Here is a 57,671-nt window from a genome sequence, read left to right as displayed (position 1 = left end):
CCGCCATGGAAACGGCCGACCTGTCGGCCGTCAAGACCGCCGCCATCGCCGCGCTGACCACCGCGCAAGTGGCTGCCCTGACCACCGGCCAGATCACCTCGCTGGCGACCGCCTCGATTGCCGCGCTGAGCACCGGCGGCATCGCCGCCCTGGGCACCAACCAGGTTGTCGCACTGACCTCGAACCAGATCGCCAGCATGAGCACCGCGCAAGTGGCCGCGCTGAGCGCCAACAGCATTGGCGCCATCGAGACCGCCGACCTGGCCGGCCTGTCGACCAACGACATCGCCGCGCTGCGCACCGGCCAGCTGGCCGGCCTCTCCACCGACCAGGTCGCCGCACTGTCGACCAACCAGTTCGCTGCGCTGGGTTCGGCACAAATCGGTTCGCTGAGCACCAACCAGATCGTTGCCCTGACCACCGGCCAGGCCAGCGCGCTGACCGCCGCCCAGGCAGCCGGCCTCTCCACCAACGGCATCGCCGCGCTGGAGACCAACGACTTCGCCGCCCTGTCGACCAACGCCATCGCGGCGCTGAGCGCCAACCAGATCAAGGCCCTGAGCACCAACCAGATCGTGGCCCTGACCACCAACGAAGCCGCCGCGCTGGGTACCGCGCAAGTGGCCGCGTTGTCGACCAACGACATCGCCGCGCTGGAAACGGCCGACCTGTCGGCCATCAAGGTCGCTTCCATCGCCATCCTGAGCACCGCGCAAGTGAGCGCGCTGACCACCGGCCAGGTTGCCTCGCTGGCCACCGCCTCGATCGCCGCGCTGAGCACGGCCGCCATCTCGGTGTTGAGCACCAACCAGGTTGTCGCGTTGAGCTCGAACCAGATCAACAGCCTGGGTACCGCGCAAGTGGCCGCCCTGTCGAGCAACGCCATCGGCGCGATCCAGACCGCCGACCTGGCCGGCCTGTCGACCAACGACATCGCCGCGCTGCGCAGCAACCAATTGGCCGGCCTGACCACCGACCAGGTGGGCGCGCTGTCGACCAACCAGATCGTCGCGCTGACCACCGCCGCCGTATCGGGTCTGACCACCAACCAGATCGTCGCCCTGACCACCGGCCAGGCCAGCGTGCTGAGCACCGCCCAAGTGGCCGCGCTGACCACCAACGCCATCGCCGCGCTGTCGACCAACGACTTCGCCGCGTTGTCGACCAACGCTGTCGCGTCGCTGAGCGTCAACCAGGTCAAGGCCCTGACCACCGCGCAAGTGGTGGCGCTGAGCACCAACGAAGCCGCCGCGCTGAGCACCGCGCAAGTGGCAGCTCTGAGCACCAACGCCATCGCCGCCATGGAAACGGCCGACCTGTCGGCAGTCAAGACCGCCGCCATCGCCGCGCTGACCACCGCGCAAGTGGCTGCCCTGACCACCGGCCAGATCACCTCGCTGGCCACCGCCTCGATCGCCGCGCTGAGCACCGGCGGCATCGCTTCCCTGGGCACCAACCAGGTCGTCGCGCTGACCTCGAACCAGATCGCCAGCATGAGCACCGCGCAAGTGGCTGCGCTGAGCGCCAACAGCATCGGCGCGATCGAGACCGCCGACCTGGCCGGCCTGTCGACCAACGACATCGCCGCGCTGCGCACCAGCCAGCTGGCCGGCCTGACCACCGACCAGGTGGGCGCGCTGTCGACCAACCAGTTCGCTGCGCTGAGCTCGGCACAAATCGGTTCGCTGAGCACCAACCAGATCGTTGCCCTGACCACCGGCCAGGCCAGCGTGCTGACCGCCGCCCAGGCAGCCGGCCTCTCCACCAACGGCATCGCCGCGCTGTCGACCAACGACTTCGCAGCCCTGTCGACCAACGCGATCGCCGCGCTGAGCGCCAACCAGGTCAAGGCCCTGACCACCAACCAGGTTGTCGCGCTGACCACCAACGAAGCCGCCGCGCTGGGTACCGCGCAAGTGGCCGCGTTGTCGACCAACGACATCGCCGCGCTGGAAACGGCCGACCTGTCGGCCATCAAGGTCGCTTCCATCGCCATCCTGAGCACCGCGCAAGTGAGCGCGCTGACCACCGGCCAGGTTGCCTCGCTGGCCACCGCGTCGATCGCCGCGCTGAGCACGGCCGCCATCTCGGTGCTGAGCACCAACCAGGTCGTCGCGCTGAGCTCCAACCAGATCAACAGCCTGGGCACCGCGCAAGTGGCCGCCCTGTCGAGCAACGCGATCGGCGCGATCCAGACCGCCGACCTGGCCGGCCTGTCGACCGGTGACATCGCCGCGCTGCGCAGCAGCCAGCTGGCCGGCCTGACCACCGACCAGGTGGGCGCGCTGTCGACCAACCAGATCGTCGCGCTGACCACCGCCGCCGTGTCCGGCCTGACCACCAACCAGATCGTCGCCCTGACCACCGGCCAGGCCAGCGTGCTGAGCGCCGCGCAAGTGGCCGGCCTGACCACCAACGGCGTGGCCGCGCTGGAAACCTCGGACTTCGCCGCGCTGTCGACCAACGCGATCGCCGCGCTGAGCGTCAACCAGGTCAAGGCCCTGACCACCAACCAGGTCGTGGCGCTGACCACCAACGAAGCCGCCGCGCTGAGCACCGCGCAAGTGGCCGCGCTGAGCACCAACGACATCGCCGCGCTGGAAACGGCCGACCTGTCGGCCTTCAAGGTGGCGTCCATCGCCGCCCTGAGCACCGCCCAGGTGTCGGCGCTGACCACCGGCCAGGTGACCTCGCTGGCCACCGCCTCGATCGCCGCGCTGAGCACCGGCGGCATCGCCGCCCTGAGCACCAACCAGGTGGTCGCCCTGACCTCGGCCCAGGTGGCCGCGCTGGGCACCGCGCAAGTGGTGTCGCTGAGCTCGACCAGCATCGGCGCGATCGAGACCGCCGACCTGGCCGGCCTGTCCACCGCCGACATGGCCGCGCTGCGCACCACCCAGCTGGCCGGCCTGACCACCGCCCAGGTCAGCGTGCTGACGACCGCGCAGATCGCCGCGCTGTCGACCGCCGCCTTCGCCAGCGGCCTGTCCACCAGCCAGATCGGCGCGCTGACCACCAGCCAGGCCGCCGCGCTGAGCGCGCAGCAGGTGACCGCGCTGTCGACCCGCAACGTCGCCGCGCTGGCGACCTCCAGCGTGGCCGCTTTCTCGACCACCGAGATCGCCGCGCTGACCGCCGTCCAGCTGGGCGTGCTGAGCTCCGACCAGGGTGTGGCGCTGACCTCGAACCAGCTGGTGGCGCTGACCACCGCGCAAGTGGCCGGCCTGTCGACCAACGCCCTGGCCGCGCTCGACACGTCCGACTTCGCCGCGCTGAGCACCACCTCGGTCGCCGCGCTGACCACCCGTCAGATCGTCAGCCTGCGCACCGCGGAATTCGCCGCGATGAGCACCAACCAGGTGCACGCGCTGACCTCGATGCAGATCCACGCGATGACCAGCGACCAGCAGCACGCGCTGAGCACCGACCAGACCCGCGCGCTGTCCTTCCTGACCCCGATCGCGCTGGACCTGAACGGCAACGGCGTGCAGACCACCGCACTGGGCCAGGGCGTGCAGTTCGACCTGCTGGCCAACGGCCATAAAGTCAACACCGGCTGGACCGCCGGCGGCGACGGCCTGCTGGCGCTGGACCGCAACCACGACGGCGTCATCAACGACGGCGGCGAGCTGTTCGGTTCGGGCACCACGCTGGCCAACGGCCAGAAGGCCGCCAACGGCTACCAGGCCATGGCCGAACTGGACACCAACGGCGACGGCGTGATCGACGCCAAGGATGCCGCCTTCGCCGACCTGCGCGTCTGGGTCGACGGCAACGCCGACGGCGTCAGCCAGGCCGACGAGCTCAAGTCGCTGCAAGCGCTGGGCATCACCAAGCTGAACCTGGACGTCAAAGCGGACGGCACCGTCAACAACGGCAACATCCTGGGTCTGAGCTCGACCTTCGAGACCGCCGACGGCGCCACCCACGCCGCGGCCGACGTGTGGTTCGCCACCACGCCGACCAGCAGCGTCAGCGGCAACGTCAGCGGCCTGGCCCAGGCGCTGGCCAGCTTCGCCGGCAACGCCGCGGCGGCGCCGGCCACCGCCAAGCTGGACCTGCCAGGCGCGGTCGGCAGCAACGTCGCGCAGATGGCCGACGCCATCAAGCAGTTCAGCGACAAGCCGCTGGGCGCCGAGACCCAGGCCGCCACCGACAGCGAGCTGCGCCTCAAAGCGCTGCAAGCCCAGGGCGGACACGGCTTCCTGGCCTCGCCGGCCAAGTAAGACCACAACGTAGTACGGCAGGAACGGCAGGGCTTAGGCCCTGCCGTTTTGCCCTCTGGACCCGGTTTTTCGTAGCGAAATGCAAGTGTTGTGAAGCGCACACCCGTTGCGCGTAGCAAACAAAAAATTTTAATGCCGTGAGTAAATTTGTCGCTTTGTACGTTCAGGACGGCTGCCGCCGCAGGGCCTACCGTCACCGATTAACCCAGACTATGTGATGGTGGCAAGCAATAAAAATGTTAACGGTAGGAAAATTCCTAGGGCTGGTATCCTAAAGTTGGCTTGGATATTGACGTTAAGAACTAAAGTCCAGCGCTTTTCTCGCGTTTAACTCAAGCAATTCCGTAGCAAAATCGCAAGTAACACCTAATTTGATGTTGGAGCCGGGGGAATGGTCCCTGTGGGCTCCAACCTTCGTCCGTCTAGAACTGTGCAGCGCCCCAAGGAGAATGGAAATGAGCCTCGTAACAAGCATGAGTACCGACCAGATCGCAGCTCTGTCGACCCAAACAATTGCTGCTCTCGCGACTTCTGATATTGTTGCGCTCAACTCGGCCCAGACCCGCGCGCTCACCACGGACCAGACCGCCGCGCTGACCACCGTCCAGATCTCCGCCCTGACCACCAAGCAATTGACGGTGGGCCTGACCACCGACCAGGTGGTGGCGCTGACCGCCACCCAGGTGGGCGTGCTGAACTCCGCGCAGTTCAACGCGCTGGCCACCGAATCGATCGTCGCGCTGGAAACGGCCGACTTCGCCGCGCTGCGCACCGCCACCATCGCCGGCATCAGCACCAGCCAGATGGCCGCGGTCACCACCGACCAGATCGTCGCGCTGACCACCGCCCAGGCCGGCGCGCTGACCAGCACCCAGGTGATGGGCCTGAGCACCGGCGCCGTCACCGCGCTCGGCTCGGCCGACCTGGTCGCCATCAAGACCTCCGCCATCGCCGCGCTGACCACCGCCCAGTTCACCTCGCTGAGCACCGACCAGATCACCAGCCTGACCACCGGCCAGGTGGCCGCGCTGAGCACCGCCGACCTGGCGTCCGGCCTGACCACCGACCAGGTCGTCGCGATGAGCGCCAACCAGCTGTCGCAGTTGAGCAGCAACCAGTTCAACGCCCTGGGCACCAACGCCGTGGCCGCCATCGAGACCGGCGACCTGGTCGCGCTCAAGACCAGCATTATCGCCACCCTCAAGACCGCCCAGCTGGCGGCGCTGACCACCGACCAGCTGTCCAACCTGACCACCAGCCAGATCGCCGCCATCACCACCGCCAGCCTGCAGGCGCTGACCACCGACCAGATCGTGTCGCTGAGTTCGCTGCAAGTGGCCGCGCTGAGCTCGGCCCAGGTGGCCGCGCTGTCGACCAACGACATCGCCGCGATTGAAACCGCCGACATCGGCGCGCTGAAGACCGCCGCCATCGCCGGCCTGTCGGTCAACCAGGCCAAGGCCCTGACCACCGACCAGATCGTCGCGTTGGCGTCGGGCCAGATCGGCGCGCTCACCAGCGCCCAGGTCGCCGCGATGAGCAGCGGCCAGATCGCCGCCATCGAAACCGCCGACATCGGCGCGCTGAAGACGTCCGCCATCGGCGCCATGACCACGCAGCAGACCGCCGCGCTGACCACCGACCAGATCGGCGCGCTGAGCACCGCCCAGATCGCCTCGCTGACCACCGCCAACCTGGCCTCGGGCCTGACCACCGACCAGGTCGTCGCGCTGAACTCCAACCAGCTGGGCGCGCTTAGCACCGCCCAGTTCGGCGCGCTGACCACCGGCGACGTGGCCGCCATCGGCACCGCCGACATCGTCGGCCTGAAGACCTCGATCATCGCCGCGCTCAAGACCGCGCAGCTGGCCTCGCTGACCACCGACCAGTTGTCCAGCCTGACCACCAACCAGATCAGCGCCATCACCACCGCCAACATGCAGGCGCTGACCACCGACCAGATCGTCGCGCTGACCTCGCTGCAAGTAAGCACGCTGAGCTCGGCCCAGGTGGCCGCGATGTCGACCAACGACATCGCCGCGATTGAAACCGCCGACATCGGCGCGCTGAAGACCTCGTCCATCGCCGGCCTGTCGACCAACCAGGCCAAGGCCCTGACCACCGACCAGGTGGTCGCGCTGGGCGCCGGCCAGGTCGGCGCGCTCACCAGCGCCCAGGTCGCCGCGATGAGCAGCGGCCAGATCGCCGCCATCGAGACCGCCGACATCGGTTCGCTGAAAACCTCGGCCATCGGCGCCATGACCACGCAGCAGACCGCCGCGCTGACCACCGACCAGATCGTTGCCCTGAGCACCGCCCAGGTGTCCGCGCTGACCACCGCCAACCTGGCGTCCGGCCTGACCACCGACCAGATCGTCGCGATGAGCTCGAACCAGCTGGGCGCCCTGAGCACCAACCAGTTCAGCGCATTGTCGACCGGCGACATCGCCGCCATCGAGACCGCCGACATCGTCGGCCTGAAGACCTCGATCATCGCTTCGCTGAAGACCGCGCAGCTGGCCTCGCTGACCACCGACCAGTTGTCCAGCCTGACCACCAACCAGATCAGCGCCATCACCACCGCCAACATGCAGGCGCTGACCACCGACCAGATCGTCGCGCTGGGCTCGCTGCAAGTGGGCGCGCTGAGCTCGGCCCAGGTGGCCGCGCTGTCGACCAACGACATCGCCGCGATTGAAACGGGCGACATCGGCTCGCTGAAGACCTCGGCCATCGCCGGCCTGTCGACCAACCAGGCCAAGGCCCTGACCACCGACCAGATCGTCGCGCTGGGCGCCGGCCAGGTCGGCGCGCTCACCAGCGCCCAGGTCGCCGCGATGAGCAGCGGCCAGATCGCCGCCATCGAAACGGCCGACATCGGCTCGCTGAAAACCTCGGCCATCGGCGCCATGACCACGCAGCAGACCGCCGCGCTGACCACCGACCAGATCGTTGCCCTGAGCACCGCCCAGGTGTCCGCGCTGACCACCGCCAACCTGGCCTCGGGCCTGACCACCGACCAGATCGTCGCGATGAGCTCGAACCAGCTGGGCGCGCTCAGCACCGCCCAGTTCGGCGCGCTGTCGACCGGCGACGTGGCCGCCATCGGCACGGCCGACATCGTCGGCCTGAAGACCTCGATCATCGCTTCGCTGAAGACCGCGCAGCTGGCCTCGCTGACCACCGACCAGTTGTCCAGCCTGACCACCAACCAGATCGCCGCCATCACCACCGCCAACATGCAGGCGCTGACCACCGACCAGATCGTCGCGCTGGGTTCGCTGCAAGTGGGCGCGCTGAGCTCGGCCCAGGTGGCCGCGCTGTCGACCAACGACATCGCCGCCATTGAAACCGGCGACATCGGCTCGCTGAAGACCGCGGCCATCGCCGGCCTGTCGACCAACCAGGCCAAGGCCCTGACCACCGACCAGATCGTCGCGCTGGGCGCCGGCCAGGTCGGCGCGCTCACCAGCGCCCAGGTCGCCGTGATGAGCAGCGGCCAGATCGCCGCCATCGAGACCGCCGACCTCGGCTCGCTGAAAACCTCGGCCATCGGCGCCATGACCACGCAGCAGACCGCCGCGTTGACCACCGACCAGATCGTCGCGCTGGCCACCGCCCAGATCGCCGCACTGACCACCGCCAACCTGGCCTCGGGCCTGACCACCGACCAGATCGTGGCGATGAGCTCGAACCAGCTGGGCGCGCTCAGCACCGCCCAGTTCGGCGCGCTGTCGACCGGCGACGTGGCCGCCATCGAGACCGCCGACATTGTCGGCCTGAAAACCTCGATCATCGCTTCGCTGAAGACCGCGCAGCTGGCCTCGCTGACCACCGACCAACTGTCCAGCCTGACCACCGGCCAGATCTCCGCGATCACCACCGCCAACATGCAGGCGCTGACCACCGACCAGATCGTCGCGCTGGGCTCGCTGCAAGTGGGCGCGCTGAGCTCGGCCCAGGTGGCCGCGCTGTCGACCAACGACATCGCCGCGATTGAAACCGGCGACATCGGCTCGCTGAAGACTTCGGTCATCGCCGCGCTGTCGACCAGCCAGGCCAAGGCCCTGACCACCGACCAGATCGTCGCGCTGGGCGCCGGCCAGGTCGGCGCGCTCACCAGCGCCCAGGTCGCCGCGATGAGCAGCGGCCAGATCGCCGCCATCGAAACGGCCGACCTCGGCTCGCTGAAAACCTCGGCCATCGGCGCCATGACCACGCAGCAGACCGCCGCGCTGACCACCGACCAGATCGTTGCCCTGAGCACCGCCCAGGTCTCCGCGCTGACCACCGCCAACCTGGCCTCGGGCCTGACCACCGACCAGATCGTGGCGATGAACTCGAACCAGCTGGGCGCCCTGAGCACCAACCAGTTCAGCGCATTGTCGACCGGCGACATCGCGGCCATCGAGACCGCCGACATCGTCGGCCTGAAAACCTCGATCATCGCTTCGCTCAAGACCGCGCAGCTGGCCTCGCTGACCACCGACCAACTGTCGAGCCTGACCACCGGCCAGGTCGCCGCGATCACCACCGCCAACATCCAGGCGCTGACCACCGACCAGATCGTCGCGCTGGGCTCGCTGCAAGTGGGCGCGCTGAGCTCGGCCCAGGTGGCCGCGCTGTCGACCAACGACATCGCCGCGATTGAAACGGGCGACATCGGTTCGCTGAAGACCTCGTCCATCGCCGGCCTGTCGACCAGCCAGGCCAAGGCCCTGACGACCGACCAGATCGTCGCCATGGGCTCGGGCCAGATCGGCGCGCTGACCAGCACCCAGATCGCCGCGATGAGCAGCGGCCAGATCGCCGCCATCGAGACCGCCGACCTGGGCGCGTTGAAAACGTCCGCCATCGGCGCCATGACCACGCAGCAGACCGCCGCGCTGACCACCGACCAGATCGTGGCCCTGAGCACTGCCCAGGTCTCCGCGCTGACCACCGCCAACCTGGCGTCCGGCCTGACCACCGACCAGATCGTCGCGATGAGCTCGAACCAGCTGGGCGCCCTGAGCTCCAACCAGTTCAGCGCATTGTCGACCGGTGACATCGCCGCCATCGAGACCGCCGACATCGTCGGCCTGAAGACCTCGATCATCGCTTCGCTGAAGACCGCGCAGCTGGCCTCGCTGACCACCGACCAGCTGTCGAGCCTGACCACCGGCCAGATCGCCGCGATCACCACCGCCAACATCCAGGCGCTGACCACCGACCAGGTGGTGGCACTGAGCTCGCTGCAGATCGGCGCGCTGAGCTCGGCGCAAGTGGGCGCGATGTCGACCAACGACATCGCCGCGATTGAAACCGGCGACATCGGTTCGCTGAAGACCTCGGCCATCGCCGGCCTGTCGACCAACCAGGCCAAGGCCCTGACGACCGACCAGGTGGTCGCGCTGGGCTCGGGCCAGATCGGCGCGCTGACCAGCGCCCAGATCGGCGCGATGAGCAGCGGCCAGATCGCCGCCATCGAAACGGCCGACCTTGGCGCGTTGAAAACGTCCGCCATCGGCGCCATGACCACGCAGCAGACCGCCGCGCTGACCACCGACCAGATCGTCGCCCTGAGCACCGCCCAGGTCGGCGCGCTGACCACCGCCAACCTGGCGTCCGGCCTGACCACCGACCAGATCGTGGCCATGAGCTCGGCCCAGTTCGGCGCCCTGAGCTCCAACCAGTTCGGCGCGCTGTCGACCGGCGACATCGCGGCCATCGAGACCGCCGACATTGTCGGCCTGAAAACCTCGATCATCGCTTCGCTGAAGACCGCGCAGCTGGCCTCGCTGACCACCGACCAGTTGTCCAGCCTGACCACCGGCCAGGTCGCCGCGATCACCACCGCCAACATCCAGGCGCTGACCACCGACCAGGTGGTGGCACTGGGCTCGCTGCAGATCGGCGCGCTGAGCTCGGCACAAGTGGCCGCGATGTCGACCAACGACATCGCCGCGATTGAAACGGGTGACATCGGCTCGCTGAAGACCTCGTCCATCGCCGGCCTGTCGACCAGCCAGGCCAAGGCGCTGACCACCGACCAGGTGGTCGCACTGGGCTCGGGCCAGATCGGCGCGTTCACCAGCGCCCAGATCGCCGCGATGAGCAGCGGCCAGATCGCCGCCATCGAGACGGCCGACCTCGGCGCGCTGAAGACCTCGGCCATCGGCGCCATGACCACGCAGCAGACCGCCGCGCTGACCACCGACCAGATCGGCGCCCTGAGCACCGCCCAGGTCTCCGCGCTGACCACCGCCAACCTGGCCTCCGGCCTGACCACCGACCAGGTCGTGGCGATGAGCTCGGCCCAGCTGGGCGCCCTGAGCTCCAACCAGTTCAGCGCGCTGTCGACCGGCGACGTGGCGGCCATCGGCACGGCCGACATCGTTGGCCTGAAGACCTCGATCATCGCCTCGCTGCGGACCGCGCAACTGGCCTCGCTGACCACCGACCAGCTGTCGAGCCTGACCACCGGCCAGATCGCCGCGATCACCACCGCCAGCATGCAGGCGCTGACCACCGACCAGGTGGTGGCACTGAGCTCGCTGCAAGTGGGCGCACTGAGCTCGGCCCAGGTGGCCGCGCTGTCGACCAACGCCATCGCCGCGATTGAAACGGGCGACATCGGCGCGCTGAAGACCTCGGTCATCGGCGCCCTGTCGACCAACCAGGCGTCCGCGCTGACCACCGACCAGGTGGTGGCGTTGACCGCCGGCCAGATCGGCGCGCTGACCAGCCTGCAGGTGAGCACGATGGGCACCGCCGCCATCGCCGCCATCGAGACGGCTGACATCGGTTCGCTGAAAACCGCCGCGATCGCCGCGCTGCGCACCGCCGAAGTGGCCGTGCTGACGACCGACCAGATCGGCGCGCTGGGCACCGCCCAGGTCGCCGCGATGACCACCGCCAACCTGGCCTCCGGCCTGACCACCGACCAGGTGGTGGCGATGACCTCGCTGCAACTGGGTGCCCTGAGCACGGCGCAAGTGAACGCGCTGACCACCGGCGCCATCGCCGCGATCGAAACGGCCGACATCGGCTCGCTGAAGACCTCGATCATCGCCACGCTGCGTTCGGCCCAGGTCGCCTCGCTGACCACCGACCAGGTGGCGGCGCTGACCACCGCCCAGGTCATGTCCCTGAGCACGGCCAACCTGTCGTCGGCGCTGAGCACCGACCAGGTGGTGGCGCTGACCACGACCCAGGTCGCGGTGCTGAGCTCGGCGCAAGTGAGCGCGCTGACCACCAACGACATCGCCGCGCTGGGCACGGAAGACGTGACCGTGCTGAAGACCTCGGTGTTCGCATCGCTGCAGACCGCCCAGGTGGCCGCGCTGACGACCGACCAGATCGTCGCGCTGTCGAGCCAGCAGGTCGCGGTGCTGAACTCCAACCAGGTCAAGGCGCTGTCGACCAACCAGATCGTGGCCCTCGAGACCGCCGACCTGGCCGGCCTGAAGACCAACGCCATCGCGGCCCTGAGCACCACCCAGATCCGCGCGCTGACGACCGACCAGATCCACTCGTTGAACAGCCAGCAAGTCTGCGCCATCACCAGCGCCCAGGTACCGGGCCTGACGACCGACCAGATCGCGGCGCTGCCTTCGCCACTGGGTACGCCGATCGTGCTGGACCTGAACAACGACGGCATCACCACCCTGGGCCTGTCGGCTGGTGTGAACTTCGACCTGAACGCCAACGGCACCAAGGTCAACACCGGCTGGGTGGGCGGCGGCGACGGCCTGCTGGCCCTGGACCGCAACCATGACGGCGTCATCAACGACGGCGGCGAGCTGTTCGGTTCGGGCACCACGCTGGCCAACGGTCAGAAAGCGACCAACGGCTACACGGCCCTGAACGAGCTCGACACCAACGGCGACGGCGTGGTCGATGCCAAGGACAGCGCGTTCGGCGACCTGCGTGTGTGGGTGGATGGCAACGCGGACGGCGTCAGCCAGGCCGACGAGCTGAAATCGCTGGCATCGCTGGGCATCACCAAGCTGAACCTCGATGCCAAGCAGAACGCCTCGGCCAACAACGGCAACATCGTCGGCATCACCTCGACCTACGAGACCGCCGACGGCGCCAGCCACGCGGCAGCGGACGTCTGGTTCCAGACCGGCGCGGCCACGACCAGCCTGACCACCTCGGTGAGCGGCCTGGCCTCGGCGATGTCGAGCTTTGACGCGGCGGCGGCAGCGACCACCACCACGGCCAAGCTGGAAGTGCCGAACAGCGTGAACACGGCGGTGGCGGCGATGGCCGACGCGATCAGCAGCTACGACAACAAGCTGACCGCGACGACCAACTCGGCAGCGACCGACGAAGCGCTGCGCCTGAAAGCTCTGCAGAGCGGCAACCACCAGGGCTTCCTGGCTGCCAAGTAAGCAAGCAGCTTTCATAGCGTAAGCAAGAACGGCAAGGCCTGCGGGCCTTGCCGTTTTTTTATGCGCGGAACAAGAAGGTAAATTGCGCTGTGTTTGCGCCACACAAAAACCTCCCGGAAACACTATGCTGGGTTAGAATCCGAAGGCTGGCACGATAGTGCGCTAATGCAAGCTTTTCCCAGCTCTTACCCATTCATCAGGCCTATGCACGATAAATTTCCCCACACCGCGATCCAGTGTCTGACAGCGATCGCGCAGCATCACGGTCTGCAAATCAATCCTGAACGCCTGATCGACGACTATGCGCTGCGCGCGGAAGAGCCAGGCACCGGCGCGCTGCTGCGGATCGCCTCCGACATCGGCCTCAAGGCCAAGGCCGACAAGCTGACCTGGTCGCGCCTGATGGCGCAGGGCGGCGTGTTCCCGCTGATGGCGCGCCTGGTCGACGGCAACATGGTGATCGCGGTCGGCGTCAAGCCCGGCGAGAACGGTGCGGAAGACCAGGTGGCCGTGCTCAACCCGGTCAACCCCAACGCCGCCGTGGTGATGGTCGGCCGCGCCGACTTCGAGCAGCGCTGGCACGGCGACGTGCTGTTCGTCAAACGCCAGCACAAGTTGAGCGACCCCAACCAGCCGTTCGGCCTGCGCTGGTTCATTCCCGAGATCCTCAAGCAGAAGTCGGCCTTCCGCGACATCTTCATCGCCGCCATCGCCATGCAGCTGCTGGCGCTGGCCTCGCCGATCTTCTTCCAGCTGGTGATCGACAAGGTGCTCACGCACCAGAGCGTGACCACGCTGCAGGTGCTGGCGGTGGGCATCATCGCCGCGCTGGTGTTCGACGCCACCTTCGGCTTCCTGCGCCAGACGCTGACCCTGGCCGCCTCCAACAAGATCGACATGCGCCTGACGCGCCGCGTGTTCAGCCACCTGCTGTCGCTGCCGATCGACTTCTTTGAAACCACCAGCGCCGGCGTGGTCACGCGCCATATGCAGCAGCTGGAAAAGATCCGCAGCTTCCTGACCGGCCGCCTGTTCTTCACCGCGCTCGACCTGATCGCGCTGCTGGTGTTCGTGCCCATCCTGTTCAGCTACTCGTTCAAGCTGGCCATGATCGTGCTGCTGTTCGCCGCCATGATCGCCGGCGTGGTGATGGCCATGGTGCCGACCTTCCAGCGCCGCCTCAACGCGCTGTACTCGGCCGAGGGCCAGCGCCAGGGCATGCTGGTCGAGACCATCCACGGCATGCGCACCGTCAAGGCGCTGGCGATCGAGCCGTCGCAGCGCCGCATCTGGGACCAGCGCTCGGCCGAGGCTATCACCATGCACTTCCGCGTCGGCCAGATCTCGATCGCCGGCAACGCCGTCACCGATTTCCTCGGCAAGCTGCTGCCGGTCACCCTGATCGTGGTGGGCGCGGCCGACGTGTTCGACAGCACCTTGTCGGTGGGCGCGCTGATCGCCTTCCAGATGCTGTCGGGCCGCGTCACGCAACCGTTGATTTCCATCGTCGGCCTGGTCAACGAATACCAGGAAACCGCGCTGTCGGTGCGCATGCTGGGCGAGGTGATGAACCGCGCGCCCGAAGGCCGCGCCGGCGCCAACGGCCTGCGTCCCGTGCTGCAGGGCGAGATCCGCTTCGACGACGTCACCTTCCGCTATCCGGGCGCGCAGGCGATGGCGCTGGACAAGGCCCGCTTCACGATCGAGCCGGGCACGGTGGTCGGCATCGTCGGCCGCTCCGGCTCCGGCAAGACCACCCTGACCAAGCTGATCCAGGGCCTGTATCCGGTCCAGGAGGGCATCGTCCGCTTCGACGGCATCGACGCCCGCGAGATCGAGCTGTCGCACCTGCGCCGCCAGATCGGCGTGGTATTACAGGAAAACTTCCTGTTCCGCGGCACCGTGCGCGAGAACCTGTCCGTCACCAAGCCGGACGCCACCTTCGAGGAACTGGTCGAGGCGGCAGCCGCGGCCGGCGCCGACGAGTTCATCGAGCGCCTGCCGATGGGCTACGACACCGTGCTGGAAGAGAACGCCTCCAACCTGTCCGGCGGCCAGAAGCAGCGGCTGTCGATCGCCCGCACGCTGGTGGCCAAGCCGCGCATCCTGATCCTGGACGAGGCGGCGTCGGCGCTGGATCCGGAATCGGAGGCCATCTTCATCAGCAACCTGTCGCGCATCGCGGTGGGCCGCACGGTGGTGATGATCTCGCACCGCCTGTCGACCTTGGTCAACGCCGACAAGATCATGGTCATGCAACAGGGCCGGCTGATGGACGCCGGCCGCCACGAAGAACTGCTCACCCGTAGCGACACTTACCAGCACTTATGGAACCAGCAAACAAGTCACCTCTAAGCCTCAAGCGCCGCCGCAAGGACGAAACCGAAATCGCGTTTCTGCCGGACGCCGACGCCATCGAGCGCGGCCCGCTGCCCAAGTTCGTGCGCCTCACGCTGCACGTGATGCTGGCCGCCTTCGTGTTCTTCATCGTCTGGGCCAGCGTGTCGCCGGTGGAGAAGATCGTGGTGGCGCACGGCCGCCTGGTCAATCCGCTGCCCAACATCGTGGTGCAGCCGCTCGACACCTCCATCATCCAGAGCATCGACGTGCGGGTCGGCCAGGTGGTGAAAAAAGGCCAGGTGCTGGCGCGGCTGGATCCGACCTTCACCGCCGCCGACGAGCAGCAACTGCGCGTGCGCCTGGACAGCCTGAACACCCAGGCCGCCGGCCTGCGCGCCGAGCTGGCGGGCCAGCCGGGCGCCGTCACCGGCAGCGGCTCGACCGCCGACAGCCTGCTGCAGGCCCAGCTCTCGACCGAGCGCAAGGCCAACTTCGAGGCGCAGAAGACCAAGATGGACCAGAACATCGCGCGCCTTAAGGCCGGCCTGGAAACCAACAAGCACGACCAGCAGATCCTGGCCCAGCGCGTCAAGTCGCTGCGCGAGGTGGAAGCCATGCAGGAGCAGCTGATGGCCGAGCAGTTCGGCGCCAAGATGCACCTGCTGGAAGCGCGTGACCGCCGCCTCGAGGTCGAGCGCGACATGGACCTGCAGCGCAACAAGGCGATCGAGATGGCCAGCGAGCTGGCCTCGGCCCAGGCCGAGCGCGCCGCGTTCGACAAGAGCTGGCGCCAGAAGACCATGGAAGACCTGCTCAGCGCCACGCGCGAGCGCGACGGCATCACCGAGCAGCTGGCCAAGGCCGACAAGCGGCACCAGGCGATCACCATGGTGGCGCCGGCCGACGGCGTGGTGCTGGAGATCGGCAAGCTGTCGGTGGGCTCCATCGTGCGCGAGGCCGAGCCGCTGTTCACGCTGGTGCCGCTGGGCGCGCAACTGGAGGCCGAGGTGCAGATCGACTCGCTCGACATCGGTTACATCAAGCAGGGCGCGCCGGTCCACATCAAGGTCGACGCCTTCTCGTTCCAGCAGCATGGCATGTTGGAGGGCAAGGTGCGCACCATCAGCCAGGACGCCTTCAAGCGCGAGACCACCGACAAGAACGGCGGCGGCCTGGACGCCTACTACCTGAGCCGCATTCCCTACACCGGCAAGCTCAAGAAGCTGCCCGAGGGCGCCCAGCTGCTGCCGGGCATGACCGTGTCGGCCGAGGTGGTGGTGGGACACCGCACGGTGATGTCCTACCTGCTGTACCCGCTGACCCGGGCGATGGACGAATCGATACGCGAACCTTAACCAGAAGCGGAGGCTGCCCGTGTTCTCCATCATCATCCCGACCCACGACCGGCCGCTGCTGCTGACGCGCACGCTGGAATCGCTGATCGCCCAGACCTGCCAGGACTTCAAGGTGGTGATCGTGTCCGACACGGCCGGCTACCTGCCGCCGTACAACCAGCTGAACCAGCTGGCCGGCCGCTTCGACTACGTGCTGCGCTGCAGCGGCAAGCCGGGGCCGGCCGCCAGCCGCAACCTCGGGCTGGCGATCGCCGACAGCGAATACATCCTGTTCCTCGACGACGACGACACCTACCGGCCCGACCACCTGGCCAGGCTCAAGGCGCGCCTGCAGCGCGACAAGCCGGAGCTGCTGTTCCACGACTTCCAGATCCAGAACGAGGACCGCACCGTGTTCCCGCCGGCCCTGCTGCCGGGCGGCCAGAAGGTGTCGATCGCCGACGTCACGCAGGACAGCGTCTACGTGCGCAACCGCATCCCGAACAGCTGCGTGGCCTACCGCCGCGACGTGCTGGAAGGCGTGCGCAACGAGACCGACCTGATCATCTACGAGGACTGGGATTTCCTGCTGGCCGCGCTGCACGGACGGCGGCTGGTGCACCACCCGCTGGACGGCGTGGTGATCCACAAGAGCGCCGCGACGGCGCCGGAGAACATGCGGCGGGGGAATTCGCGCGACGACCAGATCGTCGACGTGATGCTGCAGTTGTACCGCAAGCATCCGGCGCCCAACATGGCCACGCGGCTGGCGCGCCAGGCGCTGATGGGCGGCGCCGGCGTGGTGCTGGAGCTGGCTTACTTCTAAGCCGGCTTGCTTCTAAGCTGGCTTAATTCCGGCTAGCTGGCATGGAACAGGGCCAGGCCCTGCGGCAGGTCCATCTTGGGCCGCCAGCCCGGCACGCTGTTGTAGTGGTGCCACGGCACCATCACCTCGCGCGCGCGGTAGGGGCGGCCGCCCCAGACGATGTGCAGCGGCTTGCCGCTGACCTGCGCGTACAGCGCGGCGATGTCGCGCAGCGGCAGCGGATGGCCGCTCGAGACCCCATATTCCTCCACCGCGTTGAGCTGCACGCCATCGGCCAGCTGCTGGTAGGCCAGCAGGTAGGCGTCGATGACGTCGTCGATATACACCAGGTCCACCAGCTGTTCGCCGGGCGACATCTCCAGCGTGCCCCCTTCCAGCGCCAGGCGCTTGAGCAGGTTCAGCACCTTGGGCCGGGTGTCGCCGGCGCCGTAGGTGTCGAACAGCTTGAGCGTGGCCACGCGCAGGCCGTGCGCCTCGACATAGTAGCGCAGCAGCGCGCCGAAGGCTTGCTTGGTGGCCGCGTACAGGCACACCGGGTTGTAGCCGGCGCCGTTGTAGTGCTCCCACGAGGTGCCGGTATTGACCAGGCGCTGCACGCCGCAGGCCGCCATCGCTTCCACCAGCTGGGTGGAAAACAGCAGGTTGGAGGTGATCAGGCGCTCGACGTCTTCCGGCTTGTGCGTGGCCAGGAACAGCGAGGCCAGGTGGAACACCGCTTCCGGCGCGGCGGCGCGCATGATGTCGATCAGCTGGTTGATGCTGCCGTCGTGCCGGTGCAGGCGCAGCTGCGCCCCTTCCGGCGGCAGGCTGGCGGTGGACGAGCCCTCGCGCAGCACCAGGTGGACTTCCCAGCCGTCGGCCAACAGGCGGCGGGTCAGCGCGGCGCCGACAAAGCCGGAGGCGCCGGTGACCAGTGCGCGGCGTGCGGCCGCGTTCATGCCTGCGCTCCGGCGGCGTGGTACACGAAGGGCGAGTCGAACTCCGCCAGCGTGGCGAACTGGCGGTCGCGCGCCGACATGACCGGGTCCTGCACCGGCCACGGAATGCCGGCCGAATTCCACAGCAGGCCGCTGTCGTTATTCGGCGCGTAGGTGGTGGTGACCTTGTACACCATCAGCGACGGCTCGCCGAGCGAGCAGAAGCCGTGCGCCAGCCCGGCCGGCAGGTACAGCATATGGCCGTTCTCCGCGCTCAGCTCCAGCGTGATGTGCCGGCCGTAGGTCGGCGAGCCGCGCCGCAGGTCCACCGCCGCGTCCAGCACCGCGCCCTGCACGCAGTACACCAGCTTGGCGTGCTCGTGCGGCGGGGTCTGGAAGTGCAGGCCGCGGATGACGCCGCGGTGCGAGGCGGAGTAATACTCCTCGGCGAAATCGGTGGCCAGGCCGTGCTGGCGGAAGATCTCTTCGTGGAACACCTTGACGAAGCTGCCGCGCTCGTCGTGGCGGACGTCGGGGATGATGTGGAAGCAGCCGGGGATGACGGTGGGGACGATGTTCATGGCGGTTCAGGTGTTGGGGTAGGCGGCGTCCAGCCGCACCAGCGCGCGCGAGATCACCTTGTCGGCGCCCCATTCGGCGATGCGTTTGGACAGCAGGAAGGCTTGCAGGCGCTCGCAGCAGAAAGCCATGCTGCGGTCGGCGTAGCCGGGCCGTTGCGCGTAGTGGTGGCGGTAGTAGCGCGACATCACCAGCTCCAGGTCGTGCACGATCTCGACGAACCACTGCACCGGGATGTATGCCACGGTGGGCGCGGTGATGAACGACGGGTTGCAGAGGAAGTTGGCCGCCTCCAGGTTGGTGATCACGCCGCAATCGATGGCGTCGCCGAAGAACATCAGCATGTCGCGCGCCACGCCGTTGGCCTCGTATTGCTGCAGCACGGTGCCGGCGAAGGTGACCGAGATCGGCACGATCGGCGTCTTGCCGTCGCCGTAGAAATGCTCGGGCTTGACCTTGGCCAGCATGTCCGGGTGGGCGTGGTAGTTGAAGCCGGTCAGCACACCGATCGGCTCGGTCAGCGCGAAGCGGCGGTAGTGGCAAAAGCCGACGAAGCCGGTGGCCTTCTCCGCGATCAGGCGGCGGCGGATTTCAAACAGCGCCAGGTATTCGCCCAGGTAGCGGTTGGCCAGCGCCTTTTCCGGCGTCAGCAGCTCGCTCATGGCCAGGCCGCGCTCCGGCACGTAGTCGCCGGAACCGACCATGGTCATGAAGTCCGGCATCTTCCAGGCGAACGGCGCGTGGGCGATGCAATAGTAGTGCAGGGTGTCGTTCATGGTGCTCATGCCGGCATGGCTTTGATCAGGTAGTGGGACGGTTGCACCGCCTCCATCAGCAGTTCGGGCGCGACGCCGGTCCGCAGGGCTTGCAGGCGCAGCGCGGTTTCCACGTCGGCCGGCACCGGGCCCGGATTGAGCAGGATGCCGTTGACGACGCGAAAGCCGTTGTCCTCGAACAGCGCCACCATGGCGCCGATCTCCAGCTGGTGGCGCGCCGGCTGCTCCGGCGCTTGCCAGTGGGCGCCGTTGGCGATGCGGGCCACCACGCAGGCGTCATACTGGATCACCTGGCGCAGCTGCGCCAGCACCCGTGCCGGCTGCGCGAATTGTTCAAGCGTGGTGTCGAAGATCCAGCCGTCGGCCCAGGTGAGCTGCTGGTAGAAGCCCTGGCCGGCGGTGTCGAGGTCGGCCTGGTAGATGCGTTCGGCATACGCGCGCGCCCGCTGGGCGCCGGCCGCGTCGGCGTCGACCACCAGCAGGGACGAGGCCGGATAGAGGGCGTGGTAATGGCGCGCCAGCGCGCCGTCGCCGGCGCCGGCCTGCACCAGCAGGCGGGCGTTGGGCGGCAGCAGGTTGGACAGCGGCGCGATGTGGGCCGTTGCGGCCTCCGCTAGACTCATAGCGGCCTCAGAAGTTCACGCCGAAGAAGGTCTCCAGGCGGTCGACCGCGTAGTCCAGCATCTCGCGGGTCAGGCCGGGGAACACGCCGATCCAGAAGGTGTCGTTCATCACGCGGTCGGTGTTGGTCAGCTCGCCCGAGACGCGGTAGTTGCGGCCGATCATGTACGGCTGGCGCGTCAGGTTGCCGGCGAACAGCAGGCGGGTGCCGATCTTGTGCTGGTCCAGGTAGGTCAGCAGGTCGACGCGCGAGACGTTGGCCTCGGGTTTGAGCGTCATCGGGAAACCGAACCACGACGGGTCGGAATGCTCGGTGGCCTGCGGCAGGATCAGGAAGTCGGTGCACGACTGCAGGCGCTCGGTCAGGTAGGCGAAGTTGTCCTTGCGGGCCTGGATGAAGCCGGGCGCGCGGTCGATCTGCGCCAGGCCGCAGGCGGCCTGCATGTCGGTGATCTTCAGGTTGTAGCCCAGGTGGCTGTAGGTGTACTTGTGGTCGTAGCCAGCCGGCAGCGTGCCCAGGCACTGGCAGAAGCGCTTGCCGCAGGTGTTGTCCTTGCCCGGCGCGCAGTAGCAGTCGCGGCCCCAGTCGCGGAACGATTCGGCGATCATCTTCAGCTCGGGATTGTTGGTGAACACCGCGCCGCCTTCGCCCATCGTGATGTGGTGCGCCGGGTAGAACGACATGGTGCCGATGTCGCCGAAGGTGCCGACCATCTTGCCGTGGTAGGTGGAGCCGAGCGCGTCGCAGCAGTCCTCGATCAGCCAAAGGTTGTGTTTCTTGCAGATCGCCGTGATGACGTCCAGGTTGTACGGGTTGCCCAGCGTGTGGGCCAGCATGATGGCCTTGGTCTTGGGCGAGATCGCCGCCTCCAGCTTGGTGACGTCGATGTTGTAGGTGCCCAGCTCCACGTCCACGAACACCGGCACCGCGCCGAACTGGATGATCGGGTTGACGGTGGTCGGGAAGCCGGCCGCCACGCCGATCACCTCGTCGCCCTGCTGGATTGCGCGCGCGCCCAGCTTGGGCGAGGTCAGCGTGTTGAACGCGACCAGGTTGGCCGACGAGCCGGAGTTCACGGTGATCAGGAAGTCCACGCCGATCAGCTTGGCCAGCTTGGCCTCGAACTGGTCGTTGAAGCGGCCGGTGGTCAGCCAGGCGTCCAGCGAGGCCTCGACCATCAGTTCCATCTCCGGCGCGCCCACCACCTTGCCGGCCGGCGGGATCACCGTCACGCCGGGTTCGAAGGCCTTGGGCACGCTGGCCAGCGCGCCGTATTCGCCCACCAGCTTGATGATCTGTTCGCGGAGTTGTTCTTTGCTTTGTGCTTCACTCATGATTGCTGCCTTAGATATGTGCGGTGTTTTGATAGGTGTCGATCTGCGCCAGCGTCAGCGCGCGCATGTCCTCGCCCCGGGCGTGCGCCTGGTGCCAGGCCACGATCATGTCGATGGTGTGGCCCAGGTGCCAGCGCGGCTGCCAGCGCAGGCGCGCGCGGGCCTTGGAGCAGTCCAGCTTGAGGTAGTGCGCCTCGTGCGGCTGCGGCGCGCTGTCCAGTTCCCACGAGGCGCCCTGGCCCCAGCTCTCGCACAGGCGCGAGATGATCCACGCGACCGGGCGGGCGTCGATGTCGTGCGGGCCGAAGTTGAAGCCCTCGGCGAACGCCGCGCCTTGCTGGTACAGGTGTTCGGCCAGCGTCAGGTAGCCCGACAGCGGCTCGAGCACGTGCTGCCACGGGCGGATCGCATGCGGGCTGCGGATGCGCACCGGCGTGCCGGCGGCGATGGCGCGGACCATGTCCGGGATCAGGCGGTCCTCGGCCCAGTCGCCGCCGCCGATCACGTTGCCGGCGCGGCCCGAGGCCAGCGCCACGCCGTGCTCGGCGTATTTTTCAGGATTGAAGAAGGACGAGCGGTAGCCGGCCGTCACCAGCTCGGCGCAGGCCTTGCTGTTGCTGTACGGGTCGTAGCCGCCGAAGGCTTCGTTCTCGCGGTAGCCCCAGGCCCATTCCTTGTTCTCGTAGCACTTGTCGCTGGTGACGTTGACCACCGCCTTGACGCCCGGCGTGTTGCGCACCGCTTCGAAGAAATTCACCAGGCCCATGACGTTGGTGGAGTAGGTCTCCACCGGATGGGCGTAGGAATGGCGCACCAGCGCCTGCGCCGCCATGTGGATGACGATTTCAGGACGCGCCTTCAGCATCGCCTCGCGCAGCGCCGCGCCGTCGCGGATGTCGCCGATGATGGAGGTCATGCCGTGGGCCACCTGGGCCGTCTCGAACAGGCTGGGCTTGCTCGGCGCTTCGAGCGCGAAGCCGGTGACGTGCGCGCCCAGTTGCTGCAACCACAGGCTCAGCCAGCTCCCCTTGAAACCGGTGTGCCCGGTCAGGAATACACGCTTGCCGCGCCAGAAATCGGGCGTCATGGCCATCGCTTCCACGGCGCCTTGCCGCTTTCCCACAGGTCTTCCAGGTGGATCTTGTCGCGCAGCGTGTCCATTGGCTGCCAGAAGCCGTGGTGGCGGTAGGCGTCCATCTGGCCATCCTTGGCCAGGTTTTCCATCGGTTCTTTTTCCCAGATGGTCATGTCGTCGCTGACGTAGTCGATCACCTTGGGCGAGAGCACGAAGTAGCCGCCGTTGATCCAGGCGCCGTCGCCCTGCGGTTTTTCCATGAAGCTGACGATGCGCTGGCCGTCGATCTCGACCGCGCCGAAGCGGCCGGGCGGCTGCACCGCCGTCATGGTGGCCAGCTTGCCGTGCTGCTTGTGGAAGGCGATCGAGGCGGTGATGTCGATGTCGGCCACGCCGTCGCCGTAGGTGAAGCAGAACGCCTCCTCGTTTTCAAGGTGCTTGCGCACGCGCTTGAGGCGGCCGCCGGTCAGCGTGTCGGCGCCGGTGTCGATCAGCGTGACGCGCCATGGTTCGGCGTGGCGCTCGTGCACTTCCATGCTGTTCTGTTGCAGGTCGAAGGTGACGTCCGACGTGTGCAGGAAGTAGTTGGCGAAGAATTCCTTGATCACGTAGCCGCGGTAGCCGCAGCAGATCACGAAGTCGTTGATGCCGTGGCTGGAATAGCTCTTCAGGATGTGCCACAGGATAGGCTTGCCGCCGATTTCCACCATCGGTTTCGGCTTGACCGTGGTCTCTTCGCTGAGCCGCGTGCCCAGTCCACCAGCCAGTATGACTGCTTTCATGCTATCCCCGGATTGTTATGAGTTGACGCAGACCATATTGTCTATTGCGCCCGGGCTATTTTAAACGAAAAGCAGGGGCCGTTTGGTGCCACAGACCGGGCGATGGCGATTTACCACACTTATGGCGACAGCAGGAATTGATAGCCAATTCTCAGGGCCCGTTGCAGCGCGTCGAGCCGGTGCGCGGCGTCGGCGGCCAGTGGCGTGTACTGGGTGGCAACGAGCGTGTTCAATTCGGAAAGACGGGCCGACAACAGTTGGCGGAAGCGTTCCGGCGGCTCGAAGCGGTGGCCGTGCGTGCGGGCCTGGAACAGCAGCTCCAGCGCCTCGATGCCGGCCTCCAGTTGGGCCAGCGGCGTGGGCGGCGTGGCGGGCGCGGCGCGGTAGCTCGACAGTGGTTTTGGCAGGTAGACGTAGTCGCCGCCGGCCAGTGCGGTCAATGCGGTGGCGACGTCGGCGCGGTCGAAGTAGGGACGTTCATGATAGTGACCGAAGGCCGGCCCGATGCCGGCGCGCTTGTACAGCAGCGCACCCGGCGCGCACACGGCGGCGGCCGCGCCGCTGTCGCCGTTCAGCAGCAGCTCGGACAGCGAGCCGCCGCTGACGGCGATTTCGTCGGCGAACAGCGGCGCCGCCGGCAGCGCCTGGCCGTCCGGCGCGCGCGGCTGGCGCCAGCAGGCCACCAGGCTGACCTGCGGATGGTCGAGGAAGTAGGGCAGCATGACGGCGATCTTATCCGGCGCCAGCGTGTCGCCGGCCGGGGCCACGGCGATGTAGGCGCCCAGCGCCAGGGCCAGGCAGTGGTTCAGGTTGTCCAGCGGCGACAGGCCGGGCGCGGGGGCGTAGCGCAGGCGGCGGTGGGCTTTCAGGTGGGGCTTGAGCAGCGCAAGGCAGGCGCCGCTTGGGCTGCTGTCGCTGACGATGATTTCGCAGTGGGCGTAGGTTTGGGCCAGTGCGCTGAGCAGGGTGGGTTCCAGCGATAGCGGATCGTCGGCGGGGATCAGGATGCTGACCAGCGGTTCGGTGCTGCCATTGCCGCGAGCGAGGGATGGAGCGCGGCCGCTGTCGCGTTGGCTGCCGCTGATGTCGCTGTCGTGGCCGTTGCCGGGCTGGCCGGCGGCCGGCGCATCGGACGGCGCGGCGGACTGCCGTGCGTTGGCGGGGACGGCGGGCCGCATGCCTTTGGCGACGCGCAGGTACAGCCGTTCCAGGTCGGCCACCAGTTGTGGCGTGTCGAACAGCGGCGCGCTGTCGCGGTGCTTGCGCAGGCGGTTGCGCAGCCGCGCCAGCTCCTTGGGGCGATCGGCCAGGCGCACCGCGCGCGCTTCGTATTTTTGCTCGCTGGCCGTGACCAGCTCGGGCAGCCCGGCGGCGAGCAGCAGGCTGGCGCTGGTGCGGCTGGCGCTGCCCCGGCCGGTGCTGGTCAGCAGCGGCAGGCCGGCCCACAGCACGTCGCCGGCGATGTCGCCCGACGCGTGCGGCGCGGTGTCGAGGAACAGGTCGGCGGCCAGGTAGCGCGCTGCTTGCTGGTCCGGCTCGGCGAAGCACAGGCGCTCGCTGGGGACGCCGCGCTGCATGGCCGCCACGCGCAGGTTGTCGCGCACCGCTTCGCTGGACGATTGCAGCCACAGCACGCTGTCCGGCACTTGATGCAGGATGCGCATCCAGGTGGCGAAGCGCTCCGGCGTGATGTGCTCGGGCGCGCTGAAGCAGCAGTAGACGAAGCCGGGCTCCGGCAGGCCCCAGGTGGCGCGGGCGGACGGCGCGGGCGCGGCCAGCGCGGCCTTGCGCGTCGCGGGCGACGCAGGCCCGGAGGATGCTGCGGACCGGGACGATGGCGCGGGCGAGGGAAGCGAGGCAGACCAGGAGGGCGCTGCGGATCGGGACGACGGCGCTGGTGGTGAAAGCGACGTGGAACAGGACAGCGCTGCTTGCCGCGACAGTGCAGGCCGGGATGGCGGCGCCAGCGCGGGCAGGGGGCGCCGGCGGTCCTGCGGTTGGAAGCAGTGCGGCAGGTACAGCGGCTGTTCGGTGTAGTGCGGCGCCAGTGCCGGCGGCAGGGTGACGGCGTCGGCCAGCACGTAGTCGATGGCGGCCATGGCGCTGGTGCCGGGCTGGCCCAGCCAGGCGATCTGCACCGGCGCGGCGCGGTGCTGCAAAATCCCCGGCCGCGCGCCCGGCAGCCGGCCGTGCAGGTCGACCAGGATGTCGATCTCGTGCGAGCGGATCGCCTGCGCGGCCTCGGCGTCGCTCAGCGTGGCGATCGGCACGTGCAGGTCCATGCCGCGCAGCAGGCGCTGGCGCAGCGCCGAGCCGTCCTCGGGGCTCCAGCAGAAGCCGTAGACTTCCACCAGGCCGCGATCGTGCAGCTCGAGCACCTCGGCCACCATCCGTCCCACTGCATGTGCGCCGAAGCCGCACGACAAATAGCCGATGCGCAGCTTGCGGTGGCCATAGCCTTCGCTGTCGGCCAACGGTGTGGGCGCCGGCGGCAGCGTGGCGCGCACCTCGCGCTGCGCGGCAGCCAGCTGGCGCGCCGGATCGTCGCTCAGATCCAGCATCGCCAGCGCCGAGGTGGCGTGGCGCAGCGCGCTTTCGCTCAGGCCGGGCACGAAGCCGTACACCGGCCACGCGCACAGCTTCTGGCGCAGGTTCAGCCACTGCGGCGCGATCAGCGGCTGGCGCGGGTCCAGTTGCAGGCTGTGCAGCAGCGCCTGCTCGGCCTGCGGCAGAGCGCCCTGCGCCTCGGCCAGCCGGCCGATGTTGTTGTACAAGCGGATCTGCAGCACCGGCGACGCGGCCGCCGCGGTGTCGAGGTCGTCCAGCGCGGCGCGCCACTGCGCCAGCGCCGCTTCCGGCTGGCGCTGGCGCTCCAGCAGCGCGCCAAGTCCCAGCTGGCTCTCGGTGAAGCCGGGACGCAGCCGCAGCGATTGCCGGTAGCCGCGCTCGGCGCCGGCCTCGTCGCCGGCCTGCAGCTGCACCACGGCCAGGTTGTACCAGGCCACGTATTCCAGCGGCGAGTCGCAATGCTCCAGCCACAGTTGGTACAGCGAGATGGTTTGCTCGGTCCTGCCCTGCGCGGTCAGCAGGCCGGCCAGGCCGATCAGGTCGATGATGGCCAGCTCGCCCAGCCGCGCCAAAGCCAGCGCCAGCGTGCCCGCCTCGGCCAGGTTACCGGCCGCCATCGCCTTTTGCAGTTGCTGGGACATGGGCGGCTCCGGTCGGGTGAGGTGGCGTCAGTGCTGCTCGGCCAGCATCAGCACGCCGACCAGGTCGAGGTAGCGCTCAGGCGCGCCCGGCAGGCCGGGGGCGTAGCAATCGAAGCCGGTCTGCGCGCCGCCGGCCTGCTCCGGCACCGACACCGTCAGCCGGCTGGCGCCGTACGGACGCAGCAGGCTGTGGCTCCACAGCAGCGGCAGCGGGATACTGGAGTAGACGAAGGGCAGCGTCTCGGTATCGGCGTGGCGCGTGGCCACGCGGGCGTTGAAGGCCAGGCCGTCGGTGCTGCTCAGCTCCAGTTGCAGCGCGTCGTGGTGCGGATCGGATTTCAGGAACAGCGCCAGCGGGAACATTTCGCTGTTCAGCTCCAGCCGGCTGCCGGGCAGCATGCGCAGGTAGTCCAGCTGCATCAGGCGGTTGCCGGTGTGGCCGGGCTGCACCGGGCCGGTGGTGAACTGCTGCAGGTTGCGGCCGGGCAGGTACATCGCGCTCAGCCTGGCGAACGGCGACACCGCCTGCAGCCGCGCCGCCGTGACCGACAGCGGCTCGGCGTGCTGCGCGGCCAGCGTCAGCAGGCGCTGCGCGACGATGGCGCCGACGATGGAGGTGGCGTGCGGCGTGTCGTAGTGGGCCGGGTCGCGGTACAGCCAGGCCGGCGCGCGGCCCAGGAACAGCGACGACAGCGCGGCGCGCACGTCGATCACCGGCAGGGCCAGCTGCTCGAAGGCGCGCAGTTGGGCGTCGTAGATCGGATGCGGCGCGGCCGACGAGAAGTGCTGCTGCTGCGCCAGCACCAGCGGCACGAAATGCGCCGTCGGGTACAGCTGGGCGGCGGCCTTGAGCAGCAGGTGGAAGCAGAACAGCCAGGAGTCGGCGCCGCCGGGGCGCGGCGCGAAGTGGCCGGTGTCGTTGATCGAGTACTCGTACAGCACCACGTCCACCGGCTTGCCGTCGTAGGTCTCGTACAGCCGGCCGATGGCCGACAGCGAGGTGGTGGCGCCGACCGAGATCTGCACGATGTCGGGCTCGGTGTAGCCCTGCAGCGAGTGCGCCAGGTGGGTGACGTAGCCGTCCTTGAGCAGCGAGTTGGAGCCGCCGATGATGAGCACTCTCATGGCGTCAGGCCGGCACGGCGGTGATGAGGTAGCGTTGCGCCATCGCGTCCTGCGCGGCCAGCTCGGGATCGCTGCCGCTGGCCTGGGCCAGCTGGCGCAGGATGGGCAGGAAGGCCTCGCGGCCCGGCTCGTTGAAGATCACCGGCAGGCCGCCGCTCATGCGGAAGCCGGCCTGGTCCAGCAGCTCCAGCAGCGAGCCGCGCGTGAAGCCGTGCAGCTCGTCCGGCTGCATGACGCCGTCCGCGCGGTAGCGGAAGTCGCCCATGTTCAGGCGCACCTGCACGCTCCAGTGCTGCAGGTTGCGCACCGACAGCGCCAGCGTGCCGCCCGGCGCCATGCTGGCGCGGATCGACTTGAGCACGGCCAGCGGATCGCGCACGCGCTCCAGCGCGCCGTCCAGCACCCACAGGTCGGCCTGCGCCACCTGGCGCTCGCGCTGCGGGTCCGCGGTCTCGATGTCCTGGCTGTAGACGAAATCGCAGTGCGCGCGCGCCTGCTCGGCGGCGATGGCGTCGCGCTCGATGCCGGTGTAGTTGCACAGCGGGTGGCGCTGCTTGTAGGCCTTGGCGAAGGCGCCGTCGCCGCAACCCAGCTGCACCACCTTGACCGCGGCCGGCGCGAAGTCCAGCAGCTGCTGGTTGATCTGCACGGTGGCGGCCGGCTTGTCGTAGTGGTAGCCCCCGGTGCGGCGCACCGTGCCCTGCCAGTCGTGGCGGATGAAGATGCGCTGCGCCGGCTGGTCGCTGAAATCGTTGTTGACCCAGGCGATGTTGCGCATCAGTCGGTCGCTCTGGCCGGCCTGCGCCATCGCCACCATCGATGGCAACATCGGCGCGCCGTGCTTGACCGGCAGCGGCCATTGGCGCACCACCTCGATGTTGGTCAGCATGCAGGCCGGGTGCAGGTAGGGCATGCTGCCCTCGCCGTAGGGCTGGCCGTCGGCGTTGACCGGCGTGACGTTGCCGACGCCGTACATGTGCGGCTCCAGGTTCTCCGCCAGCGATTCGAGGAAGCCGCGCTTGAGGATCTCGACGTCGGAGTCGAGGAACAGCACCTGGCCGGACAGCTCCAGGTTCTCGATGGCCCACGCCATGCCGGGGCCGTGGTGGATGTTGTAGCCGAACGGGATGAAGCGCACGCCCTCATACTGGGCGGCGATCGGCGCGATCTGCGCGGCGATCTCCGGCGTGGAGCCGTCGATGATGGTGACCGGATTGTGCGGGTAGAACTGGCGGAAGGTGCCCAGCAGCGAGGCGATCAGGTCGGGCGCGTTGTAGGACACGGCGATCATCGGAATCTGGTCGATATTCATGGGGGCTTTCGTCGTGTGGGTTGCTGCTGCGGTTGCCGCGCCTGCGGGCAGGGCCACGCGCCGCATGGCCGCTTCCAGGTTGCGCACCAGGCGCGGCGTGTCGAACAGCGCGCTGCTCAGGCGGTTGTCGACCAGCTGGCGCTTCATGGCGGCGATCGTGGCCGGGTCGTTGGCCAGCGCCACCGCTTTTTCTTCGTAGTCGGTGAAGCTGTAGGTGATCAGCTGCGGCAGGTCCACCGCGCGCAGCAGGCTGCCCGCCATGCGCGAGGCGAAGGTCGGCCCGGCGCAGGTCAGCAGCGGCAGGCCCGCCCACAAGGCGTCGCTCGCGGTGGTGCCGGCGTTGAACGGGTAGGTGTCCAGGAACAGGTCGGCCAGCTGGTAGCGCGCCAGGTAGTCGGCCGGCAGCGCGCGTTCGGCGAAAATCAGCCGCTCGGCAGCGATGCCGGCTTCGGTGGCGTGGCGCTTGAGGTTTTCGGCCACCAGCGGCGTGTCGGCCACCAGCCACAGCACGCTGCCCGGCACGCGGCGCAGGATGTTCATCCAGTGCGCGAACAGTTCCGGCTTGAGCTTGTAGCTGTTGTTGAACGAGCAGAAGACAAACGCGTCCTCCGGCAGCTTGACGCTGGCGCGGGTCGGCTTGTTGCCGATCAGGCGCTGGCGGTCGTTGATCTGGAAGGTGTCCGGCAGGTACAGCGGTTGCTCGGTGAAGTCCTTGGTCATCTCCGGCGTGATCAGGAATTCGTCGGCGATCACGTAGTCGACGCCGGGCAGGCCGGTGCTGCCGGGGAAGCCCAGCCACGTCATCTGCACCGGCGCCGGACGGTAGGCCAGGATCTGCGGGCGCGCGCCGGAGGTCAGGCCGTGCAGGTCGACCAGGATGTCGATCTCGTGGCTGCGGATCAGGCGCGCGGCCTGCTCGTCGCTCAGCGCGTGAATCGGAATGTAATGGTCCATGCCGGCCACCACGCGCGCGCGCAGCGGCGAGCCGTCCTCGCGGCTCCAGCTGAAGGCGTAGACCTCGAACTGGCTGCGGTCGTGCAGGCCGTACAGCTCGGCGGTGAGGATGGAGACCGCGTGCGAGCACAGGTCGGACGACAGGTAGCCGACCCGCAGCCGCTCATGGCCGTAGCGGGAGCCCTGTCCGGCCGGGCCGGTCAGCGACGGCACCGTGGTGTCGAGCTTCTCGGCCACGAAGCGGGCGGCGGCGGCCGCTTGCAGCGCCGGGTCGTCGGTCAGGCTGAGCATCGCCAGCGCGGAGGCGCCGTCTTCCATCTGGCGGCGGCTGATGTGCGGCAGGCCGCTCCAGGTCGGCCAGTGGCACTGCTTCTGGCGCAGGTGGACCCAGTGCGTCATCACGTGCGGCTGGTCCGGCTCCACCGTCAGGCTTTGCGCCAGCATGGCCTCCGCTTCCGGGTATTGCTTCCGGATCTCCAGCAGGCGGCCCAGGTTGTTCAGGGTTTGCAGGTATTGCGTGCGCTGGGCTTTCTGGTCCAGCTTGACGGCCGGGCCGAGGATGGTGCGCCACATGGCGAGCGCTTCCTCCGGCTGGCCCTGGCGTTCCAGCAAGGTGCCGAGATTGAGCCGGCCTTCGACAAAGCGCGGCTGCAGCGCGATGCACTTGCGGTAGGCCGCCTCGGCGCCGGCGTCGTCGGAGTCGGCGGCCAGCAGCGCGCCCAGGTTGAACCAGGCGGCGTACAACAGCGGCTGGCGGGCGCCGTGCTCGATCCAGCAACGGTACAGCGCGATCGCCTGCTGCGGCTGGCCCTGCTTTTGCAGCGCGGCGGCTGCGTCGAACAGCTGCGGGATGGTCATGTTGCCCCGTCCCGCCTGTTTCAGCCATTGGACGTAGGGCGCGCCGGCCACGCTCATGGTTGCGCCGCGTCCCAGCCGGCGGTGATGTCGCCGGGATAGCCGCGGCGGAAGTGCGTGGTCCACGGGTAGGCCGGGCGGTCGGTGCCGTCCTTGAGCTTGATCTTGCTGGTGTCGCAGATGTACTTCGACGGGCTGCCGCCGGCCACCGTGTCCGGCGCCACGTCGCGTCCGACCATGCTGTGCGCGGCCACCAGCGCGCCGCTGCCGACCTTGACGCCGGGCAGCACCACGCTCATGGTGGCCACCGCCGCGTAGTCGCCGATCTCGCAGCCGAGCAGCACGTCGCTTGGCGGATGCGGGTCGTTGGTCAGCACCACGTAGGGGAAGATCCAGACGAAGTTGCCGACCTTGGACATCTTGCCGATGTGGACGTTGGAGTGGAAGCGCACGTAGTCGCCGATGCTGCAATCGCCCTGGATGTCGCTCAGCGTGCCGAGCTGGAAATTCAAACCGGCGGTGGTCTTCTCGCGCACGGTGACGCGGTGGCCGGTGATGAAGCGCGCGCCGAAGGTCGAGCCGGCGTACAGGATGGAGTGCGAGCGGATCCGCGAATCGGCGCCGATCACCAGCGGCAGGCCCTCGGCCAGCGGGCTGGGATAGCCGATTTCGCAGAAGCTGTCGATCACCGTGTTGTCGCCGATGTGCACGTTCTCATGGACGATGGTGAACGCGCCGATGCTGACGTTGGCGCCCAGGATGGCTTGCGGTGAAACGGATGCGCTGGGATGTATCATGCTGGTCTCCTCCTGTTGTTGGACTTCTATTGTTTTTTTATTTGGACAGCGCCTGGCGGACGGCGGCGCAGACGGTCAGCGCGTCGGCCTCGCTCATGGTCGGCCCCATCGGCAGGCTCAGTACTTCCTTGTGGATGGCCTCGGCCAGCGGGAAGTCGCCCGGCTTGTAGCCCAGGTGGGCGTAGGCCGGCTGCAGGTGCGGCGGCACCGGATAGTGGACGATGGTGCCGATGCCCTGTTCGGCCAGCGCCTTGGCCAGCGCGTCGCGCGCGGCGTGGCGGACCACGTAGACGTGCCACACCGGCTCGGCCCATTCCGGCACGTGCGGCAGCGCCAGGCCGGGGATGCCGGCCAGCTCGCGCTGGTAGATCGCGGCGATGGCGCGGCGCTTGGCGTTGTCGCCGTCCAGCTTGGGCAGCTTGACGCTCAGCAGCGCCGACTGCACCTCGTCCAGGCGCGAGTTATAGCCCGGCACCTCGTTGTAGTACTTGACCTTGGAACCGTAGTTGCGCAGGGTGCGGATCTTGTCGGCCAGCGCGTCGTCGCTGGTGGTGACGGCGCCGCCGTCGCCCAGCGCGCCCAGGTTCTTGCCCGGATAGAAGCTGAAGGCCGCGGCGTCGCCCAACTGGCCGGCCACGCGGCCGCGGTACAGCGCGCCGTGGGCCTGGGCCGCGTCCTCGATCACCTTCAGGCCGTGCTTGGCGGCCAGTGCCAGCAGCGGATCCATGTCGGCGGTCTGGCCGTACAGGTGGACCGGCATGATGGCCTTGGTGCGCGGCGTGATGGCCGCTTCCACGCGGGCAGGGTCGATGTTGAAGCCGTCGGCGGTTGGCTCAACCGGCACCGGCGTGGCGCCGCAGTCGCTGACCGCCAGCCAGGTGGCGATGAAGGTGTTGGACGGCACGATCACCTCGTCGCCGGGGCCGATGCCGTAGGCCTTGAGGATCATGAAGATCGCGTCCAGGCCGTTGGCGACGCCGATGCCGTGCTTGCTCTTGCAGTAGGCCGCGAAGCTGGCCTCGAAGGCGCTGGTCTCGCCGCCCAGGATGTACCAGCCGGAATGCAGCACGCGCTTGAACGCGGCTTCCAGTTCGTCGGCTTGCGACAGGTTGATGGCTTTCAGGTCGAGGAAGGGAACGCTCATGGCAAAACTCGCTTAAGTTGTCACTTGGGTTGTTGGTGTGCCGCGGCCACGAATTCGTCGTAGTCGTGGTAGTAGTCTTTCTGGTCGTACAGCGTGGAGGCCAGCACCACGCACACCGCGCCCGAGGAGAAGTTCTCGACCTCGCGCCACATCATGCCGGGCACGTACAGGCCGTAGTACGAGCGGTTGAGCTGGAACTTCTTGCGCTCGTAGCCGTCGTCGACGATCACGTCGAAGCTGCCCGACATGGCGACGAACAGCTGCTGCAGCTCGATGTGGCCGTGGCCGGCGCGCGCCGAGCCGCCCGGCACGTCGTACAGGTAGTACACGCGCTTGATGTCGAACGGGATGTGCACGCCGCCCTCGATCACCGACAGGTTGCCGCGCACGTCGTGGTGCGGCGGCAGGTCGATCAGTCTGCATTGGTCCATCATGATTGTGCTCCTTCGCGTTGTGCCGCCAACACCTGGTGGTAGCGCTGCTGCGAGCGCGCCACCATCGGGAATACGCCGCTCAGGCGGGCGGCGACGTCGTCCACGGTCGGCTGCATCGCCGCCAGCTCCTCCGGCGCGACCATGCCGATGTCGCACGATTCGATCAGCAGGTCGATGTAGTCGGAGAAGCAGTAGCCGAAGTTGGGGTTGCTGTTGATGTTGCTGTTCGATTCCAGCCGCTGGTCGTGGCGGAAGTAGGTCAGCTCCTCGTCGATGTAGAACACCTTGCCGTCGCGCGCCAGGTTGAAGTAGGCGGCCACGTCGGCCAGGCCCAGCGTGCAGTCGTGGTTGTGGTAGCGGAACAGGTGGCGGCCCAATTCCCACAGGCGCTCGCGGCGGAACATGATGGAGGTGAACTCGCCGATGAAGTTGCGCATGCCCAGCACCATGCTGCGCTGCATGTCGCGCGCGTCCATGCTGCCGCTGGCCTGGTAGGGGCGGCGCAGCTCGGTGCGCTCGTTGTCGACGTTGATCACCTGCGACGACGAGAACACCAGCTGGATGGCCGGGTCCATGTTCATCGTGGCCACCATGCGCTCGACGCAGAACGGGTGCAGCACGTCGTCGTCGAACAGCGGCTTGATCAGCTGGCCCTTGGCGCCGAACAGCGCGGTCAGCACGTTCTGCTCACGCAGCGCGGAGTTGCGCTGGTAGATCAGGTGGCCGGTGTATTTGGCGCAGATCTCCTTGATCGCCTCGGTCGGGCAATTGTCGCTGACCATGATCTCGATGTTGGGGTAGCTCTGTCCCAGCGCCGACTTCAGGCACGCCTCGAAGTGGGCGGGTTTGTAGGACGGAATAACGATGGTAACTAATGGCAAACTCATAGATTGTCAGGCTCCTGGCTGAGGCGGTTAAGCGGCGACCGCCATCACGATGTATTGCCACGGCAGCGCGTCTTCCACCGCCACCACGGGGTCGAGGCCGCTGGCGCCGGCCATCAGGCGGATGGCGGGCAGGTATTTTTCGCGGGCCGGCTCGTCGATGATGCGGGCGCTGCCGCCGGCGATCTGGAAGCCGGCCTGCTGGAACAGCTCCAGCATGGCGCCGCGGGTGAAGATGCGCTTGCGCGATTTTTCAATGCCGCCGGGACCGTAGCGCATGTCGCCGGCGTTCAGGCGGGCCTGCATGCTCCAGTGCTGGAAGTTGCGCAAGGTGGCGACCACCTTGCCGCCCGGCGCGATGCTGGTGCGGATCTTCTGCAGCACGGTCCACGGATCGTTGAGCGTTTCCAGCGTCTCGTCGATGACCCAGCAGTCGGCGCCGCGCACGTGGTCCCACAGGTCGGGGCCGGCGTGCTCGATGTCGAGGTTGAACACGAAGTCGCAATGCGGACGGGCGGCCTGGGCCGGCGCCGGATCGGCCTCGATGCCGGTGTAGTTGGCCAGCGGGTTGCGCACGCGGTAGGCCTTGGCGAAGGCGCCGTCGCCGCAGCCCAGCTCGACCACCTTGACCGCGGCCTGCGGCATGAACTGCAGCAGGTCGGTGTTGACCTCGCTGGTGGCGCTGGGCAGGTCGTAGTGGTAGCCGCCGGTGCGGATCACCGTGCCCTGCCAGTCGTGCTTGATGTAGGTGCGGGTCGGCTCGCGGGCGAAATCGTCGCGCACCCAGTCGACCGCGTGCAGCAGCGCGTCCTGGCCGGCGCGGTGCAGGGCCAGCATGGCCGGCAGCAGCGGCGCGCCGTGCTTGATCGGCAGCGGCCACTGGCGCATCACCTCGGCGTTCACCAGCATGCAGGCCGGGTGCAGGTAGGGGATGCCGTCGGCCTCGCGGCTGTGGCCCAGCTCGTTGACGCGCTGGACGTTGCCGACGCCGTACATCTCCGGACGCAGCTGGCTGTGCAGCGATTCCAGGAAGCCGGGCTTGAGGATCTCGACGTCGGAGTCGAGGAACAGCACCTCGCCCGACAGGCCCAGGTGGTTGAGCGCCCACGCCATGCCGGGGCCGTGGTGGATGTTGTAGCCAAACGGGATGAACTCGACGTTGTCATGGGCGTCGGTGATGGCGCGGATCTTCTCGGCCACGTCCGGGTTGGAGCCGTCGATCACGTACACGCGGTTGCCGTAGAACTGGCGCAAGGTGCGCAGCAGCGCCTTGATCAGGTCGGGCGCGTTGTAGGACACGGTGACGATGGGGATGTCGGCGATGCGCACCGGCTCGGCGGCCTGCGACGGTTCCTGCGGACGCACCGCGTGTTCCGGCGCGGCCAGGCGCGGCGCGGCCGGCTTGGCGACCTTCTGCAGCGCGGCCTCCAGGTTGCGCACGAAGCGCGGGCTGTCGAACAGCGGGCAGGTCAGGCGGTTGGCGGCCAGCTGGCGCTTCATCGAGGCGATGCGGGCCGGATCGTTGGCCAGCGCCACCGCCTTTTCCTCGTAGTCGGCGAAGTTGTAGGTGATCAGCTGCGGCAGGTCGACCGCGCGCAGCAGGCTGCCGGCCATGCGCGACGAGAAGGTCTGGCCGGCGCAGGTCAGCAGCGGCAGGCCGGCCCACAGCGCGTCGCTGGCGGTGGTGCCGGCGTTGAACGGGAAGGTGTCGAGGAACAGGTCGGCCAGCTGGTAGCGCGCCAGGTACTCGGCCGGCACCGCGCGGCTGTTGAAGATCAGGCGGTTGCGGTCGATGCCGGCTTCCTCGGCGTAGCGGTACAGGTTCTCGCGCACTTCCGGGTAATCGGCCACCAGCCACAGCACGCTGTTGGGCACGCGGCGCAGGATGTTCATCCACACCGTGAACAGGTCCGGCGTGAACTTGAAGTTGTTGTTGAACGAGCAGAAGACGAAGGCGTCCTCCGGCAGGTTGACGCTGGCGCGGGTCGGCTTGGGCGCGATCAGGCGCTGGCGGTCGTTGATCTGGAAGGTGTCCGGCAGGTACAGCGGCTTCTCGGTGAAGTCCTTGGTCATCTCCGGGGTGATCAGGAACTCGTCGGCGATCACGTAGTCGACGCCGGGCAGGCCGGTGCTGCCGGGGAAGCCGAGGTAGGTCAGCTGCACCGGCGCCGGGCGGTAGGCCAGGATGTTGGGGCGCGCGCCCAGGGTCAGGCCGTGCAGGTCGACCAGGATGTCGATCTCGTGGGCGCGGATGGTGCGGGCGGCCTGCTCGTCGGTCAGCTTGTCGATGCGGATGTAGTGGTCCATGGCCTTGACCACGCGGGCGCGGATCGGCGAGCCGTCCTCGCGGCTCCAGCTGAATGCGTAGACCTCGAACTTGCTGCGGTCGTGCAGCTCGTACAGCTCGGCGGTGAGGATGGACACCGCGTGCGAGCAGAAGTCCGACGACAGGTAGCCGATGCGCAGGCGGCCGTGGCCGTAGCCGTGCTGGCCGGTCAGCGGCGCCACGGCGGCGTTGACCTTCTCGTTGACGAAGCGGCGCGCGGCGGCCAGCTGCTGGGCCGGATCGGCCGAGGCGCTGAGCATGGCCAGCGCCGAGGTGCCCTCCATCATGGTGGCGACCGAGATGTGTTCGAGGCCGCTGTAGACCGGCCATTCGCATTGCTTCTGGCGCAGGTGGACCCAGTGGGTCATGACGTTGGCCTGTTGCGGATCGACGCGCAGGCTCAGCGCCAGCATGGCCTCGGCCTCGGGGTAGCGCTTGCGGATTTCCAGCAGGCGGCCCAGGTTGTTCAGGGTTTGCACGTACAGGGTCGGATTGGTCTTGATGTCCGGCTGCACTTCATCGGAGAGGATGGTCTTCCACATCGCCAGCGCGTCGTCCGGGCGGCCGGTGCGTTCAAGCAGCGTGCCCAGGTTCAGGCGGGCCTCGACGAAGCCGGGGTTCTGGCTGATGGCCTTGCGCAGCACGGCTTCGGCGCCGGCATCGTCGCCCGCGTTGGACAGCACCACGGCCAGGTTGAAGCAGGCGGCGTAGAGCAGCGGCGACGGTGTGTGGTCGATCCAGGCGCGGTAGAGGGCGATGGCGGCGGGCAGTTGTCCGCTTTCCTGCAACACCGAGGCGGCACCGAACAGATCGCCGATGGACAGCGCGCCCTTGACGGCCAGCGCCATAACGGTGCCCAACGGGCTGGTATCGATGGGAGCGGCAGGTACTTGAGCGGTCATAGCGGGCGTAGGATGGGATGAGCCATAAAAGGTACGCACTATCATACCTTTTTGTCGCTGGATGAGGGGCAACTTTTGGCTCAGGAGCAAGACTGTAAAACGCCACCTGCTCAACGTATAGGCAGGAGTAACAATCAACCTGGGGTCAAGTCTGGCAATCGGACACGAGCCCGGCTGTAACGGGGTGGGGTCAAGTCTGACATTCGGACACGAGCACAACCGTAGCGGGCGCTACGGTTGTGCTCGTGTCCGAATGTCAGACTTGACCCCAATGTGACGGCAGAGGTCGTGTCCGAATGCCAGACTTGACCCCACTGGGGGTTAGCGGTTGGGGACGCTGAACCAGTTGCCGGTGTTGTGTTGCTGGTCGTCGGGTTGCTTGCTGAGCGCGGCCGCGGCGCCCGCCAGCGCTTGCCGGCTGCGGTAGTGCTGCAGCGCGTCGGCCATCGCTTGTGCGTTGCTATCGACTGCCGCTGTGTCGGACTTGCACAACGCCGCTTGTGGCGCCGGCGCCGCAGGGACGTCGCTGGCGTAGGCGGCCATGGCATTGCTCAGGCCGCTCACTTGCTGTTGCAGCGTGGCCGCGACCGTGGCCGCGCTCTTCTGCGCCAGGAACCAGACGTCGGCGCTGGCGTGGCTGCTGCCGTCGGTGCCGGTGTAGCTCGATGTCAGGCCGACCATGTTGCCGTTTTGCTGTGTCAGCGCGTGGCCGGCGCTGGTGCTGATGGCGGCGATGCCCAGCTGGTCCAGCGTCTTCAATTCGCCGGCCTGGCTGATGCCGTCGGAGTTGCCATCCACCCACACCCGCAGCGCGCCGAAGCCGCTGTCGGCGCTGGTGATCTGGCCGTCGCCGTTGCTGTCGAGCGACTTGAGCGCGGCGTAGCCGTCGGCTGCCGTGCTGCCATCGGCCAACTTGGTGGCGCTGCCGAACAGTTCGCCGCCGTCGTTGATGAGGCCGTCGCCGTTGCGGTCCAGGGCCAGCAGGCCGTCGTGGGCGTCGACCCAGCCGGTGTGCACGGCCTTGCCTTCGGCGCGGATGTCGAACTGCACCCCGGCCCCGATGCCCAGCGTTTGCACGCCGTTGCCGTCCAGGTCCAGCACCAGCGGCGTGGCGTAGTTGGTGGACGAGGCGTTCAGCGCCATGGTTTGCGTGACCGTCATCGCCGCCACTTGCGTGCCGGTGAAGGCGTTGGCCTGCGTGACGCTGAGCGCGGTCAGCCCGGCCGTGGTGAGCGACGGCACTTGCGCCGCCGTGAACGCGGCGATCTGGTCGGTGGTGAAGACGATCAGCTGGCTGGTCTTCAGGCCGGCCACCTGGGCGTTGGTCAGGCCGGCGATCTGCGCGGTCGACAGGTAGCCGATCTGCGTGGCCGTCAGCGAGCCGAGCTGGCTGGTGCTCCAGGCGCCCAGCTGCGTGGTGCTGAAGGCGTTGATCTGGTCCACCGTCAGCGCGGCGATCTGGGCGTTCTTCAGCGCGGCCATCTGCGTGGTGGTCAGCGCGGCGGCCTGGGTGCCGGTCAGCGCGTTGAGCTGGGTCGAGCTCAGCGTCTGCAGCTGCGAGGTGGTGACCGCCTGCAGCTGGTCGGTGCTGAACGCTGCCATCTGGTCCACCGTCAGCGCGGTGATCTGGCTGAGCTTGATGCTGGCGACTTGCGCCGTGGTCAGCGCCTGGATCTGCGTGTCCGACAGCGCGGCCAGTTGCGTGGTGTTCAGGTAGCCGATCTGCGCGGTGCGCAGCGCGGCGATCTGGCTGGTGCTCAGCGAGAACATCTGGTCGGCCGTCATCGCGCCCAGTTGCAGGCTGGTCAGGGCTTGCATCTGCGCGGTGTTCAGGCCCACCAGCTGGCCGGCGGTCAGGCTGGACACTTGCAGCGTGCCCAGCGCGGCGACGTCGGCCGTCTGCAGCGCGCCGACCTGGTTGGTCGACAGCGCGGTCACGGCGTTGATGCTGAGCGCGGCGGCCTGCGCGGTGCTCAGCGCGGCGATCTGGTCGGTGCTGAGGACGTTCACCTGCGGCACGTCGATGGCGGCGATCTGCGCGGTTTTCAGGCCGTGGATCTGCGCCGTCGTCAACGCGACGGTCTGGTCGGTGGACAGGCCGGTGAACTGGCTGGCGGTCAGCGCGGCGACGTCCTGCGTGTCGAGCGCGGCCACTTGCGCGGTGCCCAGCGCGGCCAGCTGGCCGGCGCTCAGCGTCGGCATCTGCGCGGTGGACAGGCCGGTGACCTGGGCCGTGCCCAACGCGGCGATCTGGTCGGTGGTGAGGCTGCTGGCCTGGTCGGTGGTCAGGGCGGCGATCTGCGCGGTTTTCAGCGCGCGGATCTGGTCGCTGCCCAGCACCAGCAGGTTGTCGAGGCTGAGGCCGTACGCCATCTGGGCGGTGCTAAGCGCGGCGATGTGGTCGGTGTCGAGCGCGGCCACCTGGTCGGTCTGCAAGCCGTAGGCCAGCTGGCTGGTGCTGAAGGCGGCCAGCTGCGCCAGGCTCAGGGCGTTCAGCTGAGCGGTGTTGAGCTCGCTGACCTGGGCGGTGGTGAAGGCGGCGACTTGGCGTGTGCTCATCGCGTTCAGGTCCACCGTTTCCAGCGCGGCGATCTGGCTGGAGGTCAGCGCGGCGACCTGCTGCGTGGACAAGGTGGACGCCTGCGCGGTGCTCAGCGCGACGATCTGGTCGGTGGTCAGCGCCTGCACCTGGGCGGTGCCCAGCGCGACGGTCTGCGCGGTGCGCAGCGCGGTGATCTGGTCGGTGGTCAGGGCGGCGATGGCGTCGCTGCCCAGGCCGTAGGCCAGCTGTGACGTGCCCAGCGCGGCGATGTGGGCGCTGTCCAGCGTGACCAGCTGGGCCGTGCTGAGGCCGTTGTTGATCTGGCTGGTGGTCAGCGCGGCCAGCTCGGCCGTGGTCAGCGCGTTGAGCTGATCGCTGCCCAGCGCGGCCACCTGGTCGCTGCCCAGCGCCACCATCTGGCGTGTGCTGAACGACGACAGGTCGGCTGTTTCCAGCGCGGCGACCTGGGCCGTGGTGAGGGCCGCCACCTGGCGCGTGGCCAGCGAGCTGGCTTGCGCGGTGGTCAGCGCGGCGATCTGGTCGGTGTTCAGTCCGCTAACGATCTGGTCGGTGGTGAGCGCCGCCAGTTGCGCGGTGCCCAAAGTGGCGAACTGGTCGGTCAACAGCGCCTGCAGCTGGTCGCTGCCCAGCAGGACGACCTGGGCGGTGGTCAGCGCGGCCAGGTCGGCCGTTTCCAGCGCGGCCACCTGGTTGCTGGTGAGCGCGGTCAGCTGCACGCTGTTCAGTGCGCGCACTTGCGCGGTGCTCAGCGCGACGATCTGGTCGGTGGTGAGCGCGCCGAACTGCGCGGCCAGCAGGTGGTTGACGGCGCTGGTGCCCAGCGCGGCGAACTGGTCGGTGCCCAGCGCGGTCAGCTGGTCGGTGCTCAGCGCCGGCGCTTGCACCGAGGTCAGCGCGGCGACCTGCGCGGTGCTCAGCTGGCCGAATTGCGCCGACGTCAGCGCGGTGATTTCCTGCGTGGTCAGGCCGGTGAAGGCGCTGGTGGACAGGGCGTTGAGCTGGTCGCTGGTCAGCGCGGCGAACTGGGCCGTGCCGAACGCGGCCAGCTGGTTGCTGCGCAGCGCCACGAAGTCCTTGGTGCTGAGCGCGGCGATCTGGTTGGTGCTCAGGCCGCCGATCTGCAGCGTGCTCAGCGTGCCGACCTGGGCCGTGCCGAGCGCCTGGATGTGGTCGGTGCTGAGGGCGGCGATCTGGCCGCTGCCCAGGCCAGCGATCTGCGCCGTGGTCAGCACGCTCACCAGGTCGGTGGTCAGGGCGGCGATGTTGGCGCTGCCGATGCCGGCGATCTGCGCCGAGCCCAGCGCGACGAAGTCGGCGGTTTCCAGCGCGTCCAGCTGGTCGCTGCTGAGGGCGGCCACTTGCGCGGTGCTCAGCGCGGCCACCTGCAGGCTGCTCAGGCCGACCATCTGGTCGGTGGTGATGGCGCCGAACTGGCCGGCGTTGAGCGCGCCGATCTGCGTGCTCGACAGCGTGGCGAAGTTGTCGGTGCTGATGGCGGCGATCTGGTCGCTGCTCAGCGCGTTCAGCTGGCGGGTCGCCAGGTTGTCCACTTGCAGCGTGGTCAGCGCGGCGATCTGCGCGGTGGTCAGCGCGGCGGCCTGGGCCGAGGTCAGCGCGTCCATCTGCGCCGTGGTCAGGTTTTGCAGCTGGTCCATCGTCAGCGAGATCAGCTGATTGGTGGTCAGCGCCTGCACCTGCGCGGTTTTCAGCGCTTGCAGATCGTCGGTGCTGAGCGCCTGCAGCTGGTCGGTCGACAGCGTCACCAGCTGGCTGCTGCTCAGTGCGGCCGCCTGCGCGGTGGTCAACGCGCCGATGTGGGCCAGGTCCAGTTGCGAGATCTGCAGCGTGCTCAGGGCCAGGATCTGGTTGCTCAGCAGGGCGGCCAGGTCGGGCAGCTCGATCGCGGCCAGCTGGTCGGAACTGAGCGCGGCCAGCTGGGACGTGCCCAGCTGCGCGTACTGTTGCGTGGTCAGCGCGATGATCTGGTCGGTGCTGAGGGCGCGGAACTGCGCCGTGCCCAGCGCGTTCAGTTGCGCCGAGCCCAGGTTCTGCAGCTGGTCGGCGATCAGGACGTTGAGCTGGTCGCTGCTGAGGGCTGCGATCTGCGCGGCCTTGAGCGCGTCGAGGTCGTCGCTGCCCAGGGCCTGGATTTGCGCCGAGCTCAGCGACAGCAGCTGGTTGGTGGTCAGCGCCTGCGCCTGCGCGGTGGTCAGCGCGGCGATGCGGTCGGCCGCCAGCGCCTGCATCTGGTTGGTGCTCAGCGCGGCAACCTGTGCGGTCTTCAACGCGGCCAGGTCTTCGGTTTCAATCACGGCTACTTGCTGCGTGGACAGCGCGGCCACTTGCGCCGTGCCCATGGCCACGAATTGCTGCGTGGTCAGTTCGACGATCTGGTCCGAGCTCAGCGACTGGATCTGCGCGCTGCCCAGGGCGTTCAACTGGGTGCCGCCCAGGCTCTGCACCTGGGCCAGCGCCAGCGCGGCGATCTGGTCGCTGCTGAGCGAGGCGATCTGCGCGGTCTTCAGCGCCAGGATCTCGTCGGTGCTCAGTGCTTGCACCTGGTCGGTGGTCAGCGCCTGCACCTGCGCGGTGGCCAGGCTGGACGCTTGCGCCGTGGTCAGCGCCTGCACCTGGTCGGTGGTCAGCTGCTGGATCTGCGAGGTCTGCAATGCCGCCAGTTGCGCGGTCTTCATCGCGGCCAGGTCTTCCAGTTCCAGCGCGCGCAGCTGGTCGCTGCTCAATACGCTGACGCCGGCCGTGCTCAGGCTGCCGATTTGCTTGGTGGTCAGCGCGACGATCTGGTTGGTGCCCAGCGCGGCGATCTGGTCGGTGGTGAGGCCGCCGATCTGCGCCGGCGTCAGCGCCTGGATCTGGTCGGTGCTCAGGTTGTTCAGCATGCCGAGCGCGCTCAGCTGGGCTGCGGTCAGCACGGCGAAGTCGGCCGTGCTCAGCGCGCCGATCTGGTCGGACGACAGCGAGGACAGCTGGGCGGTCGACATGGCGCCGACCTGGTTGCTGGTCAGCGCCATGATCTGGTCCGTGCTCAGCAGCGTGACCTGGGCGGTGCGCAGCGCGTTGATCTGCGCGGTCTTCAGCGCGGCGATCTCGTCGGTGTTGAGCGCGGCCAGCTGGCCGGCGCTCAGGGTGGCGATCTGGCCGGTGGCCAGCGCGCCCACTTGCAGCGTGGTCAGCGAGGCGATCTGCGCGGTCTGCAGGCCGAGGAATTGCGCTGTGCTCAGCGAGGACAGCTGGGCCGCCGTCATCGCCTGCAGCTGGTCGGTGCCGATGGCGTCAAGCTGGTCCGTGCTCAGCGATTGCAGCTGCGCGGTGCGCAGCGCGGCCAGGTCTTGCGTTTCCAGCGCCTGTACCTGGCCGGTGGTCATCGCCGTCAGTTGCTGCGAGGTCAGGCCGGACACCTGGGTGGCGGTCAGGCCGGCGATCTGGTCGCTGTTCAGCAGGACGAACTGGTCGGTGCTTAGGGCCGCCACTTGCAGCGTCTTGAAGGCGGCCAGGTCCTGGGTTTCCAGCGCGGCCAGCTGGGTGGCGCTCAGCGCGCGCACCTGGGCCGTGCCGAGGTTGGCGGCCTGCTGCGTGCTCAGCGCAACGATCTGGTCGCTGGTCAGCGCCTGGAACTGGGCGCTGCTCAGGGCTGCCATTTGCGTAATGCTCAGGGCGCGGAACTGGTCGCTGCCCAGCGCTTCGAGCTGGTCGGTGGTCAGCGCCAGGATCTGCACGGTGCGCAGCGCGGCGATGTCGGCGGTGGAGAACACCTGCAACTGCGCGGTGCCGAGCGCGGCCAGCTGGCGCGAGCTCAGGCTCGATACCTGCGTGGTGGTCAGCGCGGCCGCTTGCGCGGTGCTGAGGCTGGCGATGATGTCGGTACCCAGCGCGGCGAACTGCGCGGTCTTGAGCGCGGCGAAGTCCTGGCTTTCCAGCGCGTTCAGCTGGTCGCTGCCGAGGGCGGCGATCTGCTGCGTGGTCAGGTTGCTGACCTGGGCGGTGGTGAGCGCGGCCAGCTGGTCGCTGTTGAGGGCGGCGATCTGCGCGGTCTTCAGCGCGGCGATCTGCGCGGTCTTCATCAGCGACAGGCCTTGCGTGCCCAGCGCCACCATCTGGTCGCTGCTCAGCAGGGCGACTTGCGCCGTGGCCAGGCCGGTCACCTGCGCGGTGCTCAGGTTGGCGATCTGCGCGGTGGCGAACGCGGCCAATTGGGCGCTACCCAGCGCGGCCAGCTGGGCCGTGGTCAGGGCTTGCACCTGCGACGAGGTCAGCGCGTTCAGGTTGTCGGTGCCGAGGCCGGCCATCTGCGAGGTCTTCAGCGCGGCCAGGTCGCGCGTTTCCATCGCGGCGATCTGGCTGCTGCCCAGCGACAGCAGCTGGCGCGTGCTCAGGCTGCCGACTTGTGCGGTGGTCAGCGCGACGATCTGGTCGCTGCTCAGCAGGCTGATCTGGTTGCTGCCCAGCGCGGCCAGCTGCGATGTTTTCAGCGCGGCCAGGTCGTCGGTGCCGATGGCCAGCAACTGGTCGCTCGACAGCACGGCGATTTGCTGGCTGCCCAGGTTGCTGGCCTGGGCGGTGCTCAGCGCGGCGATCTGGTCGGTGCTCAGCGCGGCCAGCTGCTTGCTGGTCAACGCGGCCAGCTGCTGGGTCTTGAGCGCCTGCAATTGGACGGTGGTGATGGCGGCCACGTCGGACGTGGCCAGCGCGACGACCTGCTGCGATTTGAGCGCGGCCAGGTCGGCGGTTTCCATCGCGGTGATCTGGTCGGTCGACAGCTGTGCCACTTGCTGGGTGGCCAGCGCGCCCGCTTGCAGCGAGGTCAGCGCGATGATCTGGTCGGTGGTGACGGCGGCCAGCTGGTTCGAGCTCAGCGCGTTGAGCTGGCTCGATTTCAGCGAGGCCCAGTCGGCCGTGGTGAGCGCGGCCACCTGCTCGGTCAGCAGGTAGCCGATCTGGGCGGTGCTCAAGGCGTTCACTTGCGCGGTGTTCAGCGCGCCCAGCTGGGCCGAGTTCAGCACGCGGATCTGGTCGGATGTCAGCTGCGTGATCTGCGCGGTTTTCAGCGCGGCCACCTGGCCCACGGTCAGCAGCGCGATGGCCTTGGTGCCCAGGCCCAGCAGCTGGCTGGTCTGCAGCGCGGCGAAGTCCTGGGTTTCCATGGCGTTGAGCTGGTCGGTGCTCAGCGCGTTGAGCTGGCCCGGCGTCAGCGCGCCGGCCTGGGCGGTGGTCAGGGCGACGATCAGGTCGGTGCCCAGCGCGGCCACCTGGGCCGTGGTCAGGGCGATGATCTGCGCGGTCTTGAGGGCGGCGAAGTCCTGCGTCTCCAGCGCGTTGAGCTGGTTGGTCGACAGCGCGGCGATCTCGCGCGTGCTGAGCGCGCCGGCTTGCGCGGTGGTCAGCGCGACGATCTGGTCGGTGGTCAGCGCGGCGATCTGGGCGGTGGTGAAGTTGCTCAGCTGGATGCTGGCCAGCGCGGCGAACTGCGCCGTGGTCAGCGCGGCCACGGCGTTGCTGCTCAGCGCGGCGGCCTGTTGCGATTTCAGCGCCACCAGGTCCTGCGTTTCCATCGCGGCCACTTGGTCGGTGGTGAGCACGGCGATCTGCTGGGTGGCCAGCGAGGCCACTTGTTGCGAGCCCAGGCCGACGACCTGGTCGGTGGTCAGCGCGCCGATCTGGGCGCTGCCCAGCGCGGCCAGCTGGGCCGTTTTCAGCGCGGCCAGGTCGCGGGTTTCCATCGCGGCCAGCTGGCTGGTGCCCAGTGCGGCGAGCTGGCGCGTGGTCAGCGCGCCGGCTTGGGCCGTGGTCAGGCTGACGATCTGGTCGGTGTCGAGCGCGCCGGTCTGCTGGGTGCCCAGGGTCGCCACCTGCGCGGTGGTCAGCGCGGCGACCTGGTCGGTGCCCAGGCTGCGGATGTTGTTGGTGCTCAGGCCGCCCAGTTGCTGGGTGCGCAGCGCGGCCAGGTCCTGCGTGGTCATTGCGGCGAGCTGATCGCTGCTCAGCGCGGACAGTTGCAGCGAGCTGAGGGCGTTGGCTTGCGCGGTCTTCAGCGCGGCGACCTGGTCGGTGCTGAGCGCGGCGATCAGGCTGGTGCCCATGGCGGCCAGCTGCTGCGTCTTGAGCGCGGCCAGGTTGGCGGTGCTCAGCGCGCCCAGTTGCGTGGTCGACAGCGCGGCCACCTGCTGCGAGGCCAGGCCGCCGATCTGGGCGGTGCTCAGCACGGCGATCTGGTCGGTGCCGAGCGCGGCCAGTTGCGCGGTCCGCAGCCCGCCCATTTGCAGCGAGCTCAACGCGGCGATCTGATCGGTGCCCAGCGCGGCCACGCCGCTGGTGGACACGGCGGCGATCTGCTGCGTGCGCAGCGCGGCCAGGTCCTGCGTTTCCATCGCGGCCAGCAGGGTGGTGCTCAGCGCGGCCAGCTGCTGCGTGGCCATGCCGGCCGCCTGCGCGGTGCCCAGGCCGGCGATTTGATCGGTGCCCAGCGCGTTGATCTGGGCGGTGGTGAAGGCCGCCACCTGCGCGGTCTTCATCGCGGCCAGGTCGCGGGTTTCAATGGCAGCCACCTGGTCCGAGCTCAGCACGATGATCTGCGCCGTGCCCAGCGCGGCCACCTGGGCCGTGGTGAGCGCGACGATCTGGTCGGTGGACAGGCCGCGCAGCTGGCCGCTGCGCAGTGCGGCGATCTGGGCCGTGGTCAGCGCGGCGACCTGGTCGGTGCTCAGCACGGCGGTGCTGATGGTGTTCAGCGCGTTCAGCTGCTGGCTCTTGAGTGCGGCGAAGTCCTGGGTTTCCATCGCGGCCAGCTGGGTGCTGGACATCTGGCCCAGTTGCAGCGTGGTCAGCGCGGCGGTCTGCGCGGTGGTCAGCGCGACGATCTGGTCGGTGCTGAGGGCGGCGAATTGCTTGGTGGTCAGCGCGGCGATCTGCGAGGTCTTCAGCGCGGCGAAGCCGTCGGTGCCGAGCGCGGCCAGCTGGTCGCTGCCGAGGGCGCTGATCTGCTGGGTCGCCAGGTTGCTGCTTTGCGCGGTACGCAGCGCGGCCATCTGCGTCGTGGTCAGCGCGCCCAGCAGGCCGGTGCCCAGCGCGAGCAGCTGCTGCGTGCCGAGCGCGGCGATGTCGTCGGTGTCGACGCTGGCCAGCTGGTTGCTGGACAGGGCGGCGATCTGGCGGGTCTGCAGCGCGGCGGCCTGGCTGCTGGTCAGCGCGACGATCTGGTCGGTGCTCAATGCGCGCACCTGCGCGGTGTTGAGCGACACCAGCTGGGCGCTGCGCAGCGCGGCGATGTCGCCGGTGCCGACGATGGACAGCTGCTGCGTGCCGAGCGCGGCCAGCTGCAGGGTCGCCAGCGCGGCGAACTGGTCGGTGGTAAGGCCGTTGACCAGCTGGTTGGTGCTCAGGCTGACGATCTGGCCGGTGGTCAGCGCCGCGATCTGTTTGGTGGTGAGGCCGTAGCCCAGCTGCTGCGTGGTGAGCGTCTGCAGGTTCTGGGTGGACAGCGCCCGTAACTGGCTGGTGCCGAACGCGGCCAGCTGATCGGTGCTCCACGCGGTCATCTGCAAAGTGGAAAGCAGCACGATATCCGCAGTCGTCAGTAAAGCGATCTGATTGGTCTGCAGGCTGGCGATTTGGTCGGTCGTTAAACCAGGTACGAGTGATGGCATATGAAATAGTCTCCTTACGGAAATATATAGTACCGCCAAACGATGTCATACAGTAAGGAAAGGGGGAAAAGTAGTGTAAATCTTGGTCTGAAAACAATGACTTAGCGCGCGTTCTGTCATCAGGATGTCATCAATTCCCAGGACCAAAGTAAGCATTTAGGAAACACTGTAAGATCATGGCTTGCGATTCCACCTGAGCCTCCCTGCCATGCTGCTGACTCCCGCCACATTTGCCCCGCTGATCCGCCCCCAGGATCATGACGATCCATTAACTTTCGTGTTCCACCGTGGAGAGTTGCTTTTGCGCAACGAAATCCTCGGCCTGCCCGACCGCGAGGCGGTGGCGGCGCTGAACCTGCCGGCCGAGCGCTTCCACGCGCTGGGCCTGTGGGAAGGCCGCTACTACCAGCTGGCGTGGGTCGACCAGCCGCAACTGCCGGGGCCGGAATACGGCTATCACGGCCTGCGCTCGCTGTTCGGCGTGGTCGACGAAAGCTTCGTGGCGCTGGCTGCGCGCGCCAGCCAGCTGGCCGAATGGGCGCGCACCCACCGCTACTGCGGCGTCTGCGCCACGCCGATGCGCCAGCTCGAAGGCGAGCGCTGTTACCAGTGCCCGAACTGCGGCATGAGCGCCTATCCGCGCATCTCGCCGGCCATGATGGTGCTGGTGCGCAAGGGCGACCAGGTGCTGCTGGCCATGCACGCCAACGCCCCGTACAAGCGCTACACCGCGCTGGCCGGCTTCCTGGAGGCGGGCGAGTCGATCGAGGAGGCGGTGCACCGCGAGGTGTACGAGGAGGTCGGGCTGCGGGTGCACAACCTGAAATACTTCGGCAGCCAGTCGTGGCCGTTCCCGCATTCGCTGATGATCGCCTACACCGCCGAGTACCTGGACGGCGAGATCCGCGTCGACCAGAACGAAATCGCCGACGCCCGCTGGTTCGGCGTGGACGACGAATGGCCGGACATGACGGTCACCGTATCGATCGCCGCCGAGTTGCTGAACGCCCACCGGCCAAAGCGACAGTGAACTGTGACGGAGTAAACGATAGTGCCTGCCGCGCGGAGCGCCACGCATGGCGGAAGGAGTTCGCCCTTGCAAGGGCGAGCCGTTGCGCGGGCGCGGGGCTCCGCCCCACGAAGCCCCCGCTGCACCGTTGCAAATGCTCGCAATAGCTCGCTATTGCTGCGCTTTGCGCCTTGCCCTGCGCGCCGCCCGCGCGTCCTGCCCTACCGTTTCCTCCGCCACAGTCCACTTGCCGGTAGCTTGCCGCGGATTTCTATATACTGTCGGCAATCGTAAAAAAAAGGTGTTTCATCATGTCTCAAAAAGAATTTTCGGAAGGCGACTGGCGTCGTCTGATCGCCAGTTTCGGTGAAGATCCCGACCGTCCGGGCCTGCTGGAAACCCCGGCCCGCGTCTCCAAAGCATGGAAACACTGGACCTCCGGCTACGGCCAGGACCCGGTCGAGCTGCTGAAAGCGTTCGAAGACGGCGCCGAGCAGTACAACGAGCTGATCGTCGTGCGCGGCATCCCGGTCTACAGCCACTGCGAGCACCACCTGGCGCCGTTCTTCGGCAAGGCCACGGTCGGCTACGTCCCGAACGGCAAGATCGTCGGCCTGTCCAAGCTGACCCGTCTGGTCGACTGCTTCGCCAAGCGCCTGCAAGTGCAGGAACGCATGACCATGCAGATCGCCAACGCGCTGATGGAAGTGCTGGAACCGAAGGCGGTCGGCGTGGTGGTCAAATGCCGCCACCTGTGCATGGAAAGCCGCGGCATCCGCACGCCGGGCGAAGAGACCGTCACCTCCGCCATGCTCGGCGAGCTGCAGCCCAACCTGGCGATGCGCACCGAATTCCTGGCGCTGGCACGCGAGTCCTAAGCGGCATGGCGGCGATCGCATGGCAGCACGGCGGCCTCGACGCCGCCTTTGCATTGGCGGCCGCGCAGCAGCGGCCGTTGTTCCTGTACTGGGGCGCGGTCTGGTGCCCGCCCTGCAACCGGGTCAAATCCGAAATCTTCGCGCGCGACGAGTTCATCTCACGCTCGGCCTCGGTGGTCTGCCAGCAGCTTGACGGCGACAGCGCCGGCGCGCAGGCGCTGGGCGCGCGCTACGGCCTGCGCAGCTATCCGACGCTGGTGCTGTACGCGCCGGACGGCCACGAAATCACGCGCCTGCCGTGCGAGCTGGACGGCGAGCTGTTCACGTCCGCCTTCGACACCGCGCTGGCCGTGCACGCGGCCGGCTCGTGCGCATCGAGCGCGCTGGCTGCGGCCTTGTCCGGCGAGCGCAAGCTCAGCGCCGGCGAATGGTCGCTGCTGAGCCATTATTCGTGGGACACCGACGAAGGCCGCCTGCTGGGCACGCTCGCGCTCGCGCCGACCCTGCTGGCGCTGGTGCGCGCCTGCGACGACGCCGACGCCGGCGCGCGCCTGCAACTGCACGCGCAGCTGGCTACGGCCGGCAAGGACATCGACGCCGAAGCCAACGCCGCGTTGTTGCTGAAGGTATTCGCCGACGCGCGGCTGGCGCGCGCCAACATGGACATCCTCACCAACAGCGGCATCAACCTGATCAAGTACGCCACGCGGCGCGAAGAACTGGTGGCCGCGCTGGGCGCGACCGCCGCGCAATGGGCCGACGACTTCTGGCTCGGCGCGCCGGACCGCCTGATGGCGGTGCGCCTGCAAATGCGTCTGGGCCGACTGCTGGCGCCGTCGCAAGGCTTGCAGGAGCGGGTGCGCGAGCGGGTGGAGCAAGCGCTGGCGGAGTCGACCGATCCATACGAACGGCACACGCTGGTCAACACGGCGGTGAGCGCCCTGAACGACGCCGGCCTGTCGGCGCAGGCCGAGCAAGTGCTGCTGGCCGAATTGCCGCGATCGCATTCACCGTACTACTTCATGCTGAGCCTGGCCTCCAGCGCCAAGCGGCGCGGCGACACGGCGGCCGTGCTGGACTGGTACGGCAAAGCCTGGCAAGCGGCGGTAGGACCGGCAACGCGTCTGCAATGGGGCGTCACCTACCTGAGCAGTTTAATGGAACTGGCGCCGCAAGAAAGTACCCGCATCGAGCAAGCCCGCGAAGGCCTGCGCGCCGACATCGCCCAAGCCGGCCCCGACGCCCACCAACAACGCAACCAGGCCCAGCTGCAAAAACTCAATTGGGGTCAAGTCTGACATTCGGACACGAACTCTGCCGTTGTATGGTGGGGTCAAGTCTGACATTCGGACACGAACTCTGCCGTTGTAGGGTGGGGTCAAGTCTGGCAATCGGACACGAGCTCAGCCCTTGTCCCTGCGCTCCAACGCGGCGACGGCGCGGCTTACCGTTTTGACCGAGACGCCGAAGTGCTCGGCGATTTGCCGCATCGAAAACGCGGTGGAGCGGTAGGCTTCCGCCATCGCGAGATCGCGCGGGTACCGCAATGCGTACTCGCCAAGCGACATCGCCAGCGCACGCCGCTGTACCCGCGCGATTTCCACCGATCTGGATTCCTTCGCCGATTCGCGGTGCTGCGCGATGAACCCGGCATCACCCAATATGCACCGGAAGCGCACCTGCTTGAGCGGACTGTCCGCGTGCATGCCGGCCATGACGAACTGGTGATAGGCAAGCCGCGCCGCCATCTGATCCTGGCCGAAGCAGGCCAGCAGCCAATTGGTCGCCAGCCAAGCGGCCGCCGGGGCCTCCCCAGTCATCGCGCGATAGCTGCTCCACTCCCAGTCGCCGGGCGCGCACGCCATACCTGCACGCACAGGATTCAGAACGATATAGCGCGCCAGTTCGCGCAGGTAGCTCTCCTTTTGCACGAGGATGGCGTGATATCGGCCCTGCATGACGTGCCCGGCCAATTCGTGGCGGCGGTTGTAGTACTGCGAATACGCGCTGTTCAACTGGCGCATGCCTTGCCCGAGATTGCCTTCAGGCGTTTCGACCAGCACGTGGTAGTGGTTCGCCATCTGGCAAAACGCGTGGACGACGAAATGAAAGCGCCCGCATACGCGTTCGATTTCCGCGAGCCAGGCCAGGCGATCGATGCGATCGCGAAAGATGCGTTCACGCCGGTTGCCGCGGCAAGTGACGTGATAAAGCGCACCGGGGAATTCGAGTCTGAGTGGACGGGCCATCGCCACAATGTAGCGGTTGCTTGGCGGCGCGGCGCTGACGCAGCGCAGAAGTCGTCACAGTCCCGGCCGCCAGATACGGCAGAGCTCGTGTCCGAATGCCAGACTTGACCCCAATAATCTTCAGCAGAGCTCGTGTCCGAATGCCAGACTTGACCCCAATAATCTTCAGCAGAGCTCGTGTCCGAATGTCAGACTTGACCCCAAATTCAGCGCTTGAATTCGGCGTTGTCTTTCCATTGCGGGCGGTCTTTGCCTTGGGCGACCTGGTAGCCGGCTTTGAACAGCAGTTCGATGTCTTCCACCGCGCCGCTGGTGTCCCATTTGGCTTGCACTGTGTCGTTGACGGTGTGGTACTGGTGCGCGCTGTAGTTGAGCAGCTTCTCGCGGCCGTAGCCTGCAGCCTTGCCGATGAAGTTGGCGCTGCTGCGCAGATACACCACCGGCACCCCACCCCTGGCGAACTCGAACTGGTCGCCGCGGTAGAAGCTGCCGTAGTCGGCGTTGCTGTCCGGCCGCACGCTGCGCCCCTGCCCGCGCGCGATGCCGATCACCAGATCGTCGGCGCTGGATTTGCCCATGCCGCTCAATTCGACATCCCGCGTGCGGCCCCACATGTTCAGGCCGTCCACGTTGATGTCCAGCAGCGTCTTGTTCAGAGGATAGGCCGGGTTGCGCGCGTAGTATTGCGCGCCCAGCAGTCCGCGCTCCTCGGCCGTGGTCAGCACGAACACGATGGTGCGCTTGGGCGCCACCGGCAACGCCTTGTACGCGCGCGCGATTTCCAGCAGCGCGGCGACGCCGGTCGCGTTGTCCATCGCGCCGTGGAAGATCTGCTGCGTGCGCGGTCCCGGCAGCGTGTCGTCGATGCCGAAGTGGTCCCAGTGCGCGCTGTAGACGATCGCTTCGTTCTTCAGCAGCGGATCGGAGCCGGGGATCCGCGCCACCACGTTGTGCGAGCCCACCTCGCGCCACGCGTTCAACACCGTGACGTTGAGCTTGACGCCCAGCGGCACCGGCTTGAAGTTGCGCGACAGCGCCTGCTGCTTGAGCGCGTCGAAGTCCTGGCCAGCGGCCTTGAACAGTTCGCGCGCGCGGTCGCCCTGCAGCCAGCCGGGGATGGCCGGGAACAGCGGATCGGGCGTCTTGCCCTTGATGGCGAAATTCTCGCGGCCCCAGCTGTTGCGCACCACGTCGTATGGATAGGTGGCCGGCTTGGTCTCGTGCACGATCAGCGCGGCGGCCGCGCCCATCTTGGCCGCCATCTCGAATTTATAGTTCCAGCGGCCGTAGCGGGTGGTGGCGCTGCCGCCGAACATGGCCGGGTCCAGCAGCTTGGGATGCTTGGGGTCGGGCAGCTGCGGGTCGTTGATCAGCATGACCAGCGTCTTGCCCTTCAGGTCGGCGCCCTTGTAGTCGTCCCACTGGAATTCCGGCGCTTGTACGCCGTAGCCGACGAACACCAGCTCGGAATTGGCGACTTCGATTTTCTTGTCGGTGCGCGCGGTCCACGCCACGTAGTCGTCGCCGAAGGTCAGCTGCTTGCTCTGGCCGTCCTTGATGTAGCTCATCGTCGGATGGCTGGAGATGGCCACTAGCGGTACCGGCTGCAGATAGGTGCCGTCCGGGTTGCCCGGCTCCAGGCCCATTTTCTTGAACTGCTGTTGCAGGTATTCGATGGTCACGGTTTCGCCGTGGGTACCCGGCGCGCGGCCCTCGAACTCGTCGGAGGCCAGCGTGGTGATGTGCTCCAACAGGCGTTCGCCGTCGATGCGCGGCGTCGCCGCCTCGGCCGGTTTTCCGGCCTTGGGCGCGGCGGCCAGGGCGTGGCCGGTGCTTAACGCCAGCAGCGCCATCGACAGTAGGTATCTCATTTGGAAATGATTGCTAAGAGGGAAGCCCTTATTCTGACACATTTTGTTGCTCAAGAACACTAGCAAGCCAATCGACAACCACACGTACCCGTGGCGACAGGTGGCGGTTGTGCGCATACACGATGTTCAGCGGCAACGGCGCCGGTCGCCGTTGCGGCAGCACCTCCTCCAGTTCGCCCGATGCCAGCAGCGGCGCCAGGCTCTGGCGCGGCATCTGGATCAGGCCCAGGCCGGCCAGGCAGCAGGCCAGATACGCGTCGGTGCCGCTGACCGACACCTGGCTGCGCATCGGCAGGGTGCGTTCGACGCCGTCGGCGTCGACGTATTCCCAATCGAGGTCGCGCCCGCTCTGGCTGGAAAAGAAATTGACCGCCGTGTGCTGGTGCAGGTCGTCCAGCGTTTGCGGGCGGCCGTGGCGCGCCAGGTAGGCGGGCGCGGCGACGTTGACTTGTTCCATCGCCGCCACACGGCGCGCCACCAGCGTGGAATCGCGCAGCGTGCCGCCGCGCACCGCGCAGTCGATGCCTTCGCCGACCAGGTCGACGTAGCGGTCGGTGGAACCCAGCCGCAGCTGCAAGTGCGGATGGCGCTGGCAGAACGCCGGCAGCGCCGGGATCACGTACAGGTGCGCCAGCCGCTCCGGCAGGTCGATCCGCACCGTGCCGCTGAGCAGCCTTCCGTCGCCGGCGAACAGGCCGTTCAGGTTGTCGAGGTCGTTGAGCAGGGCGGTGCAGCGCTCCAGGTATTGCGCCCCCTCCACCGTCAGGCTGACCTTGCGCGTGGTGCGCTGGAGCAGGCGCACGCCCAGTTGCTGTTCGATGGCCTGCACGGCGTTGGTGACGCTGGGCTTGGGCAGGTCCAGCCGCTCGGCGGCCTGCGTGAAACTCTTGCAGTCGGCCACCGCCTGGAAAATCTGCATGGCCTTGAACTGGTCCATGATTGTTATCTCTGATCGAATAAAGTAATAGGATTTACCGTATTTATTGCTGATATCGATAATAGCATAATGGCTCCACTCGCTAACCACCCTGGAGATTTCATCATGCAAACACGCAAACTTGGCCGCACCGGCCCGCAAGTCGCCCAGCTGGGCCTGGGCCTGATGGGCATGTCCGACCTGTACGGCCCGGCCGACCGCGGCGAAAGCCTGGCCACCATCCGCGCCGCCATGGACGCCGGCGTCACCCTGCTCGACACCGGCGATTTCTACGGCATGGGCCACAATGAAATGCTGCTGGGCGAGGCGCTGGCCGCCGGCGGCCGCGATGGCGTGCAGATCAGCGTCAAGTTCGGCGCGCTGCGCGATCCGTCCGGCAACTGGGCCGGCATCGACACCCGCCCGATCGCGGTGAAGAACTTCGCCGCGTATTCGCTCAAGCGCCTGGGCGTCGAGCACATCGACATCTACCGCCCGGCCCGGCTCGATCCCAATGTGCCGATCGAGGACACGGTGGGCGCCATCGCCGAGCTGGTCCAGGCCGGCCGCGTCAAGCACATCGGCCTGTCCGAGGTGGGCAGCGAGACCCTGCGCCGCGCCCACGCGGTGCATCCGATCGCCGACCTGCAGATCGAGTATTCGATGATCTCGCGCGGCATCGAGACCGGCATCCTGCAGACCTGCCGCGAGCTGGGCATCGGCATCACGGCCTACGGCGTGCTGTCGCGCGGGCTGATCAGCGGCCACTGGAGCAAGCAGCGCGAGGGCGAGGCCGACTTCCGCGGCCTGGCCAGCCCGCGCTTCCAGGGCGAGAACCTGGACCGCAACCTGGCGCTGGTGGAGAAGCTGCGCGCCATCGCAGGCGAGCTGGGCGTGTCGGTGGCGCAGGTGGCGATCGCCTGGGTGGCGGCGCAGGGCGAGGACATCGTGCCGCTGGTCGGCGCCCGCACCCGCGTGCGGCTGGAGGAGGCGCTGGCCTCGACCAAGGTCAAGCTGTCGCCGTCCGACCTGGCGCGGCTGGAGCAGGCGGTGCCGCCCGGCGCGGCGTCCGGCGGCCGCTACGACGACCACTCGACCTCGGTGCTGGACAGCGAGAACAGCTGACCTATCGGATAAATGGATGAGTTTAAGCGGATATTTGCGCTTTTATATCTGAAAAATAAATCCTACTATGACTCCATCGACGACACAAAGCCGGTTGGCACCCAGGACTGGGTGCCACACTTAATCTGACAAGGAGCATCACATGAACGCCAAATCCATCATCGCATCGGTCTCCCTCCTGCTTGCCGCTGGCGGCGCTTTCGCGCAGGGCCCTGTGGAGCAGAATGAAGTCACCGCCGACATCGCCAACGCCAAGCCGGTCGCCAGCACGGTCACCCGCGCCCAGGTCAAGGCTGAAACCATCGCCGCCATCCAGGCCGGCGAGCTGGAGCGTAACGAAGTCACCGGCGACATCGCCTACCAGGCGGCCCACAGCGGCAAGACGCCAAGCGTGGAAGCGCGCCTGGCCGCCAAGTCGGTCAAGGACCGCAGCGTTCAATAAACACCAGCCGCAGTCTCCCGGCGGGCGCCGCGATGCAGATCGCCGCGCCCGCTGTTTTTTTAGTGCACATATGCAAATAAACGACAGTGTCTAGGACACAATTCAGGTATTCTGATTGCCATAAGACAATACGGAGACCCGATACCATGAATAAGTTGTCCTTCCAACAGAAGCTCTGGGTACCGTTGATTTGCAGCCTGCTGTGCATCACCGCCATCTTCATTTACCAGACCCTGCAGATGCGCGACGTGCGCATCGAGGAACGCCAGATCGATCTGATGAATCTGGACGACGCCGGCCTCAGCATCCTCAAGCTGTACGGCGAGAAGGCCAGCTCCGGCGCCATGAGCAAGGAGGAGGCCCAGAAGCAGGCCACCGCCCTGATCCAGGCGCTGCGCTTCGGCAAGGACGGCTACGTCACCATCACCCAGGGCACGCGCTCGCTGATGAATCCATTCAAGATGGAGAACAACGGCAAGGACATGGCCGATTTCAAGGACCCGAACGGCGTCTACCTGTACCGCGACATCGCGGCGGCCGGCGCCAGGCCCGAGGGCGGCGGCTTCGTGCGCTACTCGTGGATCCGGCCCAACACCAAGGAGCCGGTGCCCAAGATGAGCCGCGTGGTGCACTTCGCGCAGTGGGACTGGGACCTGGTCACCGGCGCCTACATCGACGACATCGACAACGCCTTCTACGCCTCGCTGTACAAATCGGCCGGCGTGCTGGCGCTGGTGTGCATGGTGCTGTGGGCCATCGTCAGCGTGGTCAACAAGAGCCTGCGCCACACCATCGGCGGCGATCCCGAGTATGTGGGCGACATCGCCCGGCAGATCGCCGGCGGCGACCTCAGCGCGCACATCAAGACGCATGAATCCGACCGCGCCAGCATCCTGTTCGGCATGAAGTCCATGCAGGCGCGGCTGGCCGACACCATCGGCGAGATCCGCCGCAGCGCCGACACCATCGCCACCGCCTCGGGCGAGATCGCCTCGGGCAATATGGACCTGTCGGCCCGCACCGAATCGCAGGCCAGCTCGCTGGAAGAGACGGCCGCGTCGATGGAGGAGCTGACCTCGACCGTGAACCAGAACGCCGACAACGCGGTGCAGGCCAACCAGCTGGTGATGTCGGCCTCGGCGGTGGCGGAGAAGGGCGGGCGCGTGGTGTCGCAGGTGGTGCAGACCATGGACACCATCAACGCCTCGGCCACGCGCATTGTCGACATCATTTCGGTCATCGACGGCATCGCCTTCCAGACCAACATCCTGGCCTTGAACGCGGCGGTGGAAGCGGCGCGCGCGGGCGAACAGGGCCGTGGATTCGCGGTGGTGGCATCCGAGGTGCGCAACCTGGCGCAGCGTTCGGCCGGCGCGGCCAAGGAGATCAAGGAGTTGATCAACGCCTCGGTGGACAGCATCAACGCCGGCAGCGCGCTGGTGGCCGAGGCCGGCACGACGATGGATCAGGTGGTGGCCAGCGTCTCGCGGGTCACGCAGATCATGTCGGCGATCACCGAGGCATCGAGCGAGCAGAGCACGGGCATCGGCCACGTCAACATGGCGATCACGGAGATGGATTCGGTAACGCAGCAGAACGCCGCGCTGGTGGAACAAGCCGCCGCGGCGGCCGGCAGCATGCAGGAGCAGGCCGGCCGCCTGGCCGAGCTGGTCAGCCGCTTCAAGCTGGAAGGCGAAACCGCCGCCGCCTCCAACCGCTCAAGCCGCCTCGCCCTGCGCTAAACAAAATTGGGGTCAAGTCTGACATTCGGACACGGCCTCTTCCGTAGCGGGCCCGCTACGGAAGAGGCCGTGTCCGAATGTCAGACT

At 67.7% G+C, this 57,671-nt stretch carries 30 protein-coding genes (1 of these 30 running past the window's edge); 11 read left to right on the top strand and 19 right to left on the bottom strand.

Annotation, left to right across the window (positions count from 1 at the left end; translation table 11 throughout):
• From ACUJB0_RS30525 to ACUJB0_RS30505, 5 genes are all read left to right on the top strand, one after another.
• Nucleotides 1-4,226, top strand: partial view of an SPM autocatalytic domain-containing protein gene (locus tag ACUJB0_RS30525; RefSeq protein ID WP_444848552.1) — the 3' portion only. 3,016 nt of this gene lie to the left of the window's left edge; only the last 4,226 of its 7,242 coding nucleotides appear in the window; its start codon lies off the left edge, out of view; the stop codon is at nucleotides 4,224-4,226.
• 455 nt (nucleotides 4,227-4,681) lie between these two features.
• Nucleotides 4,682-12,604 (top strand): beta strand repeat-containing protein, encoded by a 7,923-nt coding sequence (locus ACUJB0_RS30520; RefSeq protein WP_444848551.1) that lies wholly within the window; start codon nucleotides 4,682-4,684, stop codon nucleotides 12,602-12,604.
• Nucleotides 12,605-12,808: 204 nt separating this feature from the next.
• Nucleotides 12,809-14,959, top strand: a complete 2,151-nt coding sequence (locus tag ACUJB0_RS30515) for a peptidase domain-containing ABC transporter (protein WP_444848550.1) — start codon at nucleotides 12,809-12,811, stop codon at nucleotides 14,957-14,959.
• Nucleotides 14,932-16,299: an HlyD family type I secretion periplasmic adaptor subunit gene (locus ACUJB0_RS30510; RefSeq protein WP_444848549.1), complete on the top strand. Its 1,368-nt coding sequence runs from the start codon at nucleotides 14,932-14,934 to the stop codon at nucleotides 16,297-16,299. The genes ACUJB0_RS30515 and ACUJB0_RS30510 overlap by 28 nt, the downstream gene beginning before the upstream one ends.
• A gap of 19 nt (nucleotides 16,300-16,318) precedes the next feature.
• A complete protein-coding gene (locus tag ACUJB0_RS30505; protein WP_444848548.1) occupies nucleotides 16,319-17,104 on the top strand; it encodes a glycosyltransferase family 2 protein in 786 nt (261 codons plus the stop codon).
• 32 nt (nucleotides 17,105-17,136) lie between these two features.
• Here ACUJB0_RS30505 and ACUJB0_RS30500 read toward each other — a convergent pair whose 3' ends face one another.
• The 16 genes from ACUJB0_RS30500 to ACUJB0_RS30425 all read right to left on the bottom strand — a co-directional run bounded on the left by ACUJB0_RS30500 (nucleotide 17,137) and on the right by ACUJB0_RS30425 (nucleotide 47,352).
• Nucleotides 17,137-18,042: an NAD-dependent epimerase/dehydratase family protein gene (locus ACUJB0_RS30500; protein ID WP_444848547.1), complete on the bottom strand. Its 906-nt coding sequence runs from the start codon at nucleotides 18,040-18,042 to the stop codon at nucleotides 17,137-17,139.
• The gene (gene rfbC / locus ACUJB0_RS30495) at nucleotides 18,039-18,602 is read right to left on the bottom strand and encodes a dTDP-4-dehydrorhamnose 3,5-epimerase (protein ID WP_444848546.1); all 564 of its coding nucleotides are present in this window, start codon (nucleotides 18,600-18,602) and stop codon (nucleotides 18,039-18,041) included. Before rfbC ends, ACUJB0_RS30500 begins: the two co-directional genes overlap by 4 nt.
• 6 nt (nucleotides 18,603-18,608) lie before the next feature.
• The gene (locus ACUJB0_RS30490) at nucleotides 18,609-19,385 is read right to left on the bottom strand and encodes a hypothetical protein (protein WP_444848545.1); all 777 of its coding nucleotides are present in this window, start codon (nucleotides 19,383-19,385) and stop codon (nucleotides 18,609-18,611) included.
• Nucleotides 19,382-19,999, bottom strand: a complete 618-nt coding sequence (locus tag ACUJB0_RS30485) for a class I SAM-dependent methyltransferase (RefSeq protein WP_444848544.1) — start codon at nucleotides 19,997-19,999, stop codon at nucleotides 19,382-19,384. Before ACUJB0_RS30485 ends, ACUJB0_RS30490 begins: the two co-directional genes overlap by 4 nt.
• Before the next feature lie 7 nt (nucleotides 20,000-20,006).
• Entirely contained in the window at nucleotides 20,007-21,332 is a 1,326-nt protein-coding gene (gene rfbH, locus ACUJB0_RS30480) for a lipopolysaccharide biosynthesis protein RfbH (protein ID WP_444848543.1), read from the bottom strand.
• Between the two features lie 10 nt (nucleotides 21,333-21,342).
• Nucleotides 21,343-22,419, bottom strand: a complete 1,077-nt coding sequence (rfbG, locus tag ACUJB0_RS30475) for a CDP-glucose 4,6-dehydratase (RefSeq protein WP_444848556.1) — start codon at nucleotides 22,417-22,419, stop codon at nucleotides 21,343-21,345.
• A complete protein-coding gene (gene rfbF / locus ACUJB0_RS30470) occupies nucleotides 22,416-23,189 on the bottom strand; it encodes a glucose-1-phosphate cytidylyltransferase (RefSeq protein ID WP_444848542.1) in 774 nt (257 codons plus the stop codon). The genes rfbG and rfbF overlap by 4 nt, the downstream gene beginning before the upstream one ends.
• Nucleotides 23,190-23,308: 119 nt before the next feature.
• Complete coding sequence (locus ACUJB0_RS30465) at nucleotides 23,309-26,398, bottom strand: O-linked N-acetylglucosamine transferase family protein (RefSeq protein ID WP_444848541.1); 3,090 nt, start codon at nucleotides 26,396-26,398, stop codon at nucleotides 23,309-23,311.
• 27 nt (nucleotides 26,399-26,425) lie between these two features.
• Nucleotides 26,426-27,523, bottom strand: a complete 1,098-nt coding sequence (locus ACUJB0_RS30460; RefSeq protein WP_444848540.1) for a hypothetical protein — start codon at nucleotides 27,521-27,523, stop codon at nucleotides 26,426-26,428.
• Between the two features lie 4 nt (nucleotides 27,524-27,527).
• On the bottom strand, nucleotides 27,528-30,704 hold the full coding sequence (locus ACUJB0_RS30455) for an O-linked N-acetylglucosamine transferase family protein (RefSeq protein ID WP_444848539.1): 3,177 nt from the start codon (nucleotides 30,702-30,704) through the stop codon (nucleotides 27,528-27,530).
• Complete coding sequence (locus tag ACUJB0_RS30450) at nucleotides 30,701-31,441, bottom strand: acyltransferase (protein WP_444848538.1); 741 nt, start codon at nucleotides 31,439-31,441, stop codon at nucleotides 30,701-30,703. Before ACUJB0_RS30450 ends, ACUJB0_RS30455 begins: the two co-directional genes overlap by 4 nt.
• A gap of 37 nt (nucleotides 31,442-31,478) precedes the next feature.
• On the bottom strand, nucleotides 31,479-32,585 hold the full coding sequence (locus ACUJB0_RS30445) for a DegT/DnrJ/EryC1/StrS family aminotransferase (RefSeq protein ID WP_444848537.1): 1,107 nt from the start codon (nucleotides 32,583-32,585) through the stop codon (nucleotides 31,479-31,481).
• A gap of 20 nt (nucleotides 32,586-32,605) precedes the next feature.
• Nucleotides 32,606-33,019: a sugar 3,4-ketoisomerase gene (locus tag ACUJB0_RS30440; RefSeq protein ID WP_444848536.1), complete on the bottom strand. Its 414-nt coding sequence runs from the start codon at nucleotides 33,017-33,019 to the stop codon at nucleotides 32,606-32,608.
• Complete coding sequence (locus ACUJB0_RS30435; protein ID WP_444848535.1) at nucleotides 33,016-33,906, bottom strand: glycosyltransferase family 2 protein; 891 nt, start codon at nucleotides 33,904-33,906, stop codon at nucleotides 33,016-33,018. Before ACUJB0_RS30435 ends, ACUJB0_RS30440 begins: the two co-directional genes overlap by 4 nt.
• A gap of 27 nt (nucleotides 33,907-33,933) precedes the next feature.
• Nucleotides 33,934-37,131, bottom strand: coding sequence for an O-linked N-acetylglucosamine transferase family protein (locus ACUJB0_RS30430; protein ID WP_444848534.1), 3,198 nt, complete (start codon nucleotides 37,129-37,131; stop codon nucleotides 33,934-33,936).
• A gap of 321 nt (nucleotides 37,132-37,452) precedes the next feature.
• Nucleotides 37,453-47,352 (bottom strand): SPM autocatalytic domain-containing protein, encoded by a 9,900-nt coding sequence (locus ACUJB0_RS30425; RefSeq protein ID WP_444848533.1) that lies wholly within the window; start codon nucleotides 47,350-47,352, stop codon nucleotides 37,453-37,455.
• Nucleotides 47,353-47,560: 208 nt separating this feature from the next.
• Between ACUJB0_RS30425 and nudC the strand changes: the two genes are divergently transcribed.
• The 3 genes from nudC (at nucleotide 47,561) to ACUJB0_RS30410 (ending at nucleotide 50,537) form a co-directional block, all read left to right on the top strand.
• Nucleotides 47,561-48,382, top strand: a complete 822-nt coding sequence (gene nudC, locus ACUJB0_RS30420; RefSeq protein ID WP_444848532.1) for an NAD(+) diphosphatase — start codon at nucleotides 47,561-47,563, stop codon at nucleotides 48,380-48,382.
• 290 nt (nucleotides 48,383-48,672) lie between these two features.
• A complete protein-coding gene (gene folE / locus ACUJB0_RS30415; protein WP_161084190.1) occupies nucleotides 48,673-49,239 on the top strand; it encodes a GTP cyclohydrolase I FolE in 567 nt (188 codons plus the stop codon).
• Between the two features lie 5 nt (nucleotides 49,240-49,244).
• Nucleotides 49,245-50,537: a thioredoxin family protein gene (locus ACUJB0_RS30410; protein WP_444848531.1), complete on the top strand. Its 1,293-nt coding sequence runs from the start codon at nucleotides 49,245-49,247 to the stop codon at nucleotides 50,535-50,537.
• Nucleotides 50,538-50,642: 105 nt separating this feature from the next.
• Here ACUJB0_RS30410 and ACUJB0_RS30405 read toward each other — a convergent pair whose 3' ends face one another.
• The 3 genes from ACUJB0_RS30405 to ACUJB0_RS30395 all read right to left on the bottom strand — a co-directional run bounded on the left by ACUJB0_RS30405 (nucleotide 50,643) and on the right by ACUJB0_RS30395 (nucleotide 54,296).
• Nucleotides 50,643-51,488, bottom strand: coding sequence for an REP-associated tyrosine transposase (locus ACUJB0_RS30405; protein ID WP_444848530.1), 846 nt, complete (start codon nucleotides 51,486-51,488; stop codon nucleotides 50,643-50,645).
• Between the two features lie 206 nt (nucleotides 51,489-51,694).
• Complete coding sequence (locus ACUJB0_RS30400) at nucleotides 51,695-53,359, bottom strand: M20/M25/M40 family metallo-hydrolase (protein WP_444848529.1); 1,665 nt, start codon at nucleotides 53,357-53,359, stop codon at nucleotides 51,695-51,697.
• A gap of 28 nt (nucleotides 53,360-53,387) precedes the next feature.
• Nucleotides 53,388-54,296, bottom strand: a complete 909-nt coding sequence (locus ACUJB0_RS30395) for a LysR family transcriptional regulator (protein WP_444848528.1) — start codon at nucleotides 54,294-54,296, stop codon at nucleotides 53,388-53,390.
• A 105-nt stretch (nucleotides 54,297-54,401) separates the two neighbouring features.
• Here ACUJB0_RS30395 and ACUJB0_RS30390 point away from each other — a divergent pair, with 105 nt between their 5' ends.
• The 3 genes from ACUJB0_RS30390 (at nucleotide 54,402) to ACUJB0_RS30380 (ending at nucleotide 57,584) form a co-directional block, all read left to right on the top strand.
• Complete coding sequence (locus ACUJB0_RS30390) at nucleotides 54,402-55,400, top strand: aldo/keto reductase (RefSeq protein ID WP_444848527.1); 999 nt, start codon at nucleotides 54,402-54,404, stop codon at nucleotides 55,398-55,400.
• Nucleotides 55,401-55,542: 142 nt separating this feature from the next.
• Nucleotides 55,543-55,842, top strand: coding sequence for a DUF4148 domain-containing protein (locus ACUJB0_RS30385; protein WP_444848526.1), 300 nt, complete (start codon nucleotides 55,543-55,545; stop codon nucleotides 55,840-55,842).
• 146 nt (nucleotides 55,843-55,988) lie between these two features.
• Nucleotides 55,989-57,584: a methyl-accepting chemotaxis protein gene (locus ACUJB0_RS30380; protein WP_444848525.1), complete on the top strand. Its 1,596-nt coding sequence runs from the start codon at nucleotides 55,989-55,991 to the stop codon at nucleotides 57,582-57,584.
• Nucleotides 57,585-57,671: the final 87 nt, after the last annotated feature.

The sequence above is a fragment of the Duganella caerulea genome, from assembly GCF_040362985.1.
GTDB classification, from domain to species: domain Bacteria; phylum Pseudomonadota; class Gammaproteobacteria; order Burkholderiales; family Burkholderiaceae_D; genus Rugamonas; species Rugamonas vulcania.
This window is presented reverse-complemented; position numbering and strand designations above follow the sequence as displayed.

Bases quoted from the DNA above. Each gene is read 5' to 3' on its own strand.
- ACUJB0_RS30410 (WP_444848531.1), top strand. From the start codon at position 49,245: ATGGCGGCGATCGCATGGCAGCACGGCGGCCTCGACGCCGCCTTTGCA.
- ACUJB0_RS30450 (WP_444848538.1), bottom strand. From the start codon at position 31,441: ATGATACATCCCAGCGCATCCGTTTCACCGCAAGCCATCCTGGGCGCC.
- ACUJB0_RS30385 (WP_444848526.1), top strand. From the start codon at position 55,543: ATGAACGCCAAATCCATCATCGCATCGGTCTCCCTCCTGCTTGCCGCT.
- ACUJB0_RS30490 (WP_444848545.1), bottom strand. From the start codon at position 19,385: ATGAGCACCATGAACGACACCCTGCACTACTATTGCATCGCCCACGCG.
- ACUJB0_RS30400 (WP_444848529.1), bottom strand. From the start codon at position 53,359: ATGAGATACCTACTGTCGATGGCGCTGCTGGCGTTAAGCACCGGCCAC.
- folE (WP_161084190.1), top strand. From the start codon at position 48,673: ATGTCTCAAAAAGAATTTTCGGAAGGCGACTGGCGTCGTCTGATCGCC.
- ACUJB0_RS30445 (WP_444848537.1), bottom strand. From the start codon at position 32,585: ATGAGCGTTCCCTTCCTCGACCTGAAAGCCATCAACCTGTCGCAAGCC.
- ACUJB0_RS30485 (WP_444848544.1), bottom strand. From the start codon at position 19,999: ATGAGTCTAGCGGAGGCCGCAACGGCCCACATCGCGCCGCTGTCCAAC.
- rfbF (WP_444848542.1), bottom strand. From the start codon at position 23,189: ATGAAAGCAGTCATACTGGCTGGTGGACTGGGCACGCGGCTCAGCGAA.
- rfbG (WP_444848556.1), bottom strand. From the start codon at position 22,419: ATGACGCCCGATTTCTGGCGCGGCAAGCGTGTATTCCTGACCGGGCAC.
- rfbC (WP_444848546.1), bottom strand. From the start codon at position 18,602: ATGAACATCGTCCCCACCGTCATCCCCGGCTGCTTCCACATCATCCCC.
- ACUJB0_RS30380 (WP_444848525.1), top strand. From the start codon at position 55,989: ATGAATAAGTTGTCCTTCCAACAGAAGCTCTGGGTACCGTTGATTTGC.
- ACUJB0_RS30510 (WP_444848549.1), top strand. From the start codon at position 14,932: ATGGAACCAGCAAACAAGTCACCTCTAAGCCTCAAGCGCCGCCGCAAG.
- ACUJB0_RS30435 (WP_444848535.1), bottom strand. From the start codon at position 33,906: ATGAGTTTGCCATTAGTTACCATCGTTATTCCGTCCTACAAACCCGCC.
- nudC (WP_444848532.1), top strand. From the start codon at position 47,561: ATGCTGCTGACTCCCGCCACATTTGCCCCGCTGATCCGCCCCCAGGAT.
- ACUJB0_RS30515 (WP_444848550.1), top strand. From the start codon at position 12,809: ATGCACGATAAATTTCCCCACACCGCGATCCAGTGTCTGACAGCGATC.
- ACUJB0_RS30465 (WP_444848541.1), bottom strand. From the start codon at position 26,398: ATGTCCCAGCAACTGCAAAAGGCGATGGCGGCCGGTAACCTGGCCGAG.
- ACUJB0_RS30440 (WP_444848536.1), bottom strand. From the start codon at position 33,019: ATGATGGACCAATGCAGACTGATCGACCTGCCGCCGCACCACGACGTG.
- ACUJB0_RS30395 (WP_444848528.1), bottom strand. From the start codon at position 54,296: ATGGACCAGTTCAAGGCCATGCAGATTTTCCAGGCGGTGGCCGACTGC.
- ACUJB0_RS30455 (WP_444848539.1), bottom strand. From the start codon at position 30,704: ATGAGCGTGGCCGGCGCGCCCTACGTCCAATGGCTGAAACAGGCGGGA.
- ACUJB0_RS30430 (WP_444848534.1), bottom strand. From the start codon at position 37,131: ATGACCGCTCAAGTACCTGCCGCTCCCATCGATACCAGCCCGTTGGGC.
- ACUJB0_RS30500 (WP_444848547.1), bottom strand. From the start codon at position 18,042: ATGAACGCGGCCGCACGCCGCGCACTGGTCACCGGCGCCTCCGGCTTT.
- rfbH (WP_444848543.1), bottom strand. From the start codon at position 21,332: ATGAGTGAAGCACAAAGCAAAGAACAACTCCGCGAACAGATCATCAAG.
- ACUJB0_RS30460 (WP_444848540.1), bottom strand. From the start codon at position 27,523: ATGAGAGTGCTCATCATCGGCGGCTCCAACTCGCTGCTCAAGGACGGC.
- ACUJB0_RS30520 (WP_444848551.1), top strand. From the start codon at position 4,682: ATGAGCCTCGTAACAAGCATGAGTACCGACCAGATCGCAGCTCTGTCG.
- ACUJB0_RS30405 (WP_444848530.1), bottom strand. From the start codon at position 51,488: ATGGCCCGTCCACTCAGACTCGAATTCCCCGGTGCGCTTTATCACGTC.
- ACUJB0_RS30425 (WP_444848533.1), bottom strand. From the start codon at position 47,352: ATGCCATCACTCGTACCTGGTTTAACGACCGACCAAATCGCCAGCCTG.
- ACUJB0_RS30390 (WP_444848527.1), top strand. From the start codon at position 54,402: ATGCAAACACGCAAACTTGGCCGCACCGGCCCGCAAGTCGCCCAGCTG.